The organism is Paenibacillus sp. 1SOY10, assembly GCF_056836745.1.
The window spans coordinates 230,685-288,355 of sequence record NZ_JBXENK010000005.1; the positions used below are offsets into that span (position 1 = coordinate 230,685).

A 57,671-nucleotide genomic window follows, 5' to 3' on the forward strand; every position below is an offset into this window, starting at 1 on the left:
ACGGCTGGCGATGAGCTACTATCGGATATTCCAAATCTATCAAGCAGATAAACAGAGATGTTTTGAATCAGCTCTGCAGTTCCTGCCTTATCGTTACCGATTGCCCGAAGCATTGGCTCTGGATGGGTTACTAATGCTTGTATATGTCTACTCTGTTAGGTTTAGATGGGCAGAAGCGGAGAATTACGCCGATGAGTTGGCCAGACTAGCATTGGCTTTGTATGAAAGACAAGCCTGGAAGGAAGAGGATTTTTCTTCGGAACGACCGTTGGTTCATTATTACGGGAAGGCTTATTTATTTAAGGCAGGAACGTATGAATATCGTGGTATGTATCAGGAATCAAGAAAATGGATAGCTCAATATGCTGACTTAAGCTGGTTTGAGGGACTGGATGAGGAGGGGGAAGCAGAGGTTCGTCTCCTTAAAATGTTTGCCGAAGCAAACTATATGTCGGTGGACATCAAGTCTGGCAACCGTACGAGAATAGCGGAGTATGTAGCTTTTTTAGAGAACCATCCTGATGAAATTGTTGAGGGGCTCATCACGCTAGTAGAGTCTGCTAACAGACATGACTTTTTTGTTGATGACATACTTGTTAAGTTCAATGATAACATTGAGCAGTATAGAAATTTTGGCCAAGAAGACATGCTGATACAGGATCGTATTGATGAGCATAAGCCCAAAGAACCTCCCTATGTATTTCGATATGCTGTCTTCTTTCAGAATTACGCAATCTATAATTTCCGGAAAGGCTTTTATGAAGAAGGCCTAACCAACATTCTTCACAGCATGTATGCAGCTACCAAATTAAGACATAAGGATCTACATGCTAATGTACCCATGGCGATTTTTGAAATTTATCGAAGGTTTGCTAATGAGGAGCAGACACAGCAATACAATAAACTTTGTAGAGAGGTGTGGGATAATGAAAAGGAAAACATTCTTGGTGGCTTCGGTTATGTTGACGTTTAACGTTGCATTGTTGATTGGTAGTGGTAAAGTATTTACTATATTTGCGCATGGCTGGGGTTAATATTCTAGATATACCCATTGTTCAAGTTTGAAGGGCTTGCTTGGAAGGTGTCACAACTGGATACAAATAGTCCCGTTTAGGACGGAAAACATAATGTTTTCCGTCCTAAACTTTATAGTAGGAAGTATATTGGTTTACCTACACGCTTTTCAGCTCAGAGCAATTCACTGTCAATTTAAAATACAAAAATCGAGTAGGAGGTCGGGGAAAGTGACGACCTATTCTACTCGATTTATTTAAAATTGGAATTTTTTTGTTTTTGCAGTATGTTTCATTAGGCAATATTTGGCAACATCTTCTAATATATTCATAGGGTGATAGCTATGAATAATTCTGAGAAGATTAAAATTTGTATAGAAGCGGAACGACAAAAGCTAAATCGATTAGCTCAAGTCTACGGGCTTCGGAGTAAGCGAGTCATTCATCAATCCGTTATTCTGGACGGGCTGATCAATCAGTATAACAAGATCATGTATGCGGATATGAAGCTTAAGAAACCCATCGCCTAGAGTCGTTTCTTTATCCTGTGGTCAATTCCTGATTACCGGAATGAGGTAACCAATCCTTGCAATAAAGTACGTACATCGTATTGATATTGCCGGATGGGCGCTACGGGCTTCTGAATACCAAGCAAGCCATATACGGCTATGCGAGCGGCTCTGATAGAATATTCCTCCGTGAATACGACATCATCCGGAATCTCGCAGAATTGACTGATGAACGCCAGATTGGTGGAACCGTCAGGGATAACCTTGGGCCGGTCATCGATCAACCTTGGCAGGAACTGAGCCGTAATATAGGGCATCATGCAAGGAATGCAATTCGCGGTGGACAAGATGGCATCCAAGTCTTGATCGAAATGAAGATGATGCAGCAGTTCTGTCAAAATTTCTTCCCCGGTGCAATCTGACATTTTCTTCGGCACGTAGTCGCCAATCTGGTCGGGAAAGAGTCCGTATCCCCAGAATACCTTAACCTGCTCAGGCTGGTTGCGGAAATGGGGCTGGTGTGCCAGAACGATGGACATGAACCAACTGGAGTCCTTGAACGTGACCAATGCGCCGCTCCCAGCTTTATTGCGGGAGAAGGCCTCCATCAGATCGAAGAAGCGTGAGTCCTGGCAGGTCACGGTAAAAGATTCCCACTTTGACTCGTCAATATGATCGGCGAAGGTGGAGGGGTTACCTACTCCGGGTTGTTTAGCGGCTATGCGCTCCCAAAGCTTCCATGAGCTCCCCTTGCCCAGAAGCTGGGGAGGAGTTGTCATAGAACCCAGGCTGGAGCTTTCTGTCATGGAGCCATTGGTGATCAGCACGAGATCGCCTTCCGCGATATCCAGAGTGGCAGGTGTCCCATCCTGAATCATATGCATTCGCGTTACGGTGATTCCGTCTCCCTTCTTGAAGTCGAGATCCGTGACAGTACACTTCAGCGAGAAATCTACGCCGTGATCTTCGAGATAACGATGCAGCGGCAAAATGATCGAGTCATATTGATTGTAAGGCGTGCGCGTCACGCCCTCCAGCGTATGGATGCGGGGGAACTCATGCATGAACCGCAGCATATATCTTTTGAATTCCACGGCACTGTGCCACGGCTGAAAGGCGAAGGTGGTTGCCCACATGTACCAGAAATTTGTTTCGAAGAAATGAGGGCCAAACCAGTCGTGGATTCGGGCCTTGCCCAGCTTCTCTTCCGGCGCCATGATCAATTTGGCCATCGCTAACCGATCCGCGGTATCAAAGCCCATGGAGGTCACATCTTCCACTTGGCCGTGCTTGTTCACCAGCCGGGCGTTGGAGTGGGTCGGATGGGCAGTATCGAAAGCAACTATCTCTTCACGCACCGACAGACTTGGATGGTCCAATGAAGGAATAGAACTCAGCAAATCCCAAGTGTTCTCATAGGCCTCATCATTCAGCATCCGTCCGCCTCGAATGACGTAGCCTTGTCTTTCGTCGCCGGCTCCATCGTTGCTGCCCCCAAGGATGTGCATCTCCTCAAGCACGTGAATCTGCTCCCCCGGAAAGTCACAATCTCTCACCAAAAACGCTGCACCTGCCAGTGAAGCGAGCCCTCCGCCCACAAAATATACCTGTTTCCCGCTAAAATCTGTTGACATTACCGTAGCCTCCCTTAAGAAAATTGGTCCAAGTAGGAACATCTTCAAGGTACTCCCTTTCCTAAGAGGCGGGTATCATCAATAACGCTCTACTGTCCTATAATTGGACATTTGCCAGCAATTGTCCGGATTTCCGACGAGATGGGCCATATTTTGCAGTAGGAGAATGCTATGTTGATTTCGGGATTTGCTAAGGCCTTAGGGTAGCAGCTTGGTGTTGGGACTATGCTCATATCGGAGCAAAGCCCGCTCGAAATGACCTTCCAGCAGCTTGCTCAATTTCCTGACGATGCTGTCCGGCAGCTCCTTCATTCCCTCCAGCAGCCATTGAATGACCAGTCCGGTGAAGGCCAGAGTATAGAAATTAGCCAGAAAACGCTTGTCTTCCTCTGCCACCTGCATTCCGCAGGATAACTCCTGGACAACGCCCATGATCAGCGGGTTAGCTACCGCATACAGATAAGAATCAAGGTGACTTCTGCCTAAGGAATGGAGTGTGTTCAAGCAGAAGGCCCTGTTCTCCTGGATGTATTCAAAAATTTTGAGAAATCCGTTAGTCCAGGTATAGTAGCTGTGATCCCCAGCAATGGCATCCACGGCTTCCGTCTGGTAAATCCAGCCTAGCAAATCATAGATATCCTGAAAATGATAATAGAACGTTTTTCGATTTAACTGACAATCGGTGACGATGTGCCTGACAGTGATTTTATTCAGGGGTAACTCGTTCATCAGCTTCTTTAGCGAGGTAGCTAACGCCCTCTGGGTAAGGCGAGAATTGGACAATAGAATCACCTGCCTGATCGAATACATTTTCTTCCACATGTTTCCTTTATTATACGCGCAAGCGAGGGGCTTCACAAAAAACAGCAGGTCCCCCGGAGACTTGCTCAGGGACCTGCTGTAATGCTTAGTGGCATATGAATGCTCTAAGTGGTGTGCGCTTTAGTTAATTAAGCCTTTTTCCATAGCGGCTACTGCTTCATTTGCCAGGAACACCTGCAAACGGGTTAAGTCCAACGCTAGCTCCTGTTGGGTAAGCAGGAAACCGTATTTATCGAAGTCATAACGTGAGACAAATCCGCTCTTGAAGCGTGTCTGCATATTGTTAAAGTCGATTTCGGTATCCGCCAGATCTTTTTCCGCACTCTGGTAGGCTTTGTAGGCTGTATCGGCTCCGCTGTACGTGGCGCTGATCTTCTTGCTTAGCTCAACTTTTGTTTGCTCGGCCTGACGGCCCGCGATACGAACCATCGTATACAAATAATCCTGCTCATGATCGTTGGCCGCATTGGTGTGGTTCTCCTGGGTATTGGCCAGCACGACCGCATTCCACTGTTGCTTCATATCATAGGAGCTACGCAAAATGTCCTCCGTATTTTTACGGGTGGTTGCCTTCGGGGTATAGGCGATGTCGGCCAAGGTCATATTCGGGTCATAAACCAACCCCAGATCAAAGCAGAGTTGCAGCAGCGAGAGCTGATAGTTATCTCTCAGTGTATCAAGCTGCTCTTCCTGATCGCGTACCTGACGCTGGGCCAGCATCACGGCTTCCTCAGTCCCCATCGCATATTCCTTGAAGGTGACGGCTTTATTGTAGTCTGCTTTTACAATGTCCAGATATTCCTCCGTCAGCCTGATTTGCTTATTCAGCGACAAGAGCTGTACGTATTGTGAGGTGATTTGCAGCTTAACGCCGGTCTTGGCCTTCTCCATATCAATTAGTGTATTGGATTGCTCGGTATTAAGCTGATCCAGGGCCAATTCAAGCTGCTGGCGCTGACTAGCCATTTGCTTGTTCAGTGCTCCGGCAATGCCGGCCAGGCCATCGAGAGCCCCGTTGACGGCTGTGTTGGTGATGGCATCAGAAACCAACCATACGGATGTAGGGTCAACTGGGCCGTAATCTTCGGGAATCACCTTGACTATATCCTCCGGACTTTCGGGTAATCGAATAGAAGGAATGGTAATAACAGCCCCGTCCAATCCCTTCTTCTGCTCTTCCAGACTATCCTCGTTTTGTCTCAACGCAGTGAGCTTCATATCCAGCAAGGATAAATTATAGGAATTATTCAGTGCTAATTTTAATACAGTATCTAGGTCCAAATGTTTTAACGATTGCAATCTTCCCGATTCTACGAATGAATCCTTAAGCTCTTTACTAGTCTCGGCATTTCTTCCTGATCTCGTGGTATTATCGCCATCGGCTGCATAGGCCGAAATTGGACTGCTCGCCAATAATATTAGTGAAAGGATAACCCCCACAGCTTTCTTCCCCACGGTTCTTCCTCCCTTATCTCCATGTTCTCTCAGGTCAACATGCTAACACAGAGTTGCAAGTGAAATCAATCAGAAGTACCTGCGCTTGACAACCGCATTGCGGCTGGGTTACTTTGGAGTTAAAAAAAATACCGATGAGTATTATGGGAGGAGAATTATCCTGATGAAGGGACGGTTTTTATGGCTGAGCATGACAGCGTTACTGACGTTGTCTTTAGCCGCATGTTCTTCGGGAAATGCTGGGGAGAACGCTGCATCGGAGAACGAGGCAGCAATAGTTGAGGTACTGACCTTAAAGAGCGAGCCCATGGAGGCAGAATATACATTGTCAGGCACACTTCAGCCTACCAATTCGGCTACAGTTACGTTTCAGGCTGCAGGTGAAGTGAAACAAAGCTTGGTCGAGGTTGGCGACCAGGTGAAGGCCGGGGACGTCTTGGCTATCTTGGATAGTGAGCCCAGTCGCCTGCAATTGGAACAGGCCCAGAGCGGGGTTGCGCAGGCTCAGGGCCAATTAAGTGCGGCCAAGGCCGGGCTGGCCTCTGCGGAAGCACAGGTTCGCAGTGCTCAATCTAATGTGGATGCGGTAGAAAAGGGAGCCTCTGAACAACAGCGGGCTCTTGTAGAGAATCAAGTGAAGCAAGCGGAAGATGCTTATACCAAGGTGAAGGCCGATGCCGAGCGGTTCCAGAAATTATACGCCGAAGGCCTGATTTCTATGGATGATTATGAAAAAACACAAATTCAGCTTAAAAATACAGAAAATGCGGTGGATAGCGCCAAGAAACAACTGGAGGAAGTCACTAATGGGGCTACCGCAGAGCAGCGTGAAGGTGCCAAGTCCATGCTGGATCAGGCCAAGGCCGGCAAGGCGGCGGCGCAGGCTACCGCCGCGCAGGCCGAGGCAGGGTACAAGTATGCTGAGCTGACTCGTGAGCAAGCGGAACTGGGCTTGTCCAAGACGAAGCTTACGGCAACTGTCTCCGGTACAGTGCTGGAGAAGATGGTGGTCGTAGGTCAAGCAACCGGGGCAGGCTCTCCTGCGTTCACCATCGGAGAGACCGATGTGTTGAAAGTGTATCTTTCTGTTCCTGACCGGGAGATCTCTTCCTGGAAGGCAGGACAACAAGTAGACTTGGCCCTGGGAGATGAGACGCGGACGGGAACCGTTGATCTGGTTCATCCACGGACCAATGCCGGGACAGGGTCTATCTCTGTTGAGGTTAGCGTGCCTAATCCGAACAAGGACTGGTTGGCTGGACAGGTGGTGAAGGCTGGACTTCAGGTATCAGGGGAGCAGGCCATTCTTGTACCTGCCGAGGCTGTCATCAGCAACGGTCAGGAGCCTTACGTCTTCCGTGTAATTGACGGCAAATCTGTGAAGACTCCTGTTGAATTGGGTGCAGAAATCCGCAACAACCGCTTCCGTATTGTATCTGGCTTACAGGCAGGAGATACCATCGTAAGTGTGGGGGCAGAAGGGCTGTTTGACGGCTACGCCGTAACGACGGCGGAGGCCGGTCAATGATTAACTTCTTAGTTAAGAAACGCAAAATAACGCTGTTATTCTTTATTATGCTCATCATGGTCGGGGTGTACAGCTTCACCGGGCTGGCCCGTCAGGATATGCCCGATGCTATCGTCAAGACGGCGCTGGTAACGACGGTATATCCGGGCGCTACGCCGGAGAAGGTAGAACAATCTGTCACGAAGGTGATGGAACAGGCCATTAAGAAAGTAGATAGTGTAGATAAAATCCTGTCTACTTCAGGCAGTGGATATTCCATGATTACCGTCATGGCTTATCCTGATGCGGATGCCGAGAAGGCCTGGAACGAGTTGCGCAAGAATGTTCAGGATGCTTCGGCTAATCTACCTGAAGGCGTGATGCAACCGACCGTTAACGATAACCTGAGTTCAGCGTTTGTTGGTTCCTATATCATTTATGCTGAATCTCGGGAAGAACTGTACGCGCTGAACGATACGATGATTGGCTGGCGTGACCAGCTCCAGACCGTTCAAGGCGTGGCCGGGGTAGAAATCCAGGGGATTCCCGAGCAGCAAGTCGCGATCGAGATCGACACGCAGAAGCTCCAGCAATACCAGATTCCGTGGGAACTGGTCGTCCAGTCCGTACAGAATATGAGCATTCGCGTACCCCTAGGCGATTTAAATGTCGATAATCGTAATTATCAATTGCAGGTTCAAAGCCTGGAAGACGTAGAACTGCTGAACGATGCCTTAATTATGACGATGCCAACGGGTTCCTCCGTATATCTTAAGGATATCGCTGAAGTGAAGCTGACACCGGGGACTCCCGATTATTTGCCATATTATAACGGTAAGCCGGCGTTGCTGATCAATGTGAACGCACAGACCGGCTCGGACGTGCCATCGATGGATAAGGCCATCTCCAACAAGTTGGCGGAGTTATCTCCACACTTGCCGAAGAACGTTAAGTTTGTGACGGCCTTTGCTCAGCTTGAAGTGGTCGATAAGATGTTTGCCGACCTTACCAAGGAAATGCTCATAGCGATTGCTGCAGTTATTATCGTCTGTATGCTGGGACTCAACCTGTTAACGGCAGCTTTTGTGGCCTTAGCCATTCCGATTTCCATTGCACTGGGACTCATTCTTCTGCCAGTAACAGGCATTACCTTGAACGAAATTACCATCGTAGGCCTGATCATTGTACTGGGTATTCTAGTCGATGACGCGGTGGTCGTTAACGATAATATTGAGCGACGGCTTAGCGACTTGGGAGAAGACCCTTCCGTAGCTTCTGTGAAGGGAGCTCGGGAGGTATCCATCTCTATCCTGACGGCGACGTTGTCTACGATCTTTGCCTTTATGCCATTGCTGTTCCTGACTGGAGACGTCGGCTCGTTCATTAAGCCGATTCCGATTGTCATTTCCAGCACCATGCTGGCTTCTATGGTGATGTCGCTGACCATTATTCCAATCTTCCGGGAATGGCATGAGAAGCGTAGACAAAGCCGGGGTAAGGAGAACAAGGAGAACAAATCGCCAGGTTTGCTGGGCAAGCAGATTCAGACAGCAACGAAATGGTACTCCGGGACCATTATTCCCAAGGTGCTTAAGCGCCCAATGCTTACGGCTATGACCGGACTGATGATTGGTACCTTGTCCTTCGGGTTTGCTTTGTTCACCCCGATTGACTTGTTCCCGCAAGCAGAGGAGCATCACGTTAATATTAATGTGGAGCTTCCGGTGGGAACCTCCTTCGAGGCTACCGATCAGACAGTAGCAAGCATTGCGGAATGGGTAACAAAGCAGGAACAAGCGGAGATGGTCAGCTACGGTATTGGTGGCAAGGCGCCGCAGATATTCTCGGACATTACGAACTTTGTCAGTGCCTCGCCGACGGTAGGGCAGATTGCAGTCATTGGCACGAAAGACAAGCAAGACTGGAACGAGACGGTGGCGACTTGGCAGAAGGAGCTGGATAAGCGATATCCAGGGGCCAAGATTACAACCAATATCCCACGGCTGGGTATTCCTGTAGGTGCGGCAGTATCCGTCCGTATCTCGGGTGAGGATCTGGATCAGCTCCAAAGCCTGTCGCAACAGGTGAAGGAGAAGATTGCTCAAGTTGAGGGTACAAGCGGAATCAAGGACAACTTTGGTAACCAAAGCTATACGCTGGATTTCGCCATCAATGATGATGCCATGAATCAATATCAGGTGGACTATAAGACATTGACTCAGACGCTGCGGCTCATGGGTGATGGATTAACCATCGGTGACTTTGATACGGGTAAGGAAATCATTGATGTGAACTTATATATGAAGAACAAGGATAGCAATCCGACGGAGCTATTCCAGCAGATTAATATCACCAACGGGCAAGGCGCTCAGGTGCCATTATCTCAATTGGCTGAGCTGAAGCCGTCGTTCTCCATCCAGAAGGTGCAGCATTACAATCTGGTGCGTACGGTTACCGTAGAGGCGGATGCAGCAGGCGGCAAAACGGCTACCGAGCTGAATGAACAAGTTAGCGCTTTGCTGGGCGATATGCATTTTCCGGAAGGATATAGCTGGACCCTGGGCGGGGAAACCTCGGATCAGGCAAAAATATTCTCCGATTTGGGTAGCTTGTTCGTCATCGTTATCTTCTTGATTCTACTGCTGATTACAGTGCAGTTCTACTCTCTGTCCACACCACTCATCATTATGACGACGGTGTATCTGGCAGCAGCAGGCGGAGTGATCGGGATCTTCATTTCCGGCTCCTCCATCGGCTTCATGAGTATTATGGGGATTATTTCTCTGGCCGGGATTGTCGTGCGGAACGGGATTGTATTGATTGAATTTATTGAGGATGCGCGTCGCGAAGGCGTAGGCCTACAGGAAGCGATTATCGGTGCAACTTCGGCCCGTTTCCGGCCGATCCTACTGACGTCCCTTACCGCGATGTTCGGTATGCTGCCGCTGGCAACCACGGGGAGCATCCTGTTCCGGCCTATGGCGTATACCATCATCTTTGGTCTGATGTTCTCTACCATCCTGACGTTGATTGTCGTACCTTCTCTGTATATGGTGATGGCTATGTATAAAGAAAGACGTCAGGAACGTAAGCTGGATCAAGGTGCAGGACTCAAGAAGCCGAAGAAAGAGAAGAAATTGAAGGAGCCGAAGAAACCGAAGAAGCCGAAGAAGCCTACACCAAGTCTTCCGGAAGGCCCTGACAGTCCGCTTCCCATGTAGGAGAGCATAAGGTCCGGTCCTTCTCAGGAAGGGCCGGTCAAGCTGTTTACTGAGAATTTGTAACGGAAAGGGATCCTAGGATGTGAGTAAAAAAAGAGTCATTATGGAGGCGGCGCTTTGTCTCTTTGAAGAGAAGGGCTTTGCTCTGACCACCATTGAGGAGATTGCCAAGGCAAGCGGTATGACCAAGCCTTCCTTTTATAAGTATTTTCCCGGCAAGGAAGATTTGTTGGTGGAGGTATTTCAACTATTTAGCGATGAGTTGGAAGAGGAAGTCTATCGGCTTTATCGTAATTCCGAATTAACGAAGAATGAGCGAATCACCGAATTGCTTATGATTTATCTGGAGAACATTTTCAAGCATCGGGCCTATTTGAACTTCTTTACGGAGCTTTCGCAGCCTTTCTATGAGAATGAACGTATTCAGAATGCGGCAATGACGCTGGAACGAAAGATATTTACCTGGTTACAGGACAGTATCGTCGACTTATACAAGGAGCAGATTGATAGCTTTGCTGTAGACGTCACCTTTATCGCAACCAGTGTTTTGATGGATTATACCCGTGTAGTCGGGCCTAACCTGTCCCATGATCATTGCCGGAGGATTGCTATATACATTGAATATCTAATTGGGGTATTGGTGGAAGGGCTTAAGGAGAACAAGCCAAACATGCCGTTGCTCTTCGATACACCTTCGTGGATATTGAATTATTGGCCGGAAGAGGTTACGCCAATTCTCAGATCGCGGCAATTACAGCAACTGTTTCACCGGATGGAGACCGTGGTGAAGCAACAAGCTTCTTTGAGTGAAATAGAGATGAAGGACTATCTTCAAGCCATCACGGAGATCAAAAAAGAGTCCAGGGATTCCCTGACCTTAAGCGTAATCACCAAGTCATTGTTGTATTACCTGGAGCGTTTGGAGCCGCTGCGTGAAGACTGCGCCCAATTAAGACTTATCATTGAGCCGGAGGAAGGCAGCGTAAGTTGATGGGCTGGCCGAAATATTAAGCAACGTCTGTATTAGCTAGCAGGTTGTTATAAGGACGGCGATTGTTCTCTAAGGAGGATAGTCGCCGTTTTTGTATGTATAGGATACAGGTACTGTTCATTGCATTTGTAAGCCACGAATGTGGACGGTCAGGAATCTGATGTTAAATACAATCCAACAACCCATTTAACAGGAAATCCTCCAGCTAAATCTTACTTTTTTCGCCCTTATTAACAATTAGCTGGAAATTCTCCATATAATATCGCCCTCAACGTCAGAAATGGACCCAAAACCCGGATTTATAGGGAGCTTTTCCAGTTAAATTTCAAAAATCAGCCGATATGCGCAAATTAGCGGGAGGATTTCCCACTAGGGTGCGAATTAGGGATACAAACTTTGAATTTGGGACGGAGATTTCCAATTCATATATTAAAAAAACACCAAAACCATAATCCGGTTTCGGTGTTTTTGGCTGAATATTAATGAGGTTATTGCTCCATCAATTTGTCTTCGACTTATTGTAGATGTCGAAGGCTACAGCTAACAGCAGGACGAGGCCTTTAATGCCTTGCTGCCAGTCGACGCCAAGGCCGATGAGGGACATGCCGTTGTTCATCACGCCCATGACCAGGCCACCGATAATGGCGCCGATAACGGTACCGATACCGCCGGAAGCGGAGGCACCGCCGATAAAGCAGGCCGCAATGGCATCAAGCTCGAAGTTGATGCCTGCCTTAGGCGTCGCCGAATTGAGGCGAGCAGCAAAGATCAGGCCGGATAAAGCGGCCAGAGCCCCCATGTTGACGAATACCCAGAACGTCACCCGCTTGGTCTTGACTCCCGATAGGCTGGCGGCCTTCTCATTGCCACCGATGGCATAAATATGCCGGCCCGCCACCATCCGATTCATGACAAAGGAGTAGATGACGATCAGGAAGAAGAGGATGATGAGAATATTCGGCAGCCCGTTATACGTAGCGAGCACGAACGTAAAGATATTGATGACAGCAACTAGCAGGGCAATCTTCGTTACGAACATCCAGATTGGTGCTGTGTCGAAGTTGTATTTGATCTGTGTGCGGCGATCCTTGAACTCTTGCCAGATGTAGAGAAGGGACAGCAAAACGCCAAGGGTTACCGTAAGTAGATGAATTTCGCCGCCACCGAGCCAGTCTGGAATAAAGCCAGAGCTGATGCGTTGGAATGTTTTCGGGAACGGTGCGATCGACTGGCCTCCCAGCACAATCATGGTAAGTCCCCGGAACAGGAGCATACCGGCGAGTGTTACGATAAAGGCCGGAATTTTGATATAAGCGATCCAGAATCCCTGCCAGGCGCCAATTAGCCCACCGGCTACCAAGGATAAAATGACTGCCAGATACACCGGGAGCTCCAAATCCACCATCATGATGGCGGATAGAGCGCCGATGAACGCGGCAATGGAGCCGACGGACAAGTCGATATGTCCGGTTATAATAACCAGCACCATCCCGATGGCAAGCACTAGAATATAGCTGTTCTGCAAGATCAGATTCGTAATATTAAGTGGCTTGAGCAAAATCCCCTCGGTCAAAATTTGAAATAGAATGGTGATAAATACTAGAGCGATGATCATGCCGTACTGGCGAATGTTCTTCTTAAAGAGCTCGCTGACTGCTTGCATCTGTCTCCCCCCTGCCTCGAGTCATGGACTTCATTAATACTTCCTGTGTGGCGTCTTCGCGGCGGACCTCCCCGGTGATCCGGCCTTCACTCATGACGTAAATCCGGTCGCACATCCCGAGAATTTCCGGCAGCTCGGAGGAGATGAACAAAATGCCCTTACCCTCGCTAGCCAATTGATTCACGATGGAGTAAATTTCATACTTGGCTCCAACATCGATCCCGCGAGTCGGCTCGTCGAGAATCAATATCTCCGGCTGCGAATAAATCCATTTACTCAGTACGACCTTCTGCTGATTACCTCCACTCAGGTTAACGGCTTTTTGCAAAATGCTTGGTGTTTTGATGTTAAGCTTGCGGCGGTATTCCTCGGCAATAAGCACTTCCTCCTGTTCATGAATGACACCTCGGCGGGAGAGCTTGCCTAACGAGGCTAGCGAAATATTACGCTTGATATCGTCGATGAGGATCAGGCCGTATTGCTTGCGGTCCTCCGTAACGTAAGCCACACCATGCTCAATCGCCTGGCTGATGTTATCAAATCGAACCTCCTGGCCGTGCAGGAACAGCTTGCCTTGGATATGACGTCCGTAAGAGCGGCCAAAGATACTCATAGCTAGCTCCGTCCGTCCGGCTCCCATGAGCCCGGCAATCCCGACAATTTCACCCTGACGGATGCTCAGGTTAATGTCATCAAGCACCTTGCGTTCTTCTTGCTGGGGATGATAGGCCTCCCAGTCCTGTACTTCAAAAATGACATCGCCGATTTGTGGAACCCGTTCGGGATAGCGATGGGTCAGGTCCCGGCCTACCATGCCTTTAATGATCATGTCTTCCGTGACCTGGTCTACCTTCATGTCCAAGGTTTGGATCGTCTGACCATCCCGTAGAATTGTAATAGAATCAGCTACCCGGCTGATTTCGTTAAGCTTGTGCGAAATGATAATCGACGTAATTCCCTGTTTCTTCAACTCTAAAATAAGAGCCAGCAGGTTCTCGCTATCGTCCTCGTTCAACGCCGCCGTTGGCTCATCCAGAATCAGTAGTCGGACCTGCTTGGACAAAGCCTTGGCAATTTCCACTAGCTGCTGCTTGCCGACCCCAAGTTCCAGTACACGGGTGGTTGGTGATTCGTCCAACCCCACCGTATGCAGCAGCCCTTTCGTCTTCATGGTGGTTTCGTTCCAGTTGATCAGGCCATGCTTGCTCTGTTCGTTGCCCAGGAAGATATTCTCCGCAATCGAGAGGTAAGGAATTAAGGCCAGTTCCTGATGGATAATGACGATTCCAACCTGTTCGCTTTGCTTGATATCCTTGAATTCGCAGGGCTGCCCGTCAAAGTAAATACCACCCTCGTAGGAGCCATGCGGATATACCCCACTGAGCACCTTCATCAGCGTGGATTTACCGGCCCCATTCTCCCCGCACAGGGCGTGAATTTCTCCCTCTGTTACCTTGAGGTTGACGTTGCTGAGCGCTTTAACGCCCGGAAACGTCTTGGTAATGTCCCTCATTTCCAAAATCGTTCCGCTCAAGTGTCGTCACCCGGCCTTTCCTTCATAGTTGTGAAATAGCGGCGGCCCGGATGATCAACCGTCCGCCGCTAGGGCATGCTTGTGATTACTCTTAGAGACCGAGTTCTTCTTTGGAGTAAAACTCACTTTCCACCAGCAGGCTTTCCACATTTTCCTTATCTACCGATTGGGGCTCCAGCAGATAGGACGGAACGATCTTTACACCGTTGTCATAGGTTTCGGTATCATTGACTTCCGCCTCGGAGCCTTCCAAAATGCTTAAAGCCATGGAGACAGCCTTCTTGGCCAACTCCCGCGTATCCTTAAACACCGTTTGCGTTTGTTCTCCGGCAAGGATGGATTTTGTGGAAGCGAGTTCCGCATCCTGTCCAGTCACGATGGGTAGTGCTTTGCTGCCGGAGCCATAACCAACGCCTTTAAGCGAGGAAAGAATGCCGATACTAATGCCATCATAAGGAGAAAGGACAGCGTCTACATTCTCTGACGAGTAATGCGCACTCAATAAATTATCCATCCTTGCTTGGGCTGTAGCACCGTCCCAGCGAAGCGTAGCAACCTGCTCCATCTTGGTCTGTCCGCTCCGAACGACCAGCTTGCCGGAATCTATATACGGCTGTAGAACAGACATGGCGCCGTCGAAGAAGAAATAAGCGTTGTTGTCATCCGGCGACCCGCCAAACAATTCGATATTGAAGGGCCCCTTGCCGTCCTTGAGTCCAAGCTTCTCCTCAATGTAGGAGGCTTGCAGTACGCCTACCTGGAAGTTATCGAAGGTAGCGTAGTAGTCGACATACTCGCTATTCATGATCAGGCGGTCATAGGCAATGACTTGAATGCCTTGGTCATGCGCTTTTTGCAGCACTTCCGTCAATGCGCCGCCGTCGATGGAAGCAATGACGAGAATTTTAACGCCCTTGGTAATCATGTTCTCGATTTGTGATACCTGGTTCTCAATGACATCTTCTCCGTATTGCAAGTCGGTGTCATAGCCCAACGCTTGAAATTCCTTGACCATGTTGTTGCCGTCACCGACCCACCGTTCCGAGGATTTGGTTGGCATGGCGATACCCACCGTTCCTTTTTCGCTTGCACCACTGCCGTTGCCACCGGCGCAAGCCGTCAGGCCTAACATAAGTACCAGTGCCAGTATCATTGCTAATGACTTCTTCAAAACTCATTCCCCCTACTTGTTTTATGAATGCGTTTTCATTAGGGAGTATAGCAAGAGAAGGGGGAGGTCGTATTTACATAGAAACTACTCTTTTTATAAAATTTTTACTTTTCCGAAAAAGTGGAAAGGGACGGTTTTGATGAGGACAGCTTAAGGGGGGAATCGTGTGAAATGATGCCAGGTTGGTGAGAGGAAGAGGCCTATGCAATTGTGCATAGGCCCGTATCTTATTCATCTTCTTCAGACTCACTTTCGAAGGCGCCCTTGCGATATTGCATCGGGGCAATGCCGGTGGCGCGCTTGAATGCGGTGCTGAAATAATGCTGGGTTTCGTATCCCACCTGCTCCGAGATTTGGGCAATGGTAAGCGAGGTGGAGGTGAGCAACCTGCTGGCTCGGCGAAGGCGGATTTGGGTAAGATGGCTGCCGAAGGTGGTGCCAAGCTCCTGCTTGATCATCCGGCTCAAATAAGCGGGGGAGGCCTGCAAACCCTGGGCCATTCCCTCCAGCGTAAGCTGGCTATCGGCAAAATGCTCCAGCATATATTGCTTCGCCCTGCGCACCAGAGGGGAGATGACCACCTCCTTCATCACGGTGGCCTTGCTGGCCCGGTAGATGGACGGAAGCTCCATTACGCTGCGAGTGCCTTCCGCAAGGTGAACCTCCGCGGCGATCTTTAGATGCGTCCGTACCGAAGCCTCAATGCGGTGGAAGTCCTTCTCGGCGTCCAGACCCCAGAGGAGAATCACCAATAACCCGAAGGGATCACGGAACATTACCTTGGGATAGGGGCCAAGCCACTCGGCGGCGATATTCTCTACCGCAAACCAGTAAAGCTGCCGCTCATCGTCCTTCAGGGCGGCGGGAGAGCCGCCGGGCTCGGGCAGGCGAATGACGCCCAGCCAATCGGGACTGGCTTCCGGCAGCTTCAGGAACTGCAACTGCTCCATAATCTCCGCTTCCGTCAAGCTACCTTCCATCCATTCCTGACAGAACCGTTCCCGCAGCAGCGGATAGCTGCGCGAGATATGCCGGGACGTCGTCTGCAAATGCTGCTGCTTTGTCGCTTCTTCCTCCAACTCGCCGCGAACCTGCCGCAACACCTTTTCTAATTGGGCGGGGTTGGCTGGCTTGAGAATATAGTCCTTCACCTGCAACCGGATGGCCTTCTGGGCATAGGTGAACTCATCATGACCGGTAATAATAATGAGCTTGGCTTCCGGCAGCTTCTCGCGAACCTGCTTCATCAGCTCAATGCCGTTCATTATTGGCATATTCAAGTCGACGAGCAGAATATGAACGCTGTGGCGCAGCGCCAATTCAAGAGCCTCCTCGCCATCCTCAGCCTCGGCCACTACCGTCATTCGCAACTGCTCCCAATCGACGCTCTCCCGAATACCTTCACGGATAATCAGCTCATCATCTGCAATCAGCACTTTCCAGCGGAAATCACTCATGTTCCATACCCTCCGATCCAAGCTCGATTCTCCCGAATAATCGGGTGTAGTACGGTAACGGTTGTCCCTTGACCTTCTTCACTTTGGATCGACAAACCGTATTTACTGCCAAAGGTCAAGGCAATGCGGGCCTGGACATTGACCATCCCGTAGCCTTGCTGATTCTCGCCCGCAGGGTCCAGGGTAGACGAGGCTTGCTCTGGCCCATCCGCCTTGACGGTGGCGGCCGCTTGCAGCTTCCTTTGCAGGACAGCGAGCTTGTCCGGGGGAATTCCCTTGCCATCATCCCGAATCGTCATGACCAGCATGCCGTCTTCTTCGGAGGCATCTACGGTAATCAGTCCCGGTCCACGCCGTTCCTTGATTCCATGGTAAATGGCATTCTCCACGATGGGCTGAAGAATCAGCTTGAGCACGTGGACATCCTGAATCTTGGGGTCGATACTCAGTGTGTAATCCAGCTTATTCTGATAGCGCACATGCTGAATTTGCAAGTAGCTACGGATATGCTCTACCTCATCATTTAGCGGGATCATATCGTTCCCTTTGCTAAGTCCGATGCGGAATAGCTTGGAGAGCGCTTCAGCCATCTCTGCGATATCCTCAGCTCCCCGGCGGCGAGCCATCCAGTGAATGGTGTCGAGGGTATTATACAGAAAATGCGGCTTGATATGAGCTTGAAGACTACGCAGCTCCGCCTCCCGTTTTTGCCGCTCCTGTAGCTCCGTCAAGGAGAGCAGCCGATGAATTTGTAGCAGCATGGCATTGAACTGGCGCCCCAGCAAGCCGACTTCATCTGTGCGATCGCTCCAATGGCGAATGGTAAGGTCGCCGGACTGGGCCTTCTGCATGAAGGAGGCCAATTGCCCAATCGGTCTTGAGATGGAGTGAGCCAGGTAGAAGGAGGCGGTCATCCCCAGCAGGCAAACGATAAAGACGAAGCTGACGACATAGAAGCGGATTTCTCGCATCTCGGCCGCCGATTCCGCCATAGGAAAGATACCGACGGTGGTCCAGTCGGGGAACGTGGCATGCCGGTAGACGAATTGGAAGTCCCGGCCGCCGATTCGCTCCGAGTAGGTTCCCGAACCGGAAGGATCAAGATGCTCCAGTGGAATCCGCTCAATATAAGGATCGGGTGGGGCATAGATTAACTCGCCTTCACCGTCAATCACGGTCAAGTATCCCGTCTTGCCCAGCCGTACATCCTGGGCGGTCTCCGCAATGACACGAAGCTTGAGGTCAATAAGGATGACGCCCTTGACTTGCTGGGTATCTGGATCGAGGATGGCCCGAACAGCGGACACCACCTCGCTATCCTGATAATTGACGTGCGTCGTAACGTTACGATTATGGGGATGGCCGATGATTTTGAAAATCCCCTTATTCCGTATAGCCTCGGCATACCAGCTTTCCCGGGTCAAGCTCTCATCCGTGCGGGCATACATTTCGTTGCTGATATACTGACCCTGACTGTTCATGATCAGAATGCCAGCCACCTCGGAATGCAGCGTCGTGAAGCCTTGCAGAAACTTGCGAATTTCATAGTATTCGTTGCCAGCCTCCAGTAACTGCTCGGGGGTATCCGTATCACTGAAAGACAGGGGGGAAGGCAAGCTTGCCGTGATATTCGCCCGCTCCTCTGCTGTTGTCGTCAGCACATTCTCGTCAGCGAGGCCCCGCTTGCCTTCCAGAAAGCGCCGTACTTCAGGATTGAATGAAATAAAATAGGTCATGTTCTGCAAATTCTCCACATACGTCTCCAGGGAATGGTTGACCTTGCTGATCAGTTGCAGGGTGGTATCCGTAATTTGTCGCTCGATAATGCGGTCCACCGTCCAGTTCGTCAGCAGGCCCAGCCCGATGGAGGGGAGGATGCTGATGAGCAGGAAGTGCACGATTAACTTATAGCGGATTGGCAAGTTATTTAGCAGAAAGCGGCGGAGCTCCCAGGGACGTTCCGTGCGTCTATTTCGCATAATAATCATTCACATTCTGCCGGGTGACGACGGTAATACCGGTATCCACCTGCTCCGGCACCCGCAAGGAGCCCGGATTGCGGGTATCGTTCATGTTATGGTTCAGCGAAAACAGGAACTGCATGGCCCAATAACCCATATTCCAGGTGCCTTGGGCCATGGTGGCGTTAATGTCTCCGCTCTTGACCAGGTCGAGGGTTCCCTTGTCCGTATCGAAGCTGACAATTCTCGGTCCCGCAACAACGGGCCTGAATTCGCGCACTGCCTCTGCCACGCCAATTCCCCCGTTGGCTTCTGTGGTGAAGATACCGGCCACATCCGGGAAGGACCCCAGAATCTCTTCCGCGGCCTGGCGGGAGAAGAGGGGGTCGCCCTTGCCGTTTTTGATGACGACAATGCTCAAATTGGGAAATTTGGCGGCAATCGTGTCGGCAAAGCCCTGTGTCCGATCCAGATGATTCTGCTGATCAGGCACGGTGATGATGGCGAGCTTCCCCTGTCCACCGGTAAGCTCGGCCATCTTGCCAGCGGCTTCTACTCCCGCTGCATAGTTATTGGTCCCCAGGAAGGAATAAGCCCGGCTTCCGGGGGCATCTGAATCAAAGAGCACCACCGGAATGCCTGCCTCCACGGCCTTGTTAATCGTCGCCGTCAGTTCCTCGGCATGCATGGCGGATATAGCGATGCCAGCGGGCTTCTTGGCAATGACCTGTTCCAGAACGGTCCGCTGTTCATGAACATCGCGCTGGGTAGCGCCGCGATACTCCACCGATACATTGAGCCCTTGAGCCGCGTCCTCAAAGCCCTTCAGACAGCTCTTCCAATAGTCGATGCCCATTTGAAAGGTGACCATGACATATTTCTCGTCCATGCTCCCTCGCAAGCCACCCATGGCCCGTTGATCATTGACTTGGCTTTGTGCGCGGTAATCCAGCACATAGAAGGCAAAGCAAGCAATCAGCAGCAAATAAATAATCCAGACTTTCCGCATATGAAACCCCTTTCATGAATGCGTAGATGATAGACTTTCGCCATCATCATACTATGATTCACGGAGGAATATCATTATTTTTTTGCATGTGACAGGAAGATATGGATTTATCGGGAAATTCGTTTGTACTCGTTGGGGGTGACACCAACTATACGCTTGAACAGCTTGTTGAAGTAAGCGGGGTCAGGGTAACCCACCTTGCTGCCGATCTCATGAACCTTCAGGCTACAGGATTCACGTAATAAAAGCTTGGCTTGATTAATCCTTATCTCGATTAAATAATCCGTAATGGTCATCCCGGTCTCCGCCTTGAACAGCTTGCTCAGATAAGTGGGGGTGAGGAATACTAGCCCGGCTAATTGGCTGAGCTCCGCTGGCTCATGATAGTGCTCGGCAATCCAGCGTTTGACGGTCTCAACCGATTTCCCGGCTTGCTCCAGACGAGTGCGGCGAATCCTTCCTAAGATACGAATGAATTCCGAGATAAACAGCGTCTGCATTTCATCAAATCGGAGGGAGGCGCTAAGCGCATCTAGTATTCTTCTTGGGGCAGATAATTCGCTATATTGGCTCCATTCCTGAACCTCGGCGGCAGCCGTATCCAGAACGAGGCGGCATAGAAGGACAATGGTCTTCTGGGACAGCCTCTGTTCTCGGGACAACGCCAATAGGTGCTGCAAACAGGCTTCGATCTGCGAGAGCTCCAGAATTTGCAGCTTCTGAATCAGCTCTTCCCGGCTATGGGCGAACAACGCCGTAGCTTCTGCTTCCCCATGGCCTGCTGTACGCTCATCTGCGGCTCCATAATGGTGATAGCTCCAGTCCGCTTCATCGTAGATGCCAAGCTCGCAGGCCTGCAGGGCTTCATGATACGCCTGGCTCAGCAGAGCGGGCTGTTGGTAGCCTGGGCTTGTTCCAACGAGCAGCCTGCTGCCTAGTAGCATTCCTTGCCATTGATGAGCTATATCCCATAGCTGCTTCTCCTCAGGCATTTCCGCAGAGTAGCCAATAAGAGCAACTACTTGCTCCCCGGTCTCCACCAGGTCCCAGCTCCGGAACAAACGGCCCGGTAGCTGCTCCAGCGCATTGTGCAATGGCTCGATTGTGGTGCCCTTCAAGGCGAATACGACAAAATAGGGCCATGGCAACGTTAGCTCTGGCAGCTTCGAGCATAGCTCGGGCTCATTATTGAGAAAGGAGAGCAGCAGCCCTTGTCGTAGACGCTGAGCCTGATGATGTCCAGCCTCCCTCTCCTCCTCCAGCTTGTGCAGCAAGGTGAATAGCTGCTTTTTATTAATCGGCTTTAGCAAATAATCTACCGCCGAATAACGCAGCGCTTGCCTGGCATATTCAAAGTCGGTAAAACCGCTCATCAGCAGGCAACGGATACCTTGGTATAGAGTCCTGATCTGCCCGATTAGCTCCAGCCCATCAACGATCGGCATACGGATATCGGTAATGACAACATCGACCTCGATATCTTGAAGCTGCAAGCGGTCCAGTAGTTCCTGACCGTTGGCGAATAAGCCGGTAACGACAAACTGCTCGCTCTCTTTGCCGACGATTCTTCCCAAGCCCTCCCGAATCGAAGCTTCATCATCCACGATGGCAATATGCAGCAAGGGTAATCCCTCCTTTTCAAGGCTAACTATTCAAGTTGGACAAATCAGCGATTCGTAGCGTCACGGTGGTGCCTTCCCCTGGCCTGCTGCTGACCGTCAGGCTTGAACGAGGTCCGTAGTGAAGACGAATTCGTTCATGAACATTGCGCAGGCCGATCCCGAACTTATCGGTCTTCCCATCCTTGAGGCTGTGCTGCAGGTCTTCCAGCCGTTCCGTTGTCATTCCAATGCCATCATCATGAATCGTGAAGACGGCATCCCGATGCTCTCGCCAGGCACGAATGGTGATTGTTCCTGCACCTTCGCACTTCTCCAGACCATGGAAGACGGCGTTCTCCACGATCGGCTGGAACACCAGCTTGATGATAGACAGGGGAGCGAAGTCGACCGGAATATGGAAATTGAAGTTAAATTTGCCCGGGAACCGAATCTGGAGCAGCAATAAATAATTGCGAACATGATCAATCTCCTGGCCGATAGTGGAGCGTTCGTCAGCGCTGCGAGTGATGCTGTACCGTAGCAGGAGACCGAGTAGGTAGGTTAAGTCGGCAACCTGATCATCATCGTTCAGTTCGGCCAGCATGCGAATTGACTCCAGTGTATTATATATAAAATGCGGATTGATCTGGTTTTGCAGGGCCAGCATATCCGCCTGTTGTTTGCTTTTTTCCGTTTGGGCCACCTCTTCAAGCAACTCTCTGATGCGGGAGATCATGCGATTGAAGTGACTGCCCAGCATACCAATTTCGTCATTATATTTAACTTGAACGGCGACATCCAGCTTGCCGCGCTGCACTTGCTTCATCAATTGGACGGTGGTCTTTAGCGGCTTGGTCAGTGCATAGGACAGGATGATGGACACCAGCAGGCCGAGCAAAATAATCGACAATGACGTAATCATCAGCTTGTCGCGGTTCTGCTTCATGGGTGCCAGCAACTCAGTTGAGGGGATATAGACCAGTGTCTTCCAGCCAGTATGTATTGATGCGGTGTACACGGCGATGTAGGGAACCCCGTCTATATCCAGCTCGAAGCTGCCTCGTTCCCCGGTTACTCCGGTGAGCCAGGGGCTCGCGCTCAGATTACCTTCCCACCTGGAGGAGGCGCTGCTATATACGACATCGCCCTCCTCGTCGATAATCAGGGCATCGCCATGGGTAACAGCCCCCAGCGGCGCAACAATATCTTCCAGCAAGCTGCTGTCGACATCGATGGCGATCAATCCGATATGGCTCAGTGTGCTGGTAGACTGAACTGCGCGAACAACCGTAAATACCTGTCGCTCTTCCGTATCATTGGCGCGGATCAGGTGTGTGCCCGACAGCACGGGCGCAGAGCCGGACTGCCGGGTCAGGTTCTTCCACTGTGTAATGCGGGTCTCCGGGTACAACACGTTAATGCCGGACCTGCGGTAATAGAAGACGGTATCATAGCGATCCACCAGATAGGTGGACAGAATCTCTTCCTTGGTGTTGTTCACGTACATCAGGAACATATCCATCGTCGTGTTTTTATCCCAATCGGTTCCTTGCTGATCCAGATATTTCTGCACATCTTTATTATACAGCGGGAGCAGGGTATAGCGCTTGAGGTCGGCAATGTACCGGTCTACCTTATCCATGGCATTGTCCGTCATCAGATTGGCGGCATCCGTCGTGCTGCCTAGCACCAATTCAAAGCTGGACCGATAGGAGCTATAGCTGAAATAGGTGATGGGTAACGAGATCAGGAAGACGAAAATAATGACCAGCTTCTTCTGCATCGACAGGTTGGCAAAGGGTAGCCACAATTTTCGCCAGAGCTTCATTTTACAGCCCCGCTGGTGACGCCCTCAAAGATATACTTCTGCAAGAAGAAGTAGAGGATGACGGTAGGCAGCAGAATTAACAAAATAGCCGCACTGATCAGGTTCCAATCCGCCACGTTGACCCCTTGGAAGCGCATGAGTACCGTAGTCACCACGCCCAGGCTTTGCTTTGGCATATAGAGATAGGGCGTGTACATATCATTATAGATGCTGATCGTTTTCAAAATAATCAAGGTGGCCGTTGCTGGCGTCAGGAGTGGGAAAATAATCGAGCGATAAATGCGGAACAATGATGCACCTTCCACCATGGCGTTCTCGTCGAGATCGACGGGGATATTGCGAATGAATTGCAGGTACAGGATGATCTGAATGACATCGGCCCCGATATACAAGATGATGGGCGCGCCAAGCGTGTTGTATAGGCCCAGCGATTTGATTACACCGAAGGTGGCAACCTGAGTGGTGATACTGGGAATGACTGTAGCGAACAGATAGAGGGCGAACACCACTTTTTTCAGCTTGAAAGAGAAGCGCCCCAGCACGTAAGCCACCATGGTGCCAAACAGGATGTTAAATAGGAGTGAGACACAGATGATGATCAGGGTGTTGCCGAATCCGCTGAGCAATCCACCCCGCTCGAATACGATGCGAAAATTCTCGAAGTTGAAGAAGCTTCGTGGCAGCGCCATGGTACTTGCGGTGTTGAATTCCTCACCCGATTTGAACGAGTTAACAATGACGACATAAGGAGGGAAGAGTACGACAAATACCCCGATCAGCAGTGTCAGATATTTGAGGCCATCCATTAGCGAAAGCTTACGCGTGTTCATTTGCTGTTCCCTCCCCGGCTAAGTACAAATTGTTGCAAACCTACGACGGCAATGACAAACAGCAGCAAAATAATGCTCATAGCCGAGGCCAGCCCGTAATGGCTATAAGCAAAGGCCGTGTCGATGACCCGCTGAACGTAGGTCTGGCTGGCCCCGGCGGGTCCGCCCTTGGTCAACACAAACGGCAGGTCGAAGACCTCCAGTGCCCCCGTCACCGTGAGGAACAGGTTCAGTTGAATGACCGGCTTCATATTTGGCAAGGTGATGCGCCAGAAGGTTTGCGGGCCATTTGCTCCGTCGATACGAGCAGCTTCGTAGATGTCCTTCGGTATGGCTTGCAGCGCGGCAATATAGATGACCATGTTATAGCCCATGAACCGCCATAAGCCGGTAGAGGCCAGCGAATAGTTCACCAGCCCGGCCGTTCCGAGCCAACTGGTCTCGCCGAGCTTGTTCAGGCCGATACTTTGCAGGAACAGATTAAGTGAACCTTGGGTGGTGTCGAACACGTAGCCAAACATAAAGGCCACTGCGACAGCATTCATAATATAGGGCAGGAACAGCAGTAGCCGAAAGCCATTGCGCCCGCGCAAGCGGCCGTTCAGAATAACCGCGAAATAGATAGCGATGATATTTTGCAGAATGCCCATGACAAAATAAGCAAAGTTATGGGTGAACACGCCGAAGATATCTGGATTGGAGAACACCTCTTTGTAATTAGCGAGGCCGACCCAGGGCTTCTCCGGACTATACCCGTCCCAGTCGGTGAAGCTGAACATGACCAGCTTGGCGGCGGGATAATAGGTGAATAGCAGAAGCAGGGTAAGTGGCACCAACAGGAAGGAGATGATAATCCAATTCTTCTGCATCTTGTAGGACAGGGTTCCAAACATGTGATTCCCTCTTTTCTACAAAATGGATTATCGACGGGGCGATAACCCATTTTGTTCCTTAGCTGCTTACTGGGGCGTGCTTGCTGTTCTCAAGCTCTCAGTCACATCTTGTTAGCACGCCTTCCAGCAGCAATACATTTTAGTAGCCTAGCTCACCCTTGGCCTTGGCCCAGGCTTTGTTCCATTTATCGAGTACGGTTTGCGGGTCTTTGGCCAGTACAAATTCCTGTGCAATGGCAGGGAGGTCGATTTGTGCCTTGTTGCGAATTTCGATGACCTTCGTATCATCCGGCACGCCCTCTTGCAGGTCTACGCCGGTAGCCTGGAATTCAGCCAACTGGGTCAGCTTGGATTCACGACCCTCCAGTGGTGAGATGAAGCCGGCAAAATCTTCGTAACCTGAATCCTCCAGCATCCATTTCAGGAAGGCCTTTGTGGCATCCAGATTTTTGCTGTCTTTATTGACGGCATAGAAGAAGTCGGGGTTGAAGGCGGCCCGCACATCCCCTGAATTATCGAAGGGAAGCGGGAAGAAGCCGATATTGTCCGATTCCGCGCCTACGCCGATAACCTGATTAATGACCCAGTTGCCGAGAAAATACATGGCCATTTTTCCGTTCGCCAGGTCTTTCTTCGACTGTTCCCAGTTGGTAGAGTTAATGTCCTTCTCCAGGTAGCCCTGATCAGCCAGCTCTTTGAGCAGGGACATCGCTTTGCCGTAGCCGTTATCCATGGTAAATGGAGTATCCGTATTAATGATTTCATTGGAGAAGTCCTTGTTATTCTCAATGACCCGAGGCATATCGTACACCCAACTGCCAAGCGGCCATTTGTCCTTGAAGTTGGAGGATAGCGGGATGACGCCCTGTTGCTTCAGCTTCTCACAGGCCGCGAGGAATTCATCCCAAGTCTTCGGCAGCTCTGTAATGCCGGCGTCGGCAAAGGCTTGCTTGTTGTAAACAATCCCAGAGGTGGAATTGCCCGTCGTGATGCCGTAGAGCTTGCCTTCATAGGCCTTGAAGTCCTTAAAGGTAATCTCTGCACTTAGGCCCAGATCGTCAAGCGGTGCAAAATACTTCGGCAGATCGGAGTTAGGAATGTCCGGCACGAACATCAGATCAGGAAGCTCGCCACTCGCCATACGCACTTTCGCTTGTTGGTTATAATCGGTTTGGCTGGCCTCGAATTCGATCTGGATGTCAGGGTATTCTGCGTTGAAACGCTTGACGTATTCGTCATACTCCTTGCCGATCATATCTGTCCGGTTCGTCAGGAACGTGACCTTGCCGCTTGGCTTGCCAGCCGCATCTCCACCTGAATCTTGCCCGGTGGCAGCGCCGTTGCCGCTGGTATTACCGTTGTTAGCAGCAGCGTCATTGTTGCCTGGACTATTGCTTCCTCCACCGCAGCCTGCCAGCACGGCAGTTAGTGCAAAACTGCAAACAAACGCAATGAGAGCCTTCTTTTTCAAACCGAGTCACCCCTTATCATAAATATTTGTTAGCGCTTACATTTATAGTCTATCGCCTTAACCTGCACATAGAAATGGACTGAAATGTCATTTATTGTCTCGCCTTGCCTTCTTTATGAATTCGTCAATTTGTTTTCTAGAAAGTAATAACAAAATTATAACAAAAACTAACGGATGTGTTCTATAATGAATCATATCTTAATCAACAGAGATGGAGGACTTATGACCAACCACCGCTATTTGCTGACTGACTGGAGATTTAGAGCATCTGATGAGACAAAGTGGAACCCGGCCAAGGTACCTGGCACAGTTCATACTGATCTGCTGCATCATGGCCTGATTCCTGACCCGTTCTATGCGACGCATGAGCATGATTTACAGTGGATTGATAAGAAGGATTGGATATATGAAACGACGTTTGAGTATGATTCGGCTTGGTCTGCCATGCCACGGGTTGAGTTAGTATTTGACGGTCTGGACACTTATGCTGACGTATCCATTAATGGTGTACATGTATTGTCCGCTGACAATATGTTCCGCGCCTGGCGCGTGGAGGTTAAGCCACTGCTGCAACCGGGAGCCAATACGCTGCAAGTCCACTTCCGTTCTCCGATTCAGGAGGATTTACCGAAGCTTGCGCGGCTGGGCTACGCTCTCCCGGCATCCAATGACCAATCCGAGCTTGGGGGACTAGGAGAACAACGAGTTAGTATTTTCGCTCGCAAAGCGCCTTATCACTATGGCTGGGATTGGGGACCTCGCTTTGTCACCAGCGGGATCTGGCGCGAGGCGCGTATTGAGGCGTGGGAGGGTCCGGTTATCCGTGATTTCCACATTCGCCAGGATCGGGTAGATGCTTCCTTGGCAGGGTTGACTGCCGTGCTGGAGGTAGAAGCCGAGGAAAGCTGGCAGGGAACGTTGCGGTTGACTACAGGCAAATTGACCTGGGAACGTAAAGTGGTCCTTACTGCGGGAACGCAGGAGGTGACACTCAGTGCGGCCATCGAGCAGCCTGAATTATGGTGGTGCCGAGGGCTGGGCAAGCAAGCCATGTATAGCTTCCAGGCGGAGTTGCTGGGCCAGGATCAAGCTGTTGCTACGTCCGCCAAGGTGAAGACGGGATTACGTACTATCAAGTTGGTTCGGGAGCAAGATGAGGCTGGGGCTACCTTCCACTTCGAGCTAAACGGTGTTCCGGTCTTTGCTAAGGGAGCCAATCATATTCCCAATGATAGCTTCATTACGGAGGTAACCGCCGAACGCTACCGCCACGAGATTGCTTCGGCAGCGGAGAGCGGGATGAACATGCTGCGGGTATGGGGCGGCGGATTTTATGAAGAAGAAATCTTCTACGACTTGTGCGATGAGTATGGCCTGCTCGTGTGGCAGGATTTTATGTTCGCATGCAGCATGTATCCGGGAGACGAGGCATTTCTGGGTAGCATTGCCCTGGAGGCGGAGTACAACATCAAGCGGCTGCGTCGCCACCCGTCCCTGGCCTTGTGGTGCGGTAATAATGAGATTGACTCGGCTTGGGCTCATTATATTGAGAATGTCGGCTGGGGCTGGAAGCAGGACTACACGCAGGAGCAGCGCGAGCAACTCTGGTCCGACTATGAAGCGGTGTTCCACAAGATTTTGCCGGAGGCGGTGCAGCGGCTCGCAGATGGAGTCGATTATTGGCCTTCGTCTCCGTTGCGTCGTTTGACGGGAGACAGCGATCAGCATGCTTACCAGCCATCAGGAGAAGGAGATGTTCATTATTGGGGAGTATGGCATTCGGTCGAGCCCTTTTCGAACTATGACATACGAATCGGACGGTTCATGAGCGAATACGGCTTCCAATCCTTCCCGGAGCTGGACACCGTGATGAAATACGCTCCCGAAAGCGAATTAGCGCTGGAATCCGAGATTATGCTGGCCCATCAAAAGAATGCGCGAGGCAATCAGTTAATCAAGGAATATATGGACTTGTATTTGCCGACACCCAAGGATTTTAAATCTTTCCTGTATATGAGTCAGGTGCTTCAGGCCGAGGCCATTCGCACGGCAATTGAGGCACATCGGCACAATAAGCCTTATTGTATGGGGACTTTATATTGGCAAATGAATGACTGCTGGCCGGTAGCCTCCTGGGCGGGCATGGATTATTACGGACGCTGGAAGGCGCTGCAATATACGGTTCGCCGCAGCTTCCGCGAGGTTATGTTGACGATTCGCGAATCCGAAGGTGGACCCGTTACGATGCAAGTAGTATCCGATCTTCGGGAGCCGCTGCAAGGAACGCTTCGGTTATCGCTCTATGACATACGCGGTGGATTGCTGAAGGCGGATACGGTGGATGTAGTCATCGGAGCCGATGCCGTCACCGAGGTGGCGGCGTTGGACCGAGAAGTATGGCTGGCAGGCTGTGATCCGCATCAGGTGGTGCTCTATTCCGTATTGGAAGTGGCCGGGATCGTGCTGGATAGCAAGCCACATTACTTCGTAACCGCCAAGGAGCAGCCGATATGTCCTGCTTCCATCTCTGTGCAGGAGGAGCCGGGTAGCGGGGGCAGCCGCTATACCTTGTCCAGTGATGTGTTGGCACGTCAGGTCTGGATTTCTGCCGAAGAAGAAGGCATTTTCTCAGATAACTATTTTGATCTGATTCCAGGCGTTCCCGTAACTGTTGAATTCCGGCGGCGTGGAGGAGCAGACAGCCAGGAGGCCTTTGTGATCGGGCATCCCGGGAAGCTGACCGTACGCTCCATGGCTGATTTTGTCTAAAAGTGTGGTGGGTACTGCGTTGACATGACTTACCGCAGTACGCCTGGGCTCGCCCCTAAATGGACTCTGAATTTTACCGTGCTATAATAAACAAATAGAAAATCATGAAGTTTGTAAAACACGGGAAATACAGAGAAATGAGATGGGGAACATGCTTACGATCAGCCGATATAAATTTATAGAAACCTTCGTGCTGCTGGGTGCGAAGTTGTTATTACTACGAACCTTTTTTTATGGCGGTATCGCCGTTCAGGGATTGCCTGCGGAATGGTTGTCCGTGTTGGCACTGTTATGCCTGGTAGAACTGGTTACTCCCGCTCGGGGCAAATGGGGCGTATATTTGGTCTTCAATCTGGTGATGTCGATGGTCTTCTTCGCAGCCACGGTATATTTTTCCTATTTCGGGACTGTGCCGACCTATGCCGTGTTAAGCGGAATTCATCAGGTGCCCGAGGTTAAGGCCAGTGTAGCTTCCTTATTGCGGCCCGAGCAGTTCCTTTACTTTGTAGACCTGCCAGTGCTGGTAGCCATAAGAATTGTGCAGAGACTTCGGCGTCGTGGCCGAGGGGATAGGGTCGTCGGACTGCGTTCGGTGCAGGGCTTAAGCTTCCGGACGGACCGGCCGCGGAAGGGCTTGTGGCGGAAGGTCGCGATTCTGTCTATTATGGTGGTCTGCCTGCTGCTATCCAGCCTCTATATTCGTACCGGCAAAGGAATCGATAACGAACTGGTTCGTGCGGAAAATGTCGGCTTCTTCAACTTCCAGGTAGATGCGGCTATTCGCAATCAGGAAGAAGAGCGGATGATTGCTGCGGGTAATCTTCAGGAGACGGTTCTTAAAATTCAGCAATTGCAAAAAGGCTACCCTTACCAGTCGACGCCGGGACAGGGCTCTCCCTATTTCGGCGCCGCCGAGGGCATGAACGTTATCGTCGTACAGTTGGAATCGTTCCAGAACTTCCCGATTCATTTGCAAGTAGATGGTCAGGAGGTGACGCCTGTCCTGAACCAGTTGGCCCAGGGCGGGTTCTACTTCCCGCAGGTCTATCAGCAGATCGGTCCGGGGAATACGTCGGATGCCGAGTTTATGTCGAACACATCGATCTATCCAACGGCGACCGCAGCCATGTCGACCAGCTTCGGCGACCGTGAGCTTCCCAGCCTGCCACGGCTGCTGCAAGCTCATGGCTATACGGCGAATACTTTTCATATCAATGACGTGACCTTCTGGGATCGGAATCGCTTGTATCCGGCGCTGAACTTCGACCAGTATTACGACAAGCCCTCATACACCAATGATCATTTCAATGATTTCGGAGCCTCGGACGAGGAAATGTACCGGGTGGGTATAGAGAAGTTGGCTGAGCTTAGGGCCCAGTCCAAGCCTTTTTACGCCCAGTTTGTCACGACATCCAGCCATAATCCGTTTATCGTGCCCGAGGATCAACGCCATATCAAGCTCCCCGCCGACTTGGAGGGGACGATGCTTGGCAACTACATCACGGCCATTAATTATACGGACTATGCCATCGGTACGTTGATTGAACGTTTGAAGGAAGCCGGGATGTGGGATAACACCATGCTGGTGTTCTACGGCGACCATTTTGGCTTGCAGGAGAAGGATGTACCCGCTGCGGAGATTCAGGAGAAGCTGGGAATCGCTTATGATGAACGAATCAGCCGGTTTAACATTCCTTTGCTTATTCACGTTCCCGGTCAAACGATAGGTGAAGTATCGCCTCGTACCGGAGGGCAGGTGGATATTTTGCCGACTATCACGGGCTTGCTGGGGATATCACTGGATGATGAGGGCTTTGTCGCTCTGGGACAGGACTTATTGAGCGTTGACCGCAATGTGATCGGGATGCGCTACTACCTGCCAACGGGCTCGTTCTTCAACGACGAGGTGATGTTTGTGCCAGGAGCGGGCTTTGATGATGGCACGGCCGTCTCGCTGGATAACCTGCAACCCGTGACAGACCTGGAGCCTTATCGCGGTGACTATGAATATATTACGGAACTGATGCGTCTCTCCGATGAGTACGTCAAGCTGCTGCCGAAGCGAGCGTCCGATCATTAAAAAATATAATTAGTTAAGACACCTTCAAGGATATCTCCATGCTGTAAGTATGGGGACAGCCATGGGGGTGTTTTTGCATTGGATGACAGGAGATACCCCGAGAGAAACTTCAAACGGTATATTACATACTTTCTATAAATTGATAAACGTAAAGCAATAAAATATTTATCAAAATTACTTGTATAAACTTAATTACATAGTATTTAAAAATATTTAAATGCATTTTATTCATAAAATTGCTAAACGCTTGACAATATATTTTGGTCATGATATTTTTGTGATGCAGAATATTGAATGCGCAATCATTACTTTGCTTAAATGAAATATTAATAGTGCTTTTCGAAATTGGCGACTGACTGATTATTTACATGAGCATAGCCAAGGGGAGTTGATAAATTGTATGGAAGTATAGAGGCCGGTGGGACAAAGTTTGTTTGTTCAGTTGGAGATGAGAAGCTGAAGATTATAGACGAGGTTTCTATTAGAACGACTACACCGGATGAAACGATGAATTTAGTAACCGCTTTCTTTAATCCATATAGTGCAAGGTTGAAGGGGATGGGTATTGGGTCCTTTGGTCCAATAGATATTGACAAGAAATCACGAACATATGGTTTTATTACTTCAACTCCTAAACTGGCCTGGAAGAATTTTGATTTTCTTGGTTATATCAGAAGGGTTTATGATGTTCCTATTCTTTGGACTACAGATGTAAATGCAGCATGTTACGGGGAGTTTATTGCAGGTCACGGTCACGGAAAAGCTAGTGTTGCATATTTCACAATAGGTACTGGCGTTGGTGGAAGCATCCTTCAAAACGGAAAATTTGTTGAAGGGTTTAGCCATCCTGAAATGGGTCATATGCTAATCAGCAAGCATCCTGAAGACGAATTTGAAGGTTGTTGCCCCTTCCACAATAACTGTCTTGAAGGTATGGCATCTGGAAGTGCTATAGAACAAAGGTTGGGAACGAAAGGGCAGAACATAAAAGAGGACGACCCTTTCTGGGATATAGAAGCAAGCTATATAGCTCAATGTGCATATAACGCCACCGTATTATTTTCTCCAGAAATTATTATTTTTGGGGGAGGAGTTATGAAAAAAGAGAAAATGGTGCAGAAAGTAAGAAACGAGTTTACTAATCTGCTAGCAGAATACGTAAAGACACCAGACATCTCTTCTTATATTGTTACACCAAAGCTTAAAGATAAGGCGGGTACGATAGGATGCCTTGCTTTGGCCAAAAAATCTGGTTTGTAATTATTTAGTAACTGACAATTTTATTGAGGTGAAGAGATGAAATACGAAAAAACCATTAATGATTTATTTGAAGCAGTTGGTGGCAAAGATAACATTAAAGATTACCAACACTGTGCCACAAGACTAAGAATAATTTTAAAAGATGATGCTCTTTTAGATAAAGAAAAGTCCCAAGAAATACCGGAATGTAAAGGATATTTCTTTAATACAGGACAACATCAATTTATTTTTGGTACTGGTCTGGTTAATAAGGTTTACGAAGAAATGCAACAAGTATTAGGGGATCAAAAGTTAAGTGAGTCTGATAAGAAAGCAGAAATATCAAATAGGCTTAATCCGGTGCAAAATTTCCTGAGAACTTTGTCAGATGTGTTAGTACCATTAATTCCTGCATTGGTGACAACTGGACTCCTTATGGGTTTAAAAGGACTATTATTACAGCTAGGGGTCAATCTAAACGGAACTTTGTTGTCATTATTTGAGATGCTTACGGATACCGCATTTACTTTTTTACCCGTCTTAGTGGTATATAGTTCTACCAAAAAATTTGGAGGCAATCCAATCATCGGTATCGTTGTTGGGTTAATGATGGTCGCACCACAATTACCTAATGCGTATGCCTTTGCTAAGGGCGCCGTAGACCCGCTTGAATTATTTGGAATTGCGATTGTAGGCTATCAAGGTTCAATTATTCCTTCTATCGCGGCCGGCTACATTATTTCGAAGCTAGAGAAAAAGTTGAGACAAGTTATTCCTCAAATGATGGATTTAATAGTAACCCCATTTGTAACTATTGTCGTTACCATCACGGTTATGTTATTAATTTTTGGTCCCCTTCTAAGATTACTCGAAAATGGCATTATCTCTGGATGTGTGATGTTATTAGATGCTCCCCTGGGGATAGGATATATACTATTTGGTGGACTTCATCAATTACTGACGATTACTGGCTTGCATCATTCACTAAATATAGTGCAGATTGGTCTTTTAAGTGAATTCGGAAGTAACCCTATTCAAACCTTGGCAACCGCAAGTATGGCTGGACAGTTTGGTGCAGCTATTGGTACAGCATTTTTAATGAAGAACAAGAGGAAGAAAGCAAATGCAATCTCAGCTTCAATGCCTACTTTCTTCGGAATTACAGAGCCATTATTGTTTGGGGTAACGATTAAAGATATGAGAGTGTTTGCATCAGGGATGATTGGTGGAGCAGCAGGTGGGGCAATTGCCTATCTATTTGGTCTAAAAGCAACGGGAATGGGAATCACTTTCCTGCCAGGATTATTGCTTTATACAAATAGTTTATTCTCCATTATACAATACTTGGTTGTTATTCTAGTGGCTTTTGCAATTGGGTTTATCCTGGTCAGAGTACAATCGAAAAGCATTTCAGCTAATACCAATATCAATTAATTTCGGTTGGACCGGGATAACTTAATAGTATGTTTTATTAGTTATTTAGTGCAGACAAGATATAGACGAATAAAGTAATCTTTTCGTTCTATATCTTGTTTATATAGAAAGGGAGTGAGTGTTGTGGAAGCTAAACTTCATTGGACTTTTAATTACATTAAGAATCAAGAGCAAGGTGTTGATTTTCAAAAAATGTTTATTGATACATTGAATAAAAAAAAGGATGTTTCAGATAAAGATGTAAAGTATTTAATTATGCCAAATTTCAGATATAACCATCAAGACCCCAGGATTCTAACTACAAATGAGTTGGATTTAGGGGGAATTTCTATATCTTCAGATTCTTTTAATGATGAAATGGTATTGAAAATTAATGGCTATGACAGTACATCGGGTGGAGAATTTGCTACTAACCTATATCTGGATAACCAATACAGGTTACATGGTGAATGGAATTCTCAAATCAAGATGTATAATTCAAACAAAAAATGCATATATAGAGGCTGTTTGGTTGAAAATAAATTAAATATTTTTTTGAAAAGTGAAGATTCTGATGAGATAGAAGTATATTCTGATTTTTGCGAAGAGCCGTTGATTCATTTTTACCAAATAGTAAATAACATAGATGAATTTATATCATTGAACCATAAGTTTACGATGATTAGTGAAGAGAATCGCATTGTAAAAAACGCTTCATTAAATTACTTTGAAAAAAGCTACATCTCATATAATGGTAATTTAGTTGAGATTGACGGTTATGTTATTCATGGCCAAGGTATGGCTCCGTATTATATCTGGATTAGTGCTATTGAAAAAAAAGTACTGATCTTTACTACAACTTTAACAACATACGTGTTGAAGTAAGGAGAATATAATGAAGAAAAATATACTCTTCCTAAGTGTAGACGAATTGTCATATGACTCTATATATGAAGAAAATACAGAACTAGTAACACCTAATATAGATGAGATTTTAAATCATGGGATTAGCTTTGAAAATTCATATTGTACTGATCCTGTCTGTTGTCCCTCAAGAGCTTCATGGGCAACTGGTTTGTATAGTAGTGAGCATGGGGTAGCATTTAACGATGGAGAAATCCATGACGATTTGCTAGACATTGGAGAGGTACTATCCGCCCAAGGATATAACACTTATCATGCTGGTAAATGGCACGTATTAGGGCGAGATTTAGATCGAGGTTTTACTACATTGTACCATGGGCAAAGAGAGATCCCTGCTGGGGGTGCTGAGTTTTATGACAAGTACACTACATTAAATGCTATGAATTTTCTTAATCAGTATAATGAACCGGAACCATTTTACTTACAAGTTAACTTGATTAATCCTCATGATATTTGCGAATATCTTCATTCTTTTGAAGATTTGGATAAGGGCATCAAAAATGTAGTTGAAGTGGGCTTGCTAAAAGAAGAAGATTTACCACCCTTGCCCTCAAACTTTGCATTTGATCCTTCTGAGACCATAGCGCAGATTGTTCTTCGAAGAACAGATGACTGCTTGCTTCATAACAAAATAAAAAAAGCAACAAACCAGTGGTCTGAAATGGACTGGCGGAGTTATATATGGCATTATTATCGTCTTGTAGAAAAAGTAGACTTAGAGATAGGCTTAATTATTAAAGCTTTGAAAAATTCGAAATTTCTAGATAATACGATTGTTATTTTCACTTCGGATCATGGAGAATCCTGTGCAAACCACCAGATGTTCCAGAAATTCACTTTGTATCAGGAAAGTATTAAGGTACCTTTCTGTATCAGCTCATTTAGCAACCAAGTCAATATTCCCAAAGGAATCTTAGATAGCTCATGTTATGTATCAGGTGTGGATTTAGTAAAAACAATTTGTGATATTGCTGACATTGAGCCGCCTACAAATATACATGGGAAAAGCGTTATGAAATATATTGAAGATGATGTTCTTGAAGAAGAATACCGATATGCTTATGTCGAATCAAATTACTTTACCCGTTCAATTATAGCTGATGGAATGAAATATATAATGGAATATCAACCTGTAAGGGATTCATTGAAACCAGTAAATCACATTAACAATGAAATTGGTAAAGAACAAGTCTTTGACCTTATAAACGATCCCAAGGAAACAAAAAATATTGGACCTGAACATATGGACATTATCTTAGCGTTTAGGGAGAGACTATACCATATTGAAGAGACCCTAAATCAAAGGCCTGTCCATAATGATAAGGGAAAAAATACAGTCGAAAAATGGTCTAATAAAATTGCGGATTATTTTGATCGCATCTAGAGTAGTATGCACTTCAAGTAGGAGGTCAAAAAATGAAGCATCTCTCAGTATTAATTAAACCGGCATCATCGTTGTGCAATATTCGCTGTAAATATTGCTTCTATGAGAACGTAAGTTCGATACGGGAAACTCCGAACCATGGCAAAATGAAACAAGCTACAACAGACAAAATGATTGAGAATATTTTTGTTGATTTGCAAGACGGAGATCGGTTGACACTTGCTTTTCAGGGTGGGGAACCTACGTTAGCGGGGCTTGAATATTTTCAGAACATGGTATCTGTAGTGTCGAATCAGACAAAAAAAATAAAAATTCACTATGCTCTCCAAACGAATGGTTTATTAATTAACGAAGAGTGGTGCGATTTTCTAAAGGAAAATAACTTTCTAGTGGGCTTATCAATAGATGGACACCCATTTTACCATGACCAGAATCGTGTCGATCCTAAGGGTAGAGGTACTTTTCATAAAGTAATGCAAACCAAACAACTGTTTGATCAATATAAAGTTGAGTACAATGTTTTGTGCGTCTTAACTGATGAATTGGCCAAAGAACCGGAAGAAGTTTTCCGTTTTGTGAAAGAAGAAGGTATTCGCTATGTGCAATTCATTCCTTGTTTAGACGACCTGGACAAGAAGAATGAAAGTAATTATGCCTTGGCACCACAGCAATTTCATAGTTTCTACAGTAAGATGTTGGATTGTTGGTTGGAAGAATTAAGACATGGTAATTATATTAGCATCAAATTATTTGATGATATTGCCAACTTACTTGTTCGTAAGCGGGTAACTGCATGTGGAATGTTGGGAAACTGTACGGTCCAATATGTCATTGAATCAGATGGAAGTGTTTATCCTTGTGATTTTTATGCTATTGATAAATTCCGGATGGGGAATATTCAAGATCATACGTTAAAAGAACTTTTTGAAAAAGAAGTATCCAGGGAGTTTGTATGTTCCCGGACAAAATTACCGGATAAATGTTTGACTTGTTCCTTTCATAACATTTGCCGGGGTGGCTGTAAACGAATGCAAGATGCAATGTATGTAGATGAGCAGAACAATTTTTGTGGTTATCAATCTTTGCTGCAACAGTTTATTCCCCAGTTGGAGGAGATGATTAACTTACTGCGGAAGGTAGCAAGTTGATAGAACTTATCTACGCATTGGTCACTATTTTAGCTAATACAGTTGGTTCTATCTCGGGTATGGGTGGGGGAATTATTATCAAGCCTATATTCGATTTCATTGGAGTCCACTCTGTGGCAGCAGTATCTTTTTATTCAGCGGTTGCAGTATTTACCATGTCTATTGTTTCTACCTCACGTCAAGTTAAAAATGGAGTAAAGCTTAACTGGGTAGTTGTCACATGGATTTCTTTTGGGTCCTTTTGGGGAGGCATACTGGGAAATGTAGTATTTGAAGCCCTTTTGAACCTGCTTGAGAAAGAGACAGAAGTTCAATTAATACAAATTTGTGTTACCATCCTTACATTATTATTTGCGTTTTTATATACAAAATATGGATATCTTAAATACAACTTAAATCATATTGGTTGGTTCTTAACTTGTGGGTTAGTTCTAGGTTTTTTTGCAAGTCTATTAGGCATAGGTGGCGGTCCTATTAATGTTTCATTAATGATGCTTATGTTCTCAATACCGATTAAGGAAGCAACAGTGTATTCAATAAGTACCATTTTCTTTTCGCAGTTAGCTAAATTAATTACAATTTTTCTAACTACAGGGTTTGAAAGATATGATTTGGCGGTACTCTTCTTCATTATACCTTCAGCTATTATCGGGGGATATTTAGGTGAAAAAGTGAGTAGAATTCTCTCATCTGAGAAGGTGACGTTGGTATATCAAGGAGTAATACTATTAGTTATAGCTATCAATATTTATAATGGATTGATACTTTTATAACTGAAGACGAGACTATTGATTTGTTTAGCATGTTAGCTGGAGGAGAATTATGGAGTCAATAACTAATTGGACAAGAGAAATCAGAAATTTACCATACTCAGCTTGGAATGAGAACTATATCGGGAACTTAAAAAAAAGAGTTGATGCTTCTATATGGAGGCTTAATTATCATATACAACCTGTAACTGGATTATTAAATGATCCTAATGGATTTTCCCTTTTTAATAATGAATTTCACTTGTTTTACCAATCTTATCCTATGGGTCCGGTTCATGGTATAAAATCCTGGCATCATATGAAATCTTCAAATCTTGTTGATTGGAAAGATTTGGGTCCCTGTATTCTTCCGGATCAAGATTTTGATAAGAATGGTGTTTATTCTGGTTCGGCGGTTCCTATTAATGAAGAGGAGCTTTTTATTGCTTACACAGGGAATGTTCGGAATGAAGATTGGAAACGTAGCTCTTATCAAATTGGGGCAGTTTTAAATAAAGATAACGTATTGAAGAAATGGGATGCTCCTCTTATTAAAAGTCCCCCGGCCGGATACACACAAGAATTCCGTGATCCCCAGATTATTAAATATGAAGATAAGTATTGGATGATTATTGGAGCTCAGAGTGAAGGGCAGACAGGGGGGATTTTAGTATACACCAGTTTGGATTTGGTAGGTTGGGAGCTAAAGGGAGAATTAACTTTTGGAACTAATAATGAATTAGGCTTTATGATTGAGTGTCCTAATTTGGTTTTTTACGACCAAAAACCAATTCTTCTCTTTTGTCCCCAGGGACTGGATAAAAAAATTATGGATTACCATAATATCTATCCAAACTGCTATGTTATTGGGGAATCATTTGATACGGAAAATCTTACTCTTATTGGAACATCAGAACTCCAAAATTTTGATAAGGGCTTTGACGTATATGCCACCCAAGCGTTTAATGCCCCGGATGGCCGTATCTTAAGCGTGAGCTGGATTGGATTGCCAGAAATAACCTATCCTACTGCTGTAGACGGTTGGATGCACTGTTTGAGTATAGTCAAAGAATTAACAATAGAAAATAACAAATTACACCAACGGCCCGTAGACGAAATGAAGCAACTACGAGAGTCACATATTAAGATTGATCATAATTGTAGCGAATTACAAAAATGGATAGAGAATAATGATAACTCCTATGAGTTAATGCTAAACATCAGTAAAGGAAGTAAAGGGAAGTTGTATTTATTTGCAGACGAGAATATGGAGCACTATTTGGAGATAGACTTTGATACTGAACATGGTACAATAATTGTTGATCGTACTCATAGTGGAGTTCCATTTGGGACACAGTTTGGTGCAGTTCGTCAAGTTGAATTGCAAAAAAATGCTTCTATAAAACTGAATATTTTTGTTGATAAATGTGTTTGTGAAATCTTTGTCAATGACGGGTTAGAGGTATTAACGACGGCAGTCTTTCCCAAAGAAGATGAAACTCAATTATTTATAAAAGCAAATGAATGCAACATTTCGGGAGATTATTGGTCATTACGATCTACCATTGATAGTAATTAGGAGCGGGTATCATATGGCTATAAAACTAACCGACGTAGCAAAAAGGGCAGGCGTCTCTCCGACCACTGTCTCACGAGTGATAAATAATTATGGTTCACTAAGTCAAAAGACTATTGATAAAGTCAACAATGCTATGATCGAGTTGAATTATCATCCTAATTCTTTAGCCAGATCATTGCAGGGCAAAAACAGCTTTTTGATTGGGTTGATCTTCCCGACTATTTCCCATCCGTTCTTTGGTGAGCTTGTGATGAAGATTGAATCCAGGCTTTATGAAAAAGGATATAAGGCGATTATTTGCAATAGTGAAAATAATAAAGAAAAGGAAAGAAATTATATTAACATGCTCGCAGCAAATCAAGTTGATGGAATCATTGCTGGAGCCCACAACTTGGGAATTAAGGAGTATGAAAATATTGATCTTCCCATTGTTTCTTTTGATCGTTATTTAGCAGAGGGTATCCCCATTGTTGGAAGTGATAACTATCGAGGGGGATACTTAGCTACTGAAAATCTCTATTTGCGTGGTGGAAGAAAAATAGCCATTTTGACAGGGAGCAATGAATCATCTTCTCCCACCAATGATCGGTTGAGAGGATATAAAGATTTTATGAGTAAAGTCAATCTGGATTTGAATGTGTTCACGTTTAACTCAAACATACAATCAATAACCCTTAAAACATTGGAAATAAAAAGTATCATAGAAGAACAAGACATTGACAGTATTTTTTGTACCGATGATATGACAGCGATACTGGTATATAATATCTGTCAGAAATTAAATATAAAAATACCTGAGCAGTTAAAATTAATTGGGTACGATGGAACCAAGTACGTACAGAATTTTTTCCCCCAATTAACCACGATTGCTCAGCCTTTTTCAGACTTTGCGGATTTGCTAGTAGATTTGGTTATACAGAGAGTAAATGATTCTTCAAAGAAATTCGAAAAAAATTATGTGCTGCCTATAAAATTAATTCAGGGCGAAACGACTTAAGCATTAAGAAACTTATTATGAGACTTAAAACGAGGGATTGTCCCTACAAGAGGAAACTAAAACACCTTCAGTAAAGTCAACCTATATCGTAAGATATGGGAACTTAATTGAAGGTGTTTTTCAGTATTGTTTCCAATCCACCTAACACGTGGAGTTTTAATTCAAACTACTGGAGTTGGAAGCTTTTTTAGGTTTTAGCTATTGATTGTATATTTCCCATACACACTGTTTGCCAGAAGCTCTGGCAACTCGCTAACCTGTAGCTCGTACGCTTCCTGAGTGAGTGTCCCTTCGTTGACGCGCTGGAGTAGCTGTTCTTGCAGTTGCTTGACTTGCAGATCAACTACCTGCTGCGGAAGCTGTCCATTCGCTTCGGCTAGCTCTGCCAGCGACTGTCCCTCCAGTAACGCGTCATATACTTCTTGTTCGGAGGAGATGCCCAGCAGGCGATCCAGCTCGCTTTCTTCTTGTCCTGAGCTGTGCGCCAGACTGGATTCCTTGGAGGAATTGGCGATGTAGGCCAGACTGGTCAAATAGCCGGAGAATTGGGGATTTATAATGATAACGAGGGCCATCGTGCCGATGATAACGACTTTTTTAAGGGTAAACTGCTTCATTAGGTTAAGTCCTCTCTTGGGTTAATGCTAGATTGAATTCAGATCACTCTACTAATACGCATGGGCTCTCATCAAAGTTTCAAACCGGTGGTTTCGGGTAAAATTTACTGGCGGAACCAAATGACAGCAACTTTTAGGTGGGATCATACGTCAAATTGGGCAAGAGATATTTCTTATTCGCTCTATTCACGAGCCTAAGGAGGATGAATTTGTGAAGAAATTATGGGCTTCACTACTAGCCGCATTACTAATTGTACCTATGTTGTATCAGCCACAGGCCTCGGCTGCTACACCGATCAGCGTTTATATTGACGGCAATCGTTTGGCAACTGATCAGGCGCCGGTGATCGTCAACGGGCGGGTTATGCTGCCGATGCGGGCCATCTTTGAAGCATTGGATGCAACGGTTAACTATAACCAGACGCTGAAGACGGTAACGGCGTATAAGACAGGCACAACTGTCGTACTCAAGTTGAACTCGCGTTCCGCGACGATTAACAATGAGGCTGTGCTGTTGGACGTGCCGGCCCAAAGCATCAAGGGCAGAACGTTGGTCCCTGTACGCTTCGTCAGTGAAGCGCTCGGTCAGCAGGTAGATTGGAATAGTCAGTCCAAGAGAGTAACTATTAATACCGGTTCGGGTGGAGGCGGAGGCGGAGATACGCTCGATCCTAATCCGGTAGCCTATGTATATGGCCGAGACGTGGCTAACCATGGAGATGGCCGCGATTTGGAAGTAAGCTTCTCCAAGTCTTCCAACGAATCCCGTGTGGATCATTACCGGATTATGATCGTGAAGGCAGCTAATGCTTCCGGCTTTAATCTGGCAGCCGCCCAGAAGGTGGCTTCAGGCAACTATACCAGCTTAGTACCTTCGGGCTCAGACCCGTCTCTGGTTCTCTCTTCTAACGCCAAGGATGTGGATGGGTCGGCTATCCGTGAGAACCAGGCTTATGTAGCCTTTGTTCTGGCCGTTGGCAAGGGGAATAGCGGCAGAACGCTGTCGACGCCTTCCCCGTCTGTGACGCTGCAGAACAGTTCGGCAGTTGCGGCTGCAAGCAATGTCCGTGTTACTGATGTGAGCGACTTCGGAGATGGCCGTGATTTGAGTGTGAGCTTCACACGAGCCAGCAGCGAAAGCAGCATCGCAAATTATCGTGTATTCGTGGTCAAGACGAAGGATGCCTCAAACTTTAATCTGACCGCAGCCAATAAGGTGCCTACCTCTTATTCAACGGTAGTGTACAAATCGGGTAGCAGCACAACCCTTACAGGTCAATTGACATCTTCGTCCCGGGATACTTCGGGCGAATTGATCAAATCAGGCGTATCCTATACTGTGTTCGTATTGTCGGTGAGTAACGCCGGGACGGCTTCCAGCAAGCTGTCTACGGGTTCATCTGCCATTACGCTTAGCACTGGCTCGATGATCTCCCCAGTGATTACGCAAGTTGAGGATTGGAACGACTATGGGGATGGGCGCGACTTGCGCATCAGCTTCAACCGGATTTCCGATGAGTCGAGAATTAGCTCTTATCGCATTTTCGTAGTTAAATCCAGCGATTATGCCAGCTTTAGCTTGGCCAAAGCTAATACGGTGTCCAGCAGAAACTATATTCAAGTGAACAAAACAGGGTATAACATCTCTCAATATGCCTTGCCTTCAGGTGCAAGGGATGTTGATGGTACCGCTATTCGCAACGGCGTAGGATACCGGGTGTTCGTCATGGCAGTAGGTACGGGCTCCTATGAGGGAAGCAATACCTTGTCCTCGGCTTCAAGTGCGATCACGCTGACGAATGGCAATAGCGTAAGCACCGTATCGAATCTGAATGTCAGTGATGTGAGTGATTTGAACGATGGCCGTGATCTGCGTGTATCATTCAATCCGGCTGCGGACGAATATAATATCAGCTCTTATCGAATTCTGGTCGTGAAGGCGTCCGATGCCGGGAACTTCACCTTATCCAGAGCCAACAATGTATCTCGTTCTAACTATACCGAGGTTAGTAAGACGGGTTATACTCAATCCCTGGTTCTTGGATCAGGAGCCAGAGACGTGGATGGATCGGCTATCCGTAATGGGGTAAGCTACCGGGTATTTGTTCTATCCGTAGCGAATAACAACTATAACTTGAATAATGCATTATCTTCTTATTCTTCAGCGATTACGTTGTCGGGCAATACGATTACTCCAGCGTCTAATGTTACGGCGACAGATATCGGTAATCAGGGAGATGGTCGCGACTTGCGCGTATCATTTACCCGTTCCGGTGATGAGTCGAAGCTTAGTCATTATCGGATTCTGGTCGTCAAGGCGAACAACGCAGGAAGCTTTGACTTGAGCCGGGCCAATAATGTGGGCAATGCCAATTACACTTATGTAAGCAAAGGTGGTTCAGGATCGACGCTGACGGTGGATCTTGCCGCAGGAGCTAGGGATGTGGATGGAGCAACGATTCGTAACGGGGTTAGTTACCGGGTATACGTATTATCCGTAGCGGCAACCGGTCAAGGAAGTAATGCTCTCTCATGGTACTCTCAGGAAATTACCTTGTCTGATAGCGGGCAAGCGCAAGCCGTGTCTGGACTGTATGCCCAGCTTGAAGGCAACAGCGGGACCTACCGGGATATCATTGTTAGCTTCAACAAGCTGGCTAATGAGAGCAATGTAGCGGAATATCGCATCCTGGCTGTTCCACAAGCGAGTGTTGGAAGCTTCCGGTTAGCAGATGCCAACGATGTACGGTCAGCAGACCGTTACACTTCCGTCACACCGTTTGGTTCAAATGTTCGGATTCCGCTGCAAACCTCGAAGGATGTTTGGGGAAATGAACTGACTACGGACACGACTTACCAATTCTTTGTGCTCACCGTAGCGCAAAGCGGGGGTACCCATGCTTTGTCACAAGCCTCCAATGGTATTAAACTGGTCGTGAACTCGAACAATGTGGCGGTCGCTCCTGTGACTCAGGTGAGTCCGACAGCAGAAGCAGATCGGATTTCCGTAGCGTTTAACCCACCTACGGATAACCGTTACATCAACTCCTATGTGGTGTTTGCTGCACCGGATGGACAGTCGTTAAATCTGGATGCTGCCATTCAGTTGGCGAGCCGAGGGGCTAGTGTATCTGCAAGCAATCAGGGACCGATTACAGCGATTGTTACGCAAGACGTGAATGGCAATGCATTAAATCCAGCTAATGGAGCATACAACATTTACGTATTGTCGGTTCCTGATATGGTAAATGCCAAGCTGTACGCCTTGTCCTCGGGAACGAGAAGCAATGTGTTTGTACCAGCGCAAGGAGCCGGAGAACTCACCCAACCGTCCGATATTACAGAGCCTGCAAATTCTTAATTAAGGTTGGTTGGCACAACTAGCAGCATCTTAGATATAGTGCAGAAAGAAGAGCGGTTGCCGGTGAAGGCGCCGCTCTTTTTCCCGGTTCTCCCTTGTTCAACGGCAAGCAGGAACATCTAAAACAAGCGCGCATTTCGGCGGTGGAAGGGAAGGATTTAATTTGTCTCAAGTGATGTCGCAACCAAGCTTTTATCAAAGTCCGGCCTGGCCGCCTTCGACCCCAAGACCCGAGGAAGGAGAGCAAGGGCACAACAGGATGTTTTATCCCAATCCAGACCCCGTCTATGTTGGCTTCTGGAGGAGAGCCCTGGCTTATCTGATTGATTTTCTTATTTTGTGGGCGATTGGAGGGTTATTACCTATCTCTGATTGGGGTGAGAGAGTGCTGGATATGATCTATTTTGTGGCCTTGCCCTGCACGGCCTGGCAAGCAACGATTGGTAAGCTTGTGATCGGGGCCAAAATTGTGGATGGAGAAGGGCAACGACTATCCATTTTACGTTCCCTGGGACGTTATTTTGCTCAATTTATATCGGGAATTCTTCTTTGTATTGGATACATCATGATTGCCTTCTCGGCAGAGAAGCGTGGCTTGCATGATCACATGTGCAATACATATGTATTGAATAAGGACTCGGAGCTGTACTCCTGAATTGTAATTTTTTTCACGCGTAGTGATCTTCTTCATTCTGAACTGCCAAGTGCAAGTGATAACATGAGATTACTTGATGGCGGCAGCACGTTAAAGCGTCAAGTGTATCGGCTATGAGTAGCTGATATGCTTGCCAGTGTATGAATAGGCGTGGTGTCGGAATAGGAGGATGCGAGTGGGAAAGGCGACTGGTTTTTTGGAGTATTGTCGAGAGGTAGCCGGAGAGATTGAACCGTTGGAGCGCACGAAATCCTGGCAGGAGTTCTCTGTCCCTTTGGATGAGGATAAGCTAAGAACGCAAGGGGCTTGTTGTATGGATTGCGGCACCCCCTTTTGTCACGTTGGGCGGTTGTTATCCGGGATGGCCTCCGGTTGTCCGCTACACAATCTCATTCCCGAATGGAACGATCTTGTCTATCGTGGAAGCTGGCGGGAGGCGTTGAAGCGGCTCCACAAGACGAACAATTTCCCCGAATTCACCGGACGGGTCTGCCCGGCTCCCTGTGAAGGAGCATGTACGGTTGGGAAGAGTGGATCGCCTGTCACAATTAAGAATATCGAGAAGGCCATCATTGATCGCGGTTTTGCGGAGGGCTGGATTGAGCCTCGAATTAGGGCCGCATCTACCGGGAAGAGAGTGGCTATCGTCGGCTCCGGTCCTGCAGGTCTGGCCTGTGCAGACCAGTTGAATAAGGCCGGGCATAAGGTCACCGTATATGAACGGGCTGATCGCATTGGTGGACTACTCATGTACGGTATTCCTAACATGAAGCTGGACAAATCGGTAGTACAGCGCCGTGTAGATTTGTTGGCCGCCGAGGGTATCCAGTTCGTGACGGGAGTAGAGATTGGCAAGGATATCGAAGCCAGTCAGCTTCGCGCAGAATCTGATGCCGTCATTCTGTGCGGCGGGGCTACGCAGCCTCGGGACTTAAGCGTGGAAGGCCGGAACCTCTCCGGAGTTCACCAGGCGATGGAATATTTGTCGAGAAATACGAAGAGTCTGCTGGATTCAAATTTAAATGATGGGCAATTCCTATCTGCGAAGGGTAAGCACGTTGTTGTTATCGGCGGTGGCGATACAGGAACAGACTGCGTGGCTACGGCAATCCGCCAAGGCTGTCTAAGCGTCACCCAGTTAGAGATCATGCCGAAGCTCCCGGCAACGAGGCAGCCTGGCAATCCTTGGCCGGAATGGCCGAAGGTGCTGAAGACCGATTATGGTCAAGCAGAAGCGGCTCAGATATTTGGTGAAGACCCAAGAGCATTTCAGACTTCAACGAAGCGCCTGGTGGGGGATGCGCAAGGCCGATTAATCGGTGTGGAGACCCTGCGTGTTGAATGGAAAGAGAATGAGGGGCGGCTACTGCCAGTCGAGGTTCCGGACAGTACGCGAATCATTCCGGCTGATTTGGTATTACTGGCCTTGGGCTTTACCGGTCCGGAGCAAACCTTGCCAAATCAATTGGGACTGGCAGTCGATAATCGCACCAACATCAAGGCTGAATTAGGCAATTTCCATACTAATGTGGAAGGGATTTTCGCTGCGGGGGATATGCGGCGTGGACAAAGCTTGATCGTATGGGCCATTCATGAAGGTCGTCAAGCGGCCCGCGAGGTCGATCAATATTTAATGGGCAGCACGCAGCTTCCTTAAGAGCTACACAGCAACATCAACCGTCCGTTTTGCGGACGGTTTTTTATTTGCCATTTTAGTCAAGTAAAGCAGTCAATCCATGAATAATTTGAGAAGCTGCGTCCGGTTACTGGCCCCTACTTTTTGCAGAATGGAGCGCATATGTTTCTTAATCGTGACCTCGCTCAAGAACAAACGTGAGGCAATATCGCGGTTGGTGAGACCCTCTGCGGCAAGGGTGGCCACTTCTTTCTCCCGGTGGGTCAAGTCCATGCGCGCATAGATGACCTCCTTCGGCGTGGGCCTGGCTGTCTCTCCGAATGGGGGCATATCAGGAAGCGCAGCTAGCGCATCCTCCCAGACGTCCGTAGCTGCTGCCTCTTCGCGGCTTTCTTCTTGATACAGGGAGAATAGTCTAAGAGGGTGTCCCTCAGTCTGCCGCCAAATCTGGGCGATCTGCTCCGGATCAGAGATGCCCATGGCCTGCAAATAAGCCGCTACGCTCCTGCGATCCAGGTTGCCTAGCGGCATCCGGTAGATCGAATGCTTCCAGTAATCAGCGTTGGTCCATGAACTGGGCAGGGGATTGCGGCTGGCTAGTACATGCAGACATTTCCGGCTTATTTGTGCGAAGAAAAATTCCTGCAGCCAATCATCAAGTGGCTCTAAACGTTCATACCCATCGATAAACAAAATAGAAGGTCCAAACTCGGCCCATCTATTAATGCCCTCCAGGGCAGACCTCACGACAAAATTGGGATTAGAGGAAGGGGGGAGTGTAGCGGATAACCCAAGCTGATGCAGTATTTGTCGACTTAGATCAAATGCTGTCGGATTACATTGCGTAGCATCCAACACTATCGTTGCGATTCCTTGACGTGTGGCTCGCCTTTGAAATTCGTGAATCAGAGATGTTTTTCCTGAGCCTAAAGGCCCGGTAATATAGATCATACGCTCCATATAGGCCTGACGACTCAGGAACATTGTGAAAATATCAAGTTCCCAGTCTCTTCCTACTATGCGTGAAATCTGGGCGGAGCCTGTTGACTCATATGGTTGTGCACACATGCCTCTTCACCCTCAAACTTCCTTTGGATTAACATAATATATTTAGATTATCGTTGTGGACGGATAGCGAATAGTGACTTTTTGTATATATTTGTCGAATTTTGTGGAGGCAAAGTATACTTTCGGATAGTGTCTGAAACCTTTCAATCATGATAAATTTTAAATTGTAGAGAACTATTTTTCTGTGGTCTGGACTACATTTTTCAATTTGTTGAGTCCATCTTGGTATAGGCCAAAGGTCACATTTATTCATGTTACTACGTAATTAATTGCATAATTTGATGGGGTGATGCCATGAAAGAGGTTCATGTGCGAATGCTCGAACCAGGAGATGTTTTGGCCGAGCCTATCTTGAATCAACAAGGAATGACCATGCTTGGGGCGGGAACTGCACTCACGGAGAATCATATTACTCGTCTCAAAAAATTAAGAATTCAGACGGCAATCATTACTACGGTAGATTCACCAGGGGTACAGTTGCCAGGGGAAGCCGGCTCTAAGGATGCGGCAAATTCTAACAGCTTACGCCTATTGTTCCTCAACCCTAATGATAAGCAAGAGATGCGGAAGCGGATTCGTAATTCTCTGGTTGGCCTGGCTGATTCGGAGCTTGGCTTCGGACGGCCTTCAACCCCTGAATTGGAACAGCAGTTTCACCGGGTATTTCGCAGCGTGCTGCATGAGATTACAAATCGACAGGAAGTCATTGACGGCCTAATCTTGCTGCACCAAAGCGATCCCTATTTGCTCGATCATTCTTTTCATGTAACGGCTTACTCGGCGATTCTCGGTATTGCCAACCAATACTCCAGCACGCAAATGACGGATTTATGTATAGGAGCTTTGCTATATGATATCGGAATGACGGAGTTGCCAACGCATACGTTAAGTCGAACGGGGAGCTTGACCGCCCCAGACCGGGAAGCGATGCTTCGACATCCGGAGATTGGTTACCGGATGATTCGGGAAATGAAGGGGGTCTCCCCTCGTTCTGCGTTATGTGCCCTTCAGCATCATGAACGTTATAACGGCACGGGCTATCCTTCGAGACTCCAGCACGGCGAAATAGACGAATTTGCCGAGATCGTGGCCATAGCGGATACATACCATGCCTTGATCTCACGCAGAAACTATCGTCTGGCGTATACCCCTGGCGAAGCCATTGAATATTTGCTGGCTGTGGGTGACCGCTATTTCAGCCTGGATATGATTCAGACTTATTTGCGACATATTAGTATTTATCCGCTTGAGAGCAAGGTCAAGCTGAGCAGCGGTCAACTGGGGATTGTCTCCTCGCTGGACCCGAGCGTGGTCCATCGTCCCGTGGTCCGAATCATTCAGGAGGCGGATGGTTCTGCAGTAGAGAAGCCCTATGAAATCAACTTGATGCGTACCACCAACCTGGTGATTTCCGGTATCGTCGAAGGAAGCGGACGAGACGACCCATATATGTAATTTTCATGGGTAATGGATAGTTTGAAGGCAAGTCTCGACGAGCTCTTCCAGGGAATCCTGACAATCTTGCCTCACCCAATGGAAGCATACATTTGATATGAAGCCAATGAAGCCGATTAATTTGAATGGCTGCTGCCCAGAGGTGGCTGTCTGTTTCAAATAGAAATGATTTGTCCGGTGAATCATCCCGATATATTGATCATTCATAATCAAGATTCTTATAAACTTGCGATATTCCTTAATGACCGTGAATAGCTTCGTTAGAAAGATTTGCTTATTGGCCCTAGTGAAGCTCTGGGGCGTATGATCTGCAATAGTTTGCAAGAAGGCATCAAATAATTGAATCAGTATATCCTCCTTGGAGTCGAAATGACGGTAGTAAGTCATTCTCGATACGCCTGATTTACGGATAATATCTTGTATGGAGATCTCATGCCACGTCTTCTTCTCCAACAACAACAGAAAGGCCTCCTGAATGGAGGCCTTTGAAAGTTGCTTTAGCTCCTCATTGCCCACCTGTGACACATCCTTTCCTTTTGTCCCATCACGCTGTATTCGTATGTTGTTCTGATATCCGGGGTGTTATAATTGTAACACCTCAAGAGGATGCAGTGAAAGAAAGGATCGTGAAGTTCATGCGCAAATGGATGATTCCTGTCATGCTGGTGGTGCTAATTGCCGGTTGGCTGGGTGGAAGAGCGTTGTACTTTAATCAGGTGGAGCACCGTTCGTATAGAAGTAAATTATTTTCTGATTTGATTGTGCTGAGTGGCAGCAAGAAGACCTTTGCTTCGGAAGAGCTGATGGTGAAGAGTTTGGAAGGGATCATTGACTCGAAGGAATATGAACTGCCAGATAAGAAATACAAGAGCAACGTCACGAGCGAGCGCTTGGACGATTATCCGGTGTATACGTTTAACGATCAGCAGGACTCCGGACAAACTGTCGTTATTTATGTTCATGGTGGGGCATGGGTTCAGCAACCCCTTTCTTTTCATTGGAAATTCATTGATAAGCTAGCTCAGGCCACAAAAGCAAAGGTTATCGTACCCATTTATCCGAAGGCGCCGGAGCATACGTTCGAGGAGACTTATGAGCTCTTGCAGAAGCTCTATCAATCTGTACTTGATTCCGTAGATGCTCCATCACAGATGGTGCTGATGGGCGACTCAGCAGGCGGCAATATTATCTTGGGGTTCGGTCAACAATTGGCAGAGGCGGGCATCCCGCAACCTAAAGATATCATCGCCTTCTCCCCTACGATGGACCTCTCCTTCCAGAATCCATTAATCGACGACTATGTGGAGCGTGATCCCATGCTGGCTGTGCCGGGGGCGCTTTATACCGCCAAGAAATGGGCCGGAGATGAAGAGCTCACAAGTCCGCGCATTTCTCCGCTGTTTGGGAATTTTGACAAGGTGGCGAAGGTAACGGTATTTGTCGGTACCTATGAGGGGGGCTATCCCGATAGCGTGTTGTGGGATGAGAAGCTGAACAAGCAGGGGATAGACCATAACTTCTTTGTTTACTCTAAAATGGCCCATGTGTTCCCGTTGTATCCGATCCCGGAGGCGAAGGAGGCTTTTGATCAAATTCTGTCGGTCATGAGCGAAGAATAGCGGGCGTTGATACATTTATTAGCCAACAAAGCGTGAGCTTCCGGATCAGGTCCCGGGGCTCACGCTTTTTAAGCTTGCATAGGCATATATATGCTACTGGCTGACATTGCTTAATTCGGCTTGCTTCGCTTCCAGCTTGCGTATGATTTCCTTTTGCCATTGCAAATCACCCAAGCGGGTCGCGAGGTTCAACAGGTCCAGGTAATCATCGGTACTTAGCCGGGGCAGCTTCCGGGCGGTTAACAATCTCATCGCGTTCGTCTCCTCCGTGCCGATGCTTAGAACAGCATCATATAATAATGATAATCATTATCATTATAGTCTTACTTTTATTATGCATATCTCTGGTCCCCTTGTAAATAGATGCAACACCGTTTAATCTAAAATTTGAACATTTATTTCATCTAGGATGTCTAGTCGTGACGCAGGATATGCTAACAGGAATGCAGAACAGCAAGTTAAGGAGGCATTATGGAGACAGAATCGTTGCTAAAGGTCGAGGAATTGGCACTCAAGAAATATAAAATTTTCAAGCAAAGCCATCTCCGATACATTGCCAGAGCGATGCTGGCCAGTATGTTCATCGGGTTCGGAGTTATTGTTGCGTTCAAGACCGGGAACTACTTCTATCTGGAGAATTCCCCGTTAACGTACCCTATGGCTGCACTAACGTTTGGCGCTGCTATTATTTTGATTGCTTACGGTGGGGGAGATCTTTTCACGGGAAATACATTCTATTATACATACGCCGCCTTGCGGAAGCGATTGAAGTGGGAGGACGTCAGTAAGCTATGGGTGTTCAGCTATATTGGCAACTTGTTGGGGGCCGGGGCGTTTGCTCTTCTGATCTATTTGACTGGCCTGTTCACTGATGCGTCCGTGAACAGCTTCCTGCTCAATGTGGTGGAGCATAAGATGACGACTCCGGCCTCGGAATTATTTTTCCGGGCGATTCTATGTAATTGGCTGGTGTGTCTGGCCTTCTTCATTCCGATGTCCCTGAAGGGGGATGGGGCTAAGATGTTCGCGATGATGCTGTTCGTCTTCTGCTTCTTCATCTCCGGCTATGAACATAGCATTGCCAACATGTGTACGTTTGCTATTGCGCTGGTGTTGAACCATCCGGGGACGATATCGTTTGGTGGTGTGGTGCATAACCTGGTTCCGGTGACCTTCGGTAATCTGGTGGGCGGGGTGCTGCTGATGGGCTTCATGTATTATTTCGTCAACAAACCTTATCTGGATGCACAGGATCAAGCAGAGAAATTGAAGAAGTGATGGTATATAACAACCCCCTCGGACTTTTTGGTCCAGAGGGGGTTGTCTGTTAAGAGCTAACGATAGAAGCAGGCAGAACGTCGGGATCGCTGAGGAACATCGTAATTGGCATGGAAGCTGCACCAAGGGCTGTGGAACGGATTCCCAGTTTGGCGAAGGCTACGGTCGTTTTCTTACGATGATAAGATAAGCTCCGGTTCTCAATGGTGCGAAGCATCTCGTCCTGCAACAGCTCACCTGCCAGTGACAGGCGATTGCCAATCACGATCAACTCGGGATTCAGGATATTAACCAGGTTGGCCAGTCCCACGCCCAATTGATTGCCGGTTTCGTTCATTAGTCGAATGGCTTCAGGGTTCCCCTTGCGGGCTAGAGCGATGATATCCTCCAGTCCGGGAAGCGAATCGCTCCACAGCTTGGCGGCCCGGTCCAGCATGGCCTTCTCTGAGGCTAATGTCTCCCAGCAGCCACGGTTACCGCAACGGCAGAGCGGTCCATTCTCGGCCACGGTCATATGCCCGACTTCTCCTGAGAAGTTCGATGTCCCACGGTATAAGGCCCCGTCTACAATAATCCCGGAGCCAATCCCGATCCCTATACTCAGGTAGATCAGATTCTGGGCCTCGCGGCCGGCGCCATACAGCTTCTCTCCAATGGCCCCGGCATTGGCCTCATTATCAATGTGAATGTTGGCTCCGAATTCGGGGGCCAAAGCTTCGAATAAGTCGATTTGATTCCAACCCAAGTTCGGTGCAGAGATGACTTGGCTCTTCTCATCCACCAGTCCAGGCACCCCAATTCCGATGCCCACGATCCCGTAAGGTGAGTCTGGAAGCGATTTGCTGAGCAAACGAATGGATTGGCGTATGTGGTTCAGCACCGTATCAGGGGAGAAGTCGCTAAGTTTCGTCGTTTTCTCCTTCAGGACGTTGCCCTCGAGATCTACAAGCACAGCCAGTAAGTCATTGACGCGGATGTCGATGCCTACAGCGTATCCGGCACTTCGCTCGAACAGGAGCAGCGTAGGTTTGCGCCCACCACTGGAGGCTCCGGGTCCGATTTCTGTTACCAGTCGACTCTCGATCAGTTCGGATACAAGGGAGGATACGGTTGCCTTGTTCAGGCCGATCGCAGCGGAAATATCGGCCCGTGATAACGGCTGTCGTTGCCGAATGGTATCGAGGACGATCGTTTTATTCATTTTTTTGATGAGCTGCTGATCACCGGTTTTCTTCATAAAATCTCCCTCATCGATCCATGTCTGAAAGGCATGGGATTTTTTGTTCTATTCATCATAACACAGGTCATCCAATGCTTGATGAATAACTTAGTTAGTTTACTAGACAAACTAAGTATAACGTGTTACGATCAAAATGCAAACGGCATGCGGCCCTCATACGGCGGGCATGCTACTTGTTAGTGACAGAATGTAAAGGCTTACTTTAATTTAAAATCAGGCTGGGAGGATTTAATGTGAGTTATTTTAAAAACATCAGCAAAATTCAGTATGAAGGTGCAGGTTCCAACAATCCGCTGGCATTTAAACATTATAACGAGAATGAAGTTGTACTCGGTAAATCGATGAAAGAACATCTGCGTTTTGCCGTGGCTTACTGGCATACGCTGACGATGAACGGTAGTGATCCATTTGGTCAAGGCAACATGATTCGTCCTTGGGAAACGGTATCCGGCCTTGATTTGGCTAAAGCTCGCGTTGAAGTTAACTTCGAGTTCCTTGAGAAGCTTGGCGCTCCTTATTTCTGCTTCCATGATGTTGATATCGCTCCAGAAGGCGCAACATTGAAGGAATCCAACGAGAATCTGGATGTAATTGTAGCCAAAATCAAAGAAGGCATGAAAGCCAGCGGCGTAAAGTTGCTGTGGAATACGGCTAACATGTTCTCCAATCCGCGTTACGTACATGGTGCAGCAACAACTTCCAATGCCGATGTTTTTGCTTATGCAGCGGCACAGGTGAAGAAAGGTCTGGAGACTGCGGTTGAACTGGGTGCGGAAAACTACGTATTCTGGGGCGGACGTGAAGGTTATGAATCCTTGCTGAACACGGATATGGGTCTTGAACTGGATAACCTGGCAAGATTCTTCCAAATGGCTATCGACTATGCCAAGGAAATTGGCTTCACAGGTCAATTCCTGATTGAACCAAAACCAAAAGAGCCAACTACACATCAATATGACTTTGATGCAGCGACTACCATCGCCTTCTTGCAAAGATATGGTCTGCAAGACAACTTCAAGTTGAACCTTGAAGCCAACCATGCCACTTTGGCTGGTCATACCTTCGAGCATGAATTGCGCGTAGCTCGTACCAACAATATGCTGGGTTCTGTGGATGCTAACCAAGGCGATCCATTGCTGGGCTGGGATACGGATGAATTCCCTACAGACATGTATGCTGTCACACTGGCTATGTATGAAATCTTGCAAAACGGTGGCATCGGCTCCGGCGGTGTGAACTTTGATGCCAAAGTAAGACGTGGTTCTTTTGAGCCGGAAGACTTGTTCTATGCTCATATTGCAGGGATGGATTCCTTCGCCAGAGGCCTTAAAGTGGCTGGCAAGCTGACGGAAGACAAATTCTTCGAACAACTGCTTGAAGAGCGTTATGCCAGCTTCAAGACGGGCATCGGTGCTGACATCGTATCCGGCAAAGCCAACTTCAAGACGCTGGAAGCTTATGCTCTGCAAAACAGCAAAATCGTCAACAAATCCAATCACCTTGAATTGGTGAAAGCTCGCCTGAACGAATATATCTTCAACACCAAATAAGAGTTGAACCAAGCGTAAAGGGAGAGTATCGCGATGAAGTATGTAATTGGCATCGATCTGGGAACGAGTTCGGTCAAAACGCTGCTAGTCAATCAAAACGGGGATATTGCCGGAGAAGCGACCGCTGCTTACCCGCTTATCCATGAACGTCCTGGATATAGTGAGCAAGATCCGGAGGAATGGGTTAAGGGTACCCTGGCTTGCTTACAGCAATTGTTGAAGGACAGCGGCGTAGCTGCCGAGGATATTGCTGGCGTATCCTTCTCCGGGCAGATGCATGGCCTGGTGCTGTTGGATGAGCAGAACAAGGTGCTGCGTAATGCTATCCTTTGGAACGATACACGGACGACCAAGCAATGTCGTGATATTGAAGCCAAGCTGGGCGGCAAGCTGCTGGACATTACCCGCAATGCGGCTTTGGAAGGCTTTACGTTGCCGAAGATTCTGTGGGTGCAGGAGCACGAGCCGGAACTGTTCGGTAAGGCAGCACGGTTTGTCTTGCCGAAGGACTATTTACGTTACCGTATGACGGGCCAAGTGCAGATGGAAATTTCTGATGCCGCAGGCACTTTGCTGTTGAACGTACCGGAGGGCCGTTGGAGTGAAGAAATCGCCACCGCCTTTCGGTTACCTGCTAACTTCTGTCCACCGCTGGTCGGCAGTACAGAAGATACGGGTACCTTGTTGCCGGAATTTGCCACCTTATCGGGCTTGTCTGCGGGGACCAAGGTGTTTGGCGGCGGAGCCGATAATGCCTGCGGCGCCGTGGGCGCAGGGATTGTTCGCCAAGGCGACGCGTTATGCAGCGTAGGGACATCAGGCGTTGTATTAACGTATGAAGAGGATAAAAACAAAGATTTCGGCGGTAAAGTTCACTTCTTCAACCATGCACATCCGGGTGCCTTCTATGCCATGGGCGTGACGCTTGCGGCAGGTTACTCCCTGAGCTGGTTCAAGGAATCACTCGCTCCCGAGCTGAGCTTCAATGAACTGCTTGAGCCGGTTGGAGATATTGCCCCGGGAGCGGAGGGGTTGTTGTTCACCCCTTACCTGGTAGGGGAACGTACTCCCCATGCCGACAGCGTGATTCGCGGCAGCTTTATTGGCTTGTCCGGAACGCATCGCCGTGAGCATCTGGCTCGCGCGGTAATGGAGGGCATCACATTCTCGCTGCAAGAATCCTTTGACCTGTTCGCTCAGGCGGGGATAGCCGTTGAACGCGTTATTTCCATCGGCGGCGGCGCGAAGAATCCGACATGGCTGCAAATGCAGGCTGATATTTTCGGCAAGCCAGTTGTAGCGTTGAAGAATGAGCAAGGCCCGGCCATGGGCGCGGCGATGATGGCGGCTGTAGGCAGCGGCTGGTTCAGTAGCTTGGAAGAGTGTGCAGATGCCTTTATTGGCTACGCGGCTACCTATGAACCAATCCCGGCCAATGTTGAGAAATATGCTCGTCTGTTCAAGCTGTACCAGCAAGTATATGCAGCAACTCGTTCATTAAATGAAGGCTTGCAGGAATTCAGAGAGTAGCTTGCAGCTTTTCGTATCTCACACACATTCGTTTTGAAAGTGCCTGTTCCCCTGCGGAACAGGCACTTTTTGGGTCCGTAACTATACTTGCGGCAGGGGTGTCAACACTTGCTGCCTATTGCCCGAATTAGCTTGCTGGATAGTCCACTGTAGCGTATGGGGCATGCTATAATTGGGACAGGTATAGGGGGGAAGTTATGTTCATCCGGAACATTTATCGCAACTACTTTAAGAATAATCTGTTCATGCGGATTATTTTATTCTTTTCAATTATTACGATTGTAACGATTATCACCTTCTCTTACTTGATGTTCAAATTCATGTCGGAACTGGCTGTGGAGAGACAGATGGGCATTCAGAAGCGGGCAATTGAGAGTGTCGGCAACTACATCGGCAACAAGTACGGGGCCGTACAGGATATGGTGCGAGGACTTTACAGAGATGAGGAATTGGCCAACAACATCACCTATTTCCTCCAGTACCCTTATCAGGACTATGTAAAATATCGGCTGGATCGCTTCTATAGTTCCACCACGGACCCGGTGGCCTATTTCCGTAATCAAGTTGAGGATGATGCAGATATTCGCAGCTTGATGTTATACAGCGCAGAGCAACAGCAACTCTTCGTATACAATGACAACTTTCAATTTAAAGTCATTTCCACAAATGCGGCCCGTTCCTTCATTCCCGACGTCATGTATCAGCAGGAAAATGCCGATGTTGCCGATGCGAACATCTGGGTCCGGCAGGCTGTTGGACTAAGTGACCAGCCGATGTATTCGATTCGTATCCCGGTTAATGACAAGCTCT

Annotated in this window: 43 protein-coding genes (2 of these 43 cut by a window edge); 24 read left to right on the plus strand and 19 right to left on the minus strand. The window is 47.7% G+C overall.

From position 1 onward, the window contains the following. On the plus strand, positions 1 to 973 hold the 3' portion of the coding sequence (locus AC1VOR_RS14990) for a helix-turn-helix domain-containing protein (RefSeq protein WP_482618801.1). Its footprint begins 449 nt before the window's first position; 973 of the gene's 1,422 nt are visible here — the last part of the coding sequence; its start codon lies beyond the left edge, outside the window; it ends in the stop codon at positions 971 to 973. Between the two features lie 384 nt (positions 974 to 1,357). Next, complete coding sequence (locus tag AC1VOR_RS14995) at positions 1,358 to 1,543, plus strand: Spo0E family sporulation regulatory protein-aspartic acid phosphatase (RefSeq protein ID WP_482618802.1); 186 nt, start codon at positions 1,358 to 1,360, stop codon at positions 1,541 to 1,543. A gap of 32 nt (positions 1,544 to 1,575) precedes the next feature. Here AC1VOR_RS14995 and AC1VOR_RS15000 read toward each other — a convergent pair whose 3' ends face one another. The 3 genes from AC1VOR_RS15000 to AC1VOR_RS15010 all read right to left on the minus strand — a co-directional run bounded on the left by AC1VOR_RS15000 (position 1,576) and on the right by AC1VOR_RS15010 (position 5,433). Then, positions 1,576 to 3,156, minus strand: coding sequence for an oleate hydratase (locus tag AC1VOR_RS15000; RefSeq protein WP_482618804.1), 1,581 nt, complete (start codon positions 3,154 to 3,156; stop codon positions 1,576 to 1,578). Between the two features lie 198 nt (positions 3,157 to 3,354). Beyond that, positions 3,355 to 3,978, minus strand: a complete 624-nt coding sequence (locus tag AC1VOR_RS15005) for a TetR-like C-terminal domain-containing protein (RefSeq protein WP_482618806.1) — start codon at positions 3,976 to 3,978, stop codon at positions 3,355 to 3,357. A 120-nt stretch (positions 3,979 to 4,098) separates the two neighbouring features. After that, positions 4,099 to 5,433: a TolC family protein gene (locus AC1VOR_RS15010; RefSeq protein ID WP_482618808.1), complete on the minus strand. Its 1,335-nt coding sequence runs from the start codon at positions 5,431 to 5,433 to the stop codon at positions 4,099 to 4,101. Positions 5,434 to 5,596: 163 nt separating this feature from the next. Here AC1VOR_RS15010 and AC1VOR_RS15015 point away from each other — a divergent pair, with 163 nt between their 5' ends. The 3 genes from AC1VOR_RS15015 (at position 5,597) to AC1VOR_RS15025 (ending at position 11,152) form a co-directional block, all read left to right on the plus strand. Continuing rightward, positions 5,597 to 6,961: an efflux RND transporter periplasmic adaptor subunit gene (locus AC1VOR_RS15015; protein WP_482618810.1), complete on the plus strand. Its 1,365-nt coding sequence runs from the start codon at positions 5,597 to 5,599 to the stop codon at positions 6,959 to 6,961. Continuing rightward, positions 6,958 to 10,161: an efflux RND transporter permease subunit gene (locus AC1VOR_RS15020; RefSeq protein ID WP_482618811.1), complete on the plus strand. Its 3,204-nt coding sequence runs from the start codon at positions 6,958 to 6,960 to the stop codon at positions 10,159 to 10,161. Before AC1VOR_RS15015 ends, AC1VOR_RS15020 begins: the two co-directional genes overlap by 4 nt. Before the next feature lie 82 nt (positions 10,162 to 10,243). After that, positions 10,244 to 11,152, plus strand: a complete 909-nt coding sequence (locus AC1VOR_RS15025; protein ID WP_482618813.1) for a TetR/AcrR family transcriptional regulator — start codon at positions 10,244 to 10,246, stop codon at positions 11,150 to 11,152. Positions 11,153 to 11,651: 499 nt separating this feature from the next. On the opposite strand, the gene mmsB is transcribed toward AC1VOR_RS15025, so the two are convergent. The 11 genes from mmsB to AC1VOR_RS15080 form a co-directional block, all read right to left on the minus strand. After that, entirely contained in the window at positions 11,652 to 12,815 is a 1,164-nt protein-coding gene (gene mmsB, locus AC1VOR_RS15030) for a multiple monosaccharide ABC transporter permease (protein WP_482618815.1), read from the minus strand. Then, on the minus strand, positions 12,790 to 14,349 hold the full coding sequence (mmsA, locus tag AC1VOR_RS15035) for a multiple monosaccharide ABC transporter ATP-binding protein (protein ID WP_482618816.1): 1,560 nt from the start codon (positions 14,347 to 14,349) through the stop codon (positions 12,790 to 12,792). Before mmsA ends, mmsB begins: the two co-directional genes overlap by 26 nt. A 91-nt stretch (positions 14,350 to 14,440) precedes the next feature. Next, positions 14,441 to 15,520, minus strand: a complete 1,080-nt coding sequence (gene chvE / locus AC1VOR_RS15040) for a multiple monosaccharide ABC transporter substrate-binding protein (protein ID WP_482618818.1) — start codon at positions 15,518 to 15,520, stop codon at positions 14,441 to 14,443. A gap of 227 nt (positions 15,521 to 15,747) precedes the next feature. Beyond that, entirely contained in the window at positions 15,748 to 16,977 is a 1,230-nt protein-coding gene (locus AC1VOR_RS15045) for a response regulator (protein WP_482618820.1), read from the minus strand. Further along, on the minus strand, positions 16,974 to 18,956 hold the full coding sequence (locus AC1VOR_RS15050) for a cache domain-containing sensor histidine kinase (RefSeq protein ID WP_482618822.1): 1,983 nt from the start codon (positions 18,954 to 18,956) through the stop codon (positions 16,974 to 16,976). The genes AC1VOR_RS15045 and AC1VOR_RS15050 overlap by 4 nt, the downstream gene beginning before the upstream one ends. Then, a complete protein-coding gene (locus AC1VOR_RS15055; RefSeq protein ID WP_482618824.1) occupies positions 18,946 to 19,947 on the minus strand; it encodes a substrate-binding domain-containing protein in 1,002 nt (333 codons plus the stop codon). Before AC1VOR_RS15055 ends, AC1VOR_RS15050 begins: the two co-directional genes overlap by 11 nt. 107 nt (positions 19,948 to 20,054) lie before the next feature. Next, positions 20,055 to 21,569 (minus strand): response regulator, encoded by a 1,515-nt coding sequence (locus tag AC1VOR_RS15060; RefSeq protein ID WP_482618826.1) that lies wholly within the window; start codon positions 21,567 to 21,569, stop codon positions 20,055 to 20,057. 22 nt (positions 21,570 to 21,591) lie between these two features. After that, a complete protein-coding gene (locus tag AC1VOR_RS15065) occupies positions 21,592 to 23,376 on the minus strand; it encodes a cache domain-containing sensor histidine kinase (RefSeq protein ID WP_482618828.1) in 1,785 nt (594 codons plus the stop codon). Then, positions 23,373 to 24,206: a carbohydrate ABC transporter permease gene (locus tag AC1VOR_RS15070; protein ID WP_482618831.1), complete on the minus strand. Its 834-nt coding sequence runs from the start codon at positions 24,204 to 24,206 to the stop codon at positions 23,373 to 23,375. Before AC1VOR_RS15070 ends, AC1VOR_RS15065 begins: the two co-directional genes overlap by 4 nt. After that, positions 24,203 to 25,099 carry a carbohydrate ABC transporter permease gene (locus AC1VOR_RS15075; protein WP_482618833.1) on the minus strand — a complete coding sequence of 299 codons (897 nt, stop codon included), beginning with the start codon at positions 25,097 to 25,099 and terminating at the stop codon, positions 24,203 to 24,205. The genes AC1VOR_RS15070 and AC1VOR_RS15075 overlap by 4 nt, the downstream gene beginning before the upstream one ends. Positions 25,100 to 25,238: 139 nt before the next feature. Beyond that, complete coding sequence (locus tag AC1VOR_RS15080; protein ID WP_482618835.1) at positions 25,239 to 26,570, minus strand: ABC transporter substrate-binding protein; 1,332 nt, start codon at positions 26,568 to 26,570, stop codon at positions 25,239 to 25,241. Positions 26,571 to 26,792: 222 nt separating this feature from the next. Here AC1VOR_RS15080 and AC1VOR_RS15085 point away from each other — a divergent pair, with 222 nt between their 5' ends. The 10 genes from AC1VOR_RS15085 to AC1VOR_RS15130 all read left to right on the plus strand — a co-directional run bounded on the left by AC1VOR_RS15085 (position 26,793) and on the right by AC1VOR_RS15130 (position 40,852). Beyond that, positions 26,793 to 29,339: a beta-mannosidase gene (locus AC1VOR_RS15085; protein ID WP_482618907.1), complete on the plus strand. Its 2,547-nt coding sequence runs from the start codon at positions 26,793 to 26,795 to the stop codon at positions 29,337 to 29,339. Positions 29,340 to 29,490: 151 nt separating this feature from the next. Continuing rightward, the gene (locus tag AC1VOR_RS15090; RefSeq protein WP_482618909.1) at positions 29,491 to 31,419 is read left to right on the plus strand and encodes an LTA synthase family protein; all 1,929 of its coding nucleotides are present in this window, start codon (positions 29,491 to 29,493) and stop codon (positions 31,417 to 31,419) included. Between the two features lie 396 nt (positions 31,420 to 31,815). Continuing rightward, a complete protein-coding gene (locus tag AC1VOR_RS15095; RefSeq protein ID WP_482618837.1) occupies positions 31,816 to 32,679 on the plus strand; it encodes an ROK family protein in 864 nt (287 codons plus the stop codon). Between the two features lie 36 nt (positions 32,680 to 32,715). Next, a complete protein-coding gene (locus AC1VOR_RS15100; protein ID WP_482618839.1) occupies positions 32,716 to 34,092 on the plus strand; it encodes a PTS transporter subunit EIIC in 1,377 nt (458 codons plus the stop codon). A 123-nt stretch (positions 34,093 to 34,215) separates the two neighbouring features. Then, a complete protein-coding gene (locus tag AC1VOR_RS15105) occupies positions 34,216 to 34,956 on the plus strand; it encodes a hypothetical protein (RefSeq protein ID WP_482618841.1) in 741 nt (246 codons plus the stop codon). A gap of 10 nt (positions 34,957 to 34,966) precedes the next feature. Further along, positions 34,967 to 36,379, plus strand: a complete 1,413-nt coding sequence (locus tag AC1VOR_RS15110; protein ID WP_482618842.1) for a sulfatase family protein — start codon at positions 34,967 to 34,969, stop codon at positions 36,377 to 36,379. Between the two features lie 32 nt (positions 36,380 to 36,411). Continuing rightward, complete coding sequence (locus AC1VOR_RS15115) at positions 36,412 to 37,527, plus strand: anaerobic sulfatase maturase (protein WP_482618844.1); 1,116 nt, start codon at positions 36,412 to 36,414, stop codon at positions 37,525 to 37,527. Continuing rightward, positions 37,524 to 38,300, plus strand: a complete 777-nt coding sequence (locus AC1VOR_RS15120; protein WP_482618845.1) for a sulfite exporter TauE/SafE family protein — start codon at positions 37,524 to 37,526, stop codon at positions 38,298 to 38,300. Before AC1VOR_RS15115 ends, AC1VOR_RS15120 begins: the two co-directional genes overlap by 4 nt. 49 nt (positions 38,301 to 38,349) lie before the next feature. Then, positions 38,350 to 39,855 (plus strand): sucrose-6-phosphate hydrolase, encoded by a 1,506-nt coding sequence (locus tag AC1VOR_RS15125; RefSeq protein ID WP_482618847.1) that lies wholly within the window; start codon positions 38,350 to 38,352, stop codon positions 39,853 to 39,855. A gap of 13 nt (positions 39,856 to 39,868) precedes the next feature. Next, positions 39,869 to 40,852 carry a LacI family DNA-binding transcriptional regulator gene (locus AC1VOR_RS15130; protein WP_482618849.1) on the plus strand — a complete coding sequence of 328 codons (984 nt, stop codon included), beginning with the start codon at positions 39,869 to 39,871 and terminating at the stop codon, positions 40,850 to 40,852. A 194-nt stretch (positions 40,853 to 41,046) separates the two neighbouring features. Here AC1VOR_RS15130 and AC1VOR_RS15135 read toward each other — a convergent pair whose 3' ends face one another. After that, a complete protein-coding gene (locus tag AC1VOR_RS15135) occupies positions 41,047 to 41,469 on the minus strand; it encodes a hypothetical protein (RefSeq protein WP_482618851.1) in 423 nt (140 codons plus the stop codon). 211 nt (positions 41,470 to 41,680) lie between these two features. Here AC1VOR_RS15135 and AC1VOR_RS15140 point away from each other — a divergent pair, with 211 nt between their 5' ends. The 3 genes from AC1VOR_RS15140 to AC1VOR_RS15150 all read left to right on the plus strand — a co-directional run bounded on the left by AC1VOR_RS15140 (position 41,681) and on the right by AC1VOR_RS15150 (position 47,142). Then, positions 41,681 to 44,830, plus strand: a complete 3,150-nt coding sequence (locus tag AC1VOR_RS15140) for a copper amine oxidase N-terminal domain-containing protein (protein WP_482618853.1) — start codon at positions 41,681 to 41,683, stop codon at positions 44,828 to 44,830. A 172-nt stretch (positions 44,831 to 45,002) separates the two neighbouring features. Beyond that, complete coding sequence (locus tag AC1VOR_RS15145) at positions 45,003 to 45,485, plus strand: RDD family protein (RefSeq protein ID WP_482618911.1); 483 nt, start codon at positions 45,003 to 45,005, stop codon at positions 45,483 to 45,485. Positions 45,486 to 45,660: 175 nt separating this feature from the next. Further along, entirely contained in the window at positions 45,661 to 47,142 is a 1,482-nt protein-coding gene (locus tag AC1VOR_RS15150) for a glutamate synthase subunit beta (protein ID WP_482618855.1), read from the plus strand. A gap of 72 nt (positions 47,143 to 47,214) precedes the next feature. On the opposite strand, the gene AC1VOR_RS15155 is transcribed toward AC1VOR_RS15150, so the two are convergent. Next, a complete protein-coding gene (locus AC1VOR_RS15155) occupies positions 47,215 to 48,189 on the minus strand; it encodes a LuxR C-terminal-related transcriptional regulator (RefSeq protein WP_482618857.1) in 975 nt (324 codons plus the stop codon). A 294-nt stretch (positions 48,190 to 48,483) separates the two neighbouring features. Here AC1VOR_RS15155 and AC1VOR_RS15160 point away from each other — a divergent pair, with 294 nt between their 5' ends. Continuing rightward, entirely contained in the window at positions 48,484 to 49,644 is a 1,161-nt protein-coding gene (locus tag AC1VOR_RS15160; RefSeq protein WP_482618859.1) for an HD-GYP domain-containing protein, read from the plus strand. Between the two features lie 3 nt (positions 49,645 to 49,647). On the opposite strand, the gene AC1VOR_RS15165 is transcribed toward AC1VOR_RS15160, so the two are convergent. Then, on the minus strand, positions 49,648 to 50,160 hold the full coding sequence (locus AC1VOR_RS15165) for a TetR/AcrR family transcriptional regulator (RefSeq protein WP_482618860.1): 513 nt from the start codon (positions 50,158 to 50,160) through the stop codon (positions 49,648 to 49,650). Between the two features lie 95 nt (positions 50,161 to 50,255). Between AC1VOR_RS15165 and AC1VOR_RS15170 the strand changes: the two genes are divergently transcribed. Continuing rightward, a complete protein-coding gene (locus AC1VOR_RS15170; RefSeq protein WP_482618862.1) occupies positions 50,256 to 51,263 on the plus strand; it encodes an alpha/beta hydrolase fold domain-containing protein in 1,008 nt (335 codons plus the stop codon). 93 nt (positions 51,264 to 51,356) lie between these two features. On the opposite strand, the gene AC1VOR_RS15175 is transcribed toward AC1VOR_RS15170, so the two are convergent. Continuing rightward, a complete protein-coding gene (locus AC1VOR_RS15175; protein WP_482618863.1) occupies positions 51,357 to 51,515 on the minus strand; it encodes a hypothetical protein in 159 nt (52 codons plus the stop codon). A 219-nt stretch (positions 51,516 to 51,734) separates the two neighbouring features. Here AC1VOR_RS15175 and AC1VOR_RS15180 point away from each other — a divergent pair, with 219 nt between their 5' ends. Beyond that, a complete protein-coding gene (locus AC1VOR_RS15180; RefSeq protein WP_482618865.1) occupies positions 51,735 to 52,541 on the plus strand; it encodes a formate/nitrite transporter family protein in 807 nt (268 codons plus the stop codon). 49 nt (positions 52,542 to 52,590) lie between these two features. Here the strand turns inward: AC1VOR_RS15180 and AC1VOR_RS15185 are convergent, their stop codons facing one another. Further along, positions 52,591 to 53,778: an ROK family protein gene (locus tag AC1VOR_RS15185; RefSeq protein WP_482618867.1), complete on the minus strand. Its 1,188-nt coding sequence runs from the start codon at positions 53,776 to 53,778 to the stop codon at positions 52,591 to 52,593. A gap of 236 nt (positions 53,779 to 54,014) precedes the next feature. Here AC1VOR_RS15185 and xylA point away from each other — a divergent pair, with 236 nt between their 5' ends. From xylA to AC1VOR_RS15200, 3 genes are all read left to right on the plus strand, one after another. After that, positions 54,015 to 55,331 (plus strand): xylose isomerase, encoded by a 1,317-nt coding sequence (xylA, locus tag AC1VOR_RS15190; RefSeq protein WP_482618869.1) that lies wholly within the window; start codon positions 54,015 to 54,017, stop codon positions 55,329 to 55,331. A gap of 33 nt (positions 55,332 to 55,364) precedes the next feature. Next, positions 55,365 to 56,861 (plus strand): xylulokinase, encoded by a 1,497-nt coding sequence (xylB, locus tag AC1VOR_RS15195; protein WP_482618871.1) that lies wholly within the window; start codon positions 55,365 to 55,367, stop codon positions 56,859 to 56,861. Between the two features lie 197 nt (positions 56,862 to 57,058). Beyond that, positions 57,059 to 57,671 carry the 5' portion of a sensor histidine kinase gene (locus AC1VOR_RS15200; protein WP_482618873.1) on the plus strand. Its footprint extends 1,208 nt past the window's final position, so 613 of the gene's 1,821 nt are visible here — the first part of the coding sequence; its start codon is at positions 57,059 to 57,061; its stop codon lies beyond the right edge, outside the window.

Bases quoted from the DNA above. Each gene is read 5' to 3' on its own strand.
- AC1VOR_RS14995 (WP_482618802.1), top strand. From the start codon at position 1,358: ATGAATAATTCTGAGAAGATTAAAATTTGTATAGAAGCGGAACGACAA.
- AC1VOR_RS15000 (WP_482618804.1), bottom strand. From the start codon at position 3,156: ATGTCAACAGATTTTAGCGGGAAACAGGTATATTTTGTGGGCGGAGGG.
- AC1VOR_RS15005 (WP_482618806.1), bottom strand. From the start codon at position 3,978: ATGTGGAAGAAAATGTATTCGATCAGGCAGGTGATTCTATTGTCCAAT.
- AC1VOR_RS15015 (WP_482618810.1), top strand. From the start codon at position 5,597: ATGAAGGGACGGTTTTTATGGCTGAGCATGACAGCGTTACTGACGTTG.
- AC1VOR_RS15020 (WP_482618811.1), top strand. From the start codon at position 6,958: ATGATTAACTTCTTAGTTAAGAAACGCAAAATAACGCTGTTATTCTTT.
- mmsB (WP_482618815.1), bottom strand. From the start codon at position 12,815: ATGCAAGCAGTCAGCGAGCTCTTTAAGAAGAACATTCGCCAGTACGGC.
- AC1VOR_RS15045 (WP_482618820.1), bottom strand. From the start codon at position 16,977: ATGAGTGATTTCCGCTGGAAAGTGCTGATTGCAGATGATGAGCTGATT.
- AC1VOR_RS15050 (WP_482618822.1), bottom strand. From the start codon at position 18,956: ATGCGAAATAGACGCACGGAACGTCCCTGGGAGCTCCGCCGCTTTCTG.
- AC1VOR_RS15055 (WP_482618824.1), bottom strand. From the start codon at position 19,947: ATGCGGAAAGTCTGGATTATTTATTTGCTGCTGATTGCTTGCTTTGCC.
- AC1VOR_RS15065 (WP_482618828.1), bottom strand. From the start codon at position 23,376: ATGAAGCTCTGGCGAAAATTGTGGCTACCCTTTGCCAACCTGTCGATG.
- AC1VOR_RS15070 (WP_482618831.1), bottom strand. From the start codon at position 24,206: ATGAACACGCGTAAGCTTTCGCTAATGGATGGCCTCAAATATCTGACA.
- AC1VOR_RS15075 (WP_482618833.1), bottom strand. From the start codon at position 25,099: ATGTTTGGAACCCTGTCCTACAAGATGCAGAAGAATTGGATTATCATC.
- AC1VOR_RS15085 (WP_482618907.1), top strand. From the start codon at position 26,793: ATGACCAACCACCGCTATTTGCTGACTGACTGGAGATTTAGAGCATCT.
- AC1VOR_RS15090 (WP_482618909.1), top strand. From the start codon at position 29,491: ATGCTTACGATCAGCCGATATAAATTTATAGAAACCTTCGTGCTGCTG.
- AC1VOR_RS15100 (WP_482618839.1), top strand. From the start codon at position 32,716: ATGAAATACGAAAAAACCATTAATGATTTATTTGAAGCAGTTGGTGGC.
- AC1VOR_RS15110 (WP_482618842.1), top strand. From the start codon at position 34,967: ATGAAGAAAAATATACTCTTCCTAAGTGTAGACGAATTGTCATATGAC.
- AC1VOR_RS15115 (WP_482618844.1), top strand. From the start codon at position 36,412: ATGAAGCATCTCTCAGTATTAATTAAACCGGCATCATCGTTGTGCAAT.
- AC1VOR_RS15125 (WP_482618847.1), top strand. From the start codon at position 38,350: ATGGAGTCAATAACTAATTGGACAAGAGAAATCAGAAATTTACCATAC.
- AC1VOR_RS15130 (WP_482618849.1), top strand. From the start codon at position 39,869: ATGGCTATAAAACTAACCGACGTAGCAAAAAGGGCAGGCGTCTCTCCG.
- AC1VOR_RS15135 (WP_482618851.1), bottom strand. From the start codon at position 41,469: ATGAAGCAGTTTACCCTTAAAAAAGTCGTTATCATCGGCACGATGGCC.
- AC1VOR_RS15155 (WP_482618857.1), bottom strand. From the start codon at position 48,189: ATGTGTGCACAACCATATGAGTCAACAGGCTCCGCCCAGATTTCACGC.
- AC1VOR_RS15160 (WP_482618859.1), top strand. From the start codon at position 48,484: ATGAAAGAGGTTCATGTGCGAATGCTCGAACCAGGAGATGTTTTGGCC.
- AC1VOR_RS15175 (WP_482618863.1), bottom strand. From the start codon at position 51,515: ATGAGATTGTTAACCGCCCGGAAGCTGCCCCGGCTAAGTACCGATGAT.
- AC1VOR_RS15180 (WP_482618865.1), top strand. From the start codon at position 51,735: ATGGAGACAGAATCGTTGCTAAAGGTCGAGGAATTGGCACTCAAGAAA.
- AC1VOR_RS15185 (WP_482618867.1), bottom strand. From the start codon at position 53,778: ATGAAGAAAACCGGTGATCAGCAGCTCATCAAAAAAATGAATAAAACG.
- xylB (WP_482618871.1), top strand. From the start codon at position 55,365: ATGAAGTATGTAATTGGCATCGATCTGGGAACGAGTTCGGTCAAAACG.